Annotated in this window: 50 protein-coding genes and 1 pseudogene (1 of these 51 running past the window's edge); 28 read left to right on the top strand and 23 right to left on the bottom strand. The window is 72.6% G+C overall.

Going from position 1 to position 57671, the window contains the following annotated elements; translation table 11 throughout:
* The 5 genes from IE172_RS12600 to IE172_RS12580 all read left to right on the top strand — a co-directional run.
* Positions 1-282, top strand: partial view of a hypothetical protein gene (locus IE172_RS12600; RefSeq protein WP_190097261.1) — the 3' portion only. Its footprint begins 333 nt before the window's first position; 282 of the gene's 615 nt are visible here — the last part of the coding sequence; the start codon falls outside the window, past its left edge; the stop codon is at positions 280-282.
* A 175-nt stretch (positions 283-457) separates the two neighbouring features.
* Positions 458-1231: an isoprenyl transferase gene (locus tag IE172_RS12595; RefSeq protein WP_190097260.1), complete on the top strand. Its 774-nt coding sequence runs from the start codon at positions 458-460 to the stop codon at positions 1229-1231.
* Between the two features lie 314 nt (positions 1232-1545).
* Positions 1546-2871, top strand: a complete 1326-nt coding sequence (phoH2, locus tag IE172_RS12590) for an RNA 5'-3' helicase PhoH2 (RefSeq protein WP_190097259.1) — start codon at positions 1546-1548, stop codon at positions 2869-2871.
* A 420-nt stretch (positions 2872-3291) separates the two neighbouring features.
* Positions 3292-3990 (top strand): aggregation-promoting factor C-terminal-like domain-containing protein, encoded by a 699-nt coding sequence (locus IE172_RS12585; protein ID WP_431985967.1) that lies wholly within the window; start codon positions 3292-3294, stop codon positions 3988-3990.
* A gap of 143 nt (positions 3991-4133) precedes the next feature.
* Positions 4134-5516 (top strand): AI-2E family transporter, encoded by a 1383-nt coding sequence (locus tag IE172_RS12580; RefSeq protein WP_190097257.1) that lies wholly within the window; start codon positions 4134-4136, stop codon positions 5514-5516.
* A 370-nt stretch (positions 5517-5886) separates the two neighbouring features.
* On the opposite strand, the gene IE172_RS12575 is transcribed toward IE172_RS12580, so the two are convergent.
* Positions 5887-6423 carry an alkyl hydroperoxide reductase gene (locus tag IE172_RS12575; RefSeq protein WP_190097256.1) on the bottom strand — a complete coding sequence of 179 codons (537 nt, stop codon included), beginning with the start codon at positions 6421-6423 and terminating at the stop codon, positions 5887-5889.
* Positions 6424-6429: 6 nt separating this feature from the next.
* Complete coding sequence (locus IE172_RS12570; RefSeq protein WP_190097255.1) at positions 6430-6984, bottom strand: peroxiredoxin; 555 nt, start codon at positions 6982-6984, stop codon at positions 6430-6432.
* Positions 6985-7117: 133 nt separating this feature from the next.
* On the opposite strand from IE172_RS12570, the gene IE172_RS12565 reads away from it, so the two are divergent.
* Positions 7118-8062, top strand: coding sequence for a LysR substrate-binding domain-containing protein (locus IE172_RS12565; RefSeq protein WP_190097254.1), 945 nt, complete (start codon positions 7118-7120; stop codon positions 8060-8062).
* Positions 8063-8084: 22 nt separating this feature from the next.
* Here IE172_RS12565 and IE172_RS12560 read toward each other — a convergent pair whose 3' ends face one another.
* The 5 genes from IE172_RS12560 to IE172_RS12540 all read right to left on the bottom strand — a co-directional run bounded on the left by IE172_RS12560 (position 8085) and on the right by IE172_RS12540 (position 12945).
* A complete protein-coding gene (locus tag IE172_RS12560; protein WP_190097253.1) occupies positions 8085-10418 on the bottom strand; it encodes an ABC transporter permease in 2334 nt (777 codons plus the stop codon).
* Positions 10415-11110 carry an ABC transporter ATP-binding protein gene (locus IE172_RS12555; protein WP_190097252.1) on the bottom strand — a complete coding sequence of 232 codons (696 nt, stop codon included), beginning with the start codon at positions 11108-11110 and terminating at the stop codon, positions 10415-10417. The genes IE172_RS12560 and IE172_RS12555 overlap by 4 nt, the downstream gene beginning before the upstream one ends.
* Positions 11107-11631 (bottom strand): PadR family transcriptional regulator, encoded by a 525-nt coding sequence (locus tag IE172_RS12550; protein WP_164338092.1) that lies wholly within the window; start codon positions 11629-11631, stop codon positions 11107-11109. Before IE172_RS12550 ends, IE172_RS12555 begins: the two co-directional genes overlap by 4 nt.
* A gap of 127 nt (positions 11632-11758) precedes the next feature.
* A complete protein-coding gene (locus IE172_RS12545; protein WP_229885977.1) occupies positions 11759-12013 on the bottom strand; it encodes a type II toxin-antitoxin system antitoxin in 255 nt (84 codons plus the stop codon).
* Complete coding sequence (locus IE172_RS12540) at positions 12010-12945, bottom strand: SPFH domain-containing protein (protein WP_190097250.1); 936 nt, start codon at positions 12943-12945, stop codon at positions 12010-12012. The genes IE172_RS12545 and IE172_RS12540 overlap by 4 nt, the downstream gene beginning before the upstream one ends.
* A gap of 270 nt (positions 12946-13215) precedes the next feature.
* On the opposite strand from IE172_RS12540, the gene IE172_RS12535 reads away from it, so the two are divergent.
* Positions 13216-15507: a transglycosylase domain-containing protein gene (locus tag IE172_RS12535; protein ID WP_190097249.1), complete on the top strand. Its 2292-nt coding sequence runs from the start codon at positions 13216-13218 to the stop codon at positions 15505-15507.
* 92 nt (positions 15508-15599) lie between these two features.
* Here IE172_RS12535 and IE172_RS12530 read toward each other — a convergent pair whose 3' ends face one another.
* The 5 genes from IE172_RS12530 to IE172_RS12510 all read right to left on the bottom strand — a co-directional run bounded on the left by IE172_RS12530 (position 15600) and on the right by IE172_RS12510 (position 23741).
* Positions 15600-17750, bottom strand: coding sequence for a SpoIIE family protein phosphatase (locus IE172_RS12530; protein WP_190097248.1), 2151 nt, complete (start codon positions 17748-17750; stop codon positions 15600-15602).
* Between the two features lie 273 nt (positions 17751-18023).
* Positions 18024-18716, bottom strand: a complete 693-nt coding sequence (fomD, locus tag IE172_RS12525) for a cytidylyl-2-hydroxypropylphosphonate hydrolase (RefSeq protein WP_190097247.1) — start codon at positions 18714-18716, stop codon at positions 18024-18026.
* Positions 18717-18787: 71 nt separating this feature from the next.
* Positions 18788-20191 (bottom strand): class II fumarate hydratase, encoded by a 1404-nt coding sequence (locus tag IE172_RS12520; protein WP_190097246.1) that lies wholly within the window; start codon positions 20189-20191, stop codon positions 18788-18790.
* 114 nt (positions 20192-20305) lie between these two features.
* Entirely contained in the window at positions 20306-21733 is a 1428-nt protein-coding gene (locus IE172_RS12515) for a M28 family peptidase (protein WP_229885974.1), read from the bottom strand.
* 337 nt (positions 21734-22070) lie between these two features.
* The gene (locus tag IE172_RS12510; protein WP_190097244.1) at positions 22071-23741 is read right to left on the bottom strand and encodes a fumarate hydratase; all 1671 of its coding nucleotides are present in this window, start codon (positions 23739-23741) and stop codon (positions 22071-22073) included.
* A gap of 155 nt (positions 23742-23896) precedes the next feature.
* Here IE172_RS12510 and IE172_RS12505 point away from each other — a divergent pair, with 155 nt between their 5' ends.
* The gene (locus IE172_RS12505) at positions 23897-24592 is read left to right on the top strand and encodes a DUF1707 SHOCT-like domain-containing protein (protein WP_190097243.1); all 696 of its coding nucleotides are present in this window, start codon (positions 23897-23899) and stop codon (positions 24590-24592) included.
* Between the two features lie 108 nt (positions 24593-24700).
* Entirely contained in the window at positions 24701-25075 is a 375-nt protein-coding gene (locus IE172_RS12500) for a WhiB family transcriptional regulator (RefSeq protein ID WP_190097242.1), read from the top strand.
* Positions 25076-25519: 444 nt separating this feature from the next.
* Here IE172_RS12500 and glpX read toward each other — a convergent pair whose 3' ends face one another.
* Positions 25520-26554, bottom strand: coding sequence for a class II fructose-bisphosphatase (gene glpX, locus IE172_RS12495; RefSeq protein WP_189559406.1), 1035 nt, complete (start codon positions 26552-26554; stop codon positions 25520-25522).
* Between the two features lie 124 nt (positions 26555-26678).
* Between glpX and IE172_RS12490 the strand changes: the two genes are divergently transcribed.
* Positions 26679-27203, top strand: coding sequence for a DUF4245 domain-containing protein (locus tag IE172_RS12490; protein WP_229885971.1), 525 nt, complete (start codon positions 26679-26681; stop codon positions 27201-27203).
* Between the two features lie 99 nt (positions 27204-27302).
* Here the strand turns inward: IE172_RS12490 and IE172_RS12485 are convergent, their stop codons facing one another.
* The 3 genes from IE172_RS12485 to xseA form a co-directional block, all read right to left on the bottom strand.
* Positions 27303-27893, bottom strand: coding sequence for a malonic semialdehyde reductase (locus IE172_RS12485; RefSeq protein ID WP_190097241.1), 591 nt, complete (start codon positions 27891-27893; stop codon positions 27303-27305).
* 133 nt (positions 27894-28026) lie between these two features.
* A complete protein-coding gene (locus tag IE172_RS12480; RefSeq protein WP_190097240.1) occupies positions 28027-28290 on the bottom strand; it encodes an exodeoxyribonuclease VII small subunit in 264 nt (87 codons plus the stop codon).
* 10 nt (positions 28291-28300) lie between these two features.
* Positions 28301-29509, bottom strand: coding sequence for an exodeoxyribonuclease VII large subunit (gene xseA / locus IE172_RS12475; RefSeq protein WP_190097239.1), 1209 nt, complete (start codon positions 29507-29509; stop codon positions 28301-28303).
* Between the two features lie 66 nt (positions 29510-29575).
* On the opposite strand from xseA, the gene IE172_RS12470 reads away from it, so the two are divergent.
* A complete protein-coding gene (locus tag IE172_RS12470) occupies positions 29576-30601 on the top strand; it encodes a 4-hydroxy-3-methylbut-2-enyl diphosphate reductase (RefSeq protein ID WP_190097238.1) in 1026 nt (341 codons plus the stop codon).
* Between the two features lie 70 nt (positions 30602-30671).
* On the top strand, positions 30672-31418 hold the full coding sequence (gene ppgK, locus IE172_RS12465) for a polyphosphate--glucose phosphotransferase (RefSeq protein WP_190097237.1): 747 nt from the start codon (positions 30672-30674) through the stop codon (positions 31416-31418).
* 7 nt (positions 31419-31425) lie between these two features.
* On the opposite strand, the gene IE172_RS12460 is transcribed toward ppgK, so the two are convergent.
* Positions 31426-32052, bottom strand: coding sequence for a DUF6542 domain-containing protein (locus IE172_RS12460; RefSeq protein ID WP_190097236.1), 627 nt, complete (start codon positions 32050-32052; stop codon positions 31426-31428).
* Positions 32053-32235: 183 nt separating this feature from the next.
* On the opposite strand from IE172_RS12460, the gene ychF reads away from it, so the two are divergent.
* The gene (gene ychF, locus IE172_RS12455) at positions 32236-33324 is read left to right on the top strand and encodes a redox-regulated ATPase YchF (protein ID WP_190097235.1); all 1089 of its coding nucleotides are present in this window, start codon (positions 32236-32238) and stop codon (positions 33322-33324) included.
* 462 nt (positions 33325-33786) lie between these two features.
* Here ychF and IE172_RS12450 read toward each other — a convergent pair whose 3' ends face one another.
* The gene (locus tag IE172_RS12450) at positions 33787-34272 is read right to left on the bottom strand and encodes a MarR family winged helix-turn-helix transcriptional regulator (RefSeq protein WP_190097234.1); all 486 of its coding nucleotides are present in this window, start codon (positions 34270-34272) and stop codon (positions 33787-33789) included.
* A 146-nt stretch (positions 34273-34418) separates the two neighbouring features.
* On the opposite strand from IE172_RS12450, the gene IE172_RS12445 reads away from it, so the two are divergent.
* The 5 genes and pseudogenes from IE172_RS12445 (at position 34419) to IE172_RS12425 (ending at position 40431) form a co-directional block, all read left to right on the top strand.
* Positions 34419-35576, top strand: coding sequence for a PP2C family protein-serine/threonine phosphatase (locus tag IE172_RS12445; RefSeq protein ID WP_190097233.1), 1158 nt, complete (start codon positions 34419-34421; stop codon positions 35574-35576).
* A 142-nt stretch (positions 35577-35718) separates the two neighbouring features.
* Positions 35719-36603, top strand: a complete 885-nt coding sequence (locus IE172_RS12440) for an STAS domain-containing protein (RefSeq protein WP_190097232.1) — start codon at positions 35719-35721, stop codon at positions 36601-36603.
* 139 nt (positions 36604-36742) lie between these two features.
* A pseudogene (locus IE172_RS12435) lies at positions 36743-37183 on the top strand (ATP-binding protein); the annotation flags it as partial.
* A gap of 167 nt (positions 37184-37350) precedes the next feature.
* Positions 37351-39156, top strand: coding sequence for a PP2C family protein-serine/threonine phosphatase (locus IE172_RS12430; protein WP_190097230.1), 1806 nt, complete (start codon positions 37351-37353; stop codon positions 39154-39156).
* A 30-nt stretch (positions 39157-39186) separates the two neighbouring features.
* Complete coding sequence (locus IE172_RS12425) at positions 39187-40431, top strand: PP2C family protein-serine/threonine phosphatase (RefSeq protein ID WP_190097229.1); 1245 nt, start codon at positions 39187-39189, stop codon at positions 40429-40431.
* Between the two features lie 10 nt (positions 40432-40441).
* Here the strand turns inward: IE172_RS12425 and IE172_RS12420 are convergent, their stop codons facing one another.
* From IE172_RS12420 to IE172_RS12405, 4 genes are all read right to left on the bottom strand, one after another.
* Positions 40442-40939: a MarR family winged helix-turn-helix transcriptional regulator gene (locus IE172_RS12420; RefSeq protein WP_190097228.1), complete on the bottom strand. Its 498-nt coding sequence runs from the start codon at positions 40937-40939 to the stop codon at positions 40442-40444.
* Positions 40940-41205: 266 nt separating this feature from the next.
* Positions 41206-42375: a hypothetical protein gene (locus tag IE172_RS12415; protein WP_190097227.1), complete on the bottom strand. Its 1170-nt coding sequence runs from the start codon at positions 42373-42375 to the stop codon at positions 41206-41208.
* Positions 42372-43529: a hypothetical protein gene (locus tag IE172_RS12410; protein ID WP_229885969.1), complete on the bottom strand. Its 1158-nt coding sequence runs from the start codon at positions 43527-43529 to the stop codon at positions 42372-42374. The genes IE172_RS12415 and IE172_RS12410 overlap by 4 nt, the downstream gene beginning before the upstream one ends.
* A gap of 144 nt (positions 43530-43673) precedes the next feature.
* Positions 43674-44489, bottom strand: a complete 816-nt coding sequence (locus tag IE172_RS12405; RefSeq protein WP_190097226.1) for a M23 family metallopeptidase — start codon at positions 44487-44489, stop codon at positions 43674-43676.
* Between the two features lie 224 nt (positions 44490-44713).
* Between IE172_RS12405 and IE172_RS12400 the strand changes: the two genes are divergently transcribed.
* From IE172_RS12400 to IE172_RS12355, 10 genes are all read left to right on the top strand, one after another.
* Complete coding sequence (locus IE172_RS12400; protein WP_190097225.1) at positions 44714-45736, top strand: ArsR/SmtB family transcription factor; 1023 nt, start codon at positions 44714-44716, stop codon at positions 45734-45736.
* A 515-nt stretch (positions 45737-46251) separates the two neighbouring features.
* Positions 46252-47832 carry a S8 family peptidase gene (locus IE172_RS12395; RefSeq protein WP_190097224.1) on the top strand — a complete coding sequence of 527 codons (1581 nt, stop codon included), beginning with the start codon at positions 46252-46254 and terminating at the stop codon, positions 47830-47832.
* A 90-nt stretch (positions 47833-47922) separates the two neighbouring features.
* Positions 47923-49119: a DUF4190 domain-containing protein gene (locus tag IE172_RS12390; RefSeq protein ID WP_229885967.1), complete on the top strand. Its 1197-nt coding sequence runs from the start codon at positions 47923-47925 to the stop codon at positions 49117-49119.
* Between the two features lie 147 nt (positions 49120-49266).
* On the top strand, positions 49267-50019 hold the full coding sequence (locus IE172_RS12385) for a GntR family transcriptional regulator (protein WP_190097222.1): 753 nt from the start codon (positions 49267-49269) through the stop codon (positions 50017-50019).
* A 387-nt stretch (positions 50020-50406) separates the two neighbouring features.
* Positions 50407-50595, top strand: coding sequence for an SPOR domain-containing protein (locus IE172_RS12380; protein WP_190097221.1), 189 nt, complete (start codon positions 50407-50409; stop codon positions 50593-50595).
* Positions 50596-50618: 23 nt separating this feature from the next.
* A complete protein-coding gene (locus IE172_RS12375) occupies positions 50619-51032 on the top strand; it encodes a (deoxy)nucleoside triphosphate pyrophosphohydrolase (RefSeq protein WP_190097220.1) in 414 nt (137 codons plus the stop codon).
* A gap of 206 nt (positions 51033-51238) precedes the next feature.
* Positions 51239-51646, top strand: coding sequence for an ATP-binding protein (locus IE172_RS12370; RefSeq protein ID WP_190097219.1), 408 nt, complete (start codon positions 51239-51241; stop codon positions 51644-51646).
* A gap of 267 nt (positions 51647-51913) precedes the next feature.
* Positions 51914-54538 (top strand): SpoIIE family protein phosphatase, encoded by a 2625-nt coding sequence (locus IE172_RS12365; RefSeq protein ID WP_190097218.1) that lies wholly within the window; start codon positions 51914-51916, stop codon positions 54536-54538.
* Between the two features lie 34 nt (positions 54539-54572).
* On the top strand, positions 54573-55214 hold the full coding sequence (locus IE172_RS12360) for a GNAT family N-acetyltransferase (RefSeq protein WP_190097217.1): 642 nt from the start codon (positions 54573-54575) through the stop codon (positions 55212-55214).
* 11 nt (positions 55215-55225) lie between these two features.
* Entirely contained in the window at positions 55226-56356 is a 1131-nt protein-coding gene (locus IE172_RS12355; RefSeq protein ID WP_190097216.1) for a glycoside hydrolase family 18 protein, read from the top strand.
* 102 nt (positions 56357-56458) lie between these two features.
* Here IE172_RS12355 and IE172_RS12350 read toward each other — a convergent pair.
* Positions 56459-57671: hypothetical protein (locus IE172_RS12350; RefSeq protein WP_229885963.1), on the bottom strand; the 1213-nt coding region annotated here is incomplete at its 5' end.

The following is a 57671-nucleotide window of genomic DNA, read 5'->3' as shown; positions in this document are numbered from 1 at the left end:
GAGGAGGCGGGGCGGTTCTTCAGCACGTACCTGATGGCGCTGGTCCTGTTCGTCCTGGCCTTCCAGTACCGCAAGGCCGGCAACGGCGTGCGCGTCGCCTCCATCGTGCTGGCCTCGGTGCAGATCCTCTTCGCCCTCAGCGCGGCCGCGCAGGGCGTCCCGCTCGGCATCGTGCCGCTCGGCACCGCCGTCGCGGTCATCGTGCTGCTCAGCCAGGGGTCCGCCGGACAGTGGTTCCGGCGGCAACGGGTGACCGGTACACCGCCGCCGTACGCGCGGTAGAGCCGACAAACGCACCACTCCGGACGTTGGGGACCCCCGCCCCGGCGGGGGTACGCTTCGCCTTCGGGGACCGCCATCCGGGCAGGGGCCGCCCGCGGCCGAGACCGGGCCGCTTGCCGCGCGACGCGGCGGGGTGCCGCGCCTGTCCGATCCGTACGGAGGGGCTGACGAACACGTGAACCTGCGCGACAAGCTGCGCGGCCTGCTGGTCAGGCTGTACGCACGCCGGGTGGAAGGCCACCTGGACACCGCTCAGGTGCCGGGGCACATCGGCGTCATCATGGACGGCAACCGCCGGTGGGCGAAGGCCGCGGGTTCCAGCACCGTCCACGGCCACCGGGCCGGCGCCGACAAGATCGAGGAGTTCCTCGGCTGGTGCAGCGAGACGGACGTCCGGGTCGTCACCCTCTGGCTGCTGTCGACGGACAACTTCGACCGGCCCCAGGAAGAACTCGTCCCGCTGCTCGGCATCATCGAGGACGTGGTGCGCACCCTCGCCGCCGACGGCCGCTGGCGGGTCCACCACGTCGGCACCCCCGACCTGCTGCCCTCCGAGATGCAGACCACCCTCAAAGAAGCCGAGGCGGCCACCGCGCACGTCACCGGCATAGTGGTCAACGTCGCCATCGGCTACGGCGGTCGCCAGGAGATCGCCGACGCCGTGCGGTCCATGCTCGTCGAGGCCAAGGAGAAGGGCACCTCCATGGAGGAGCTCGCCGAGGCCGTCGACGTCGACATGATCGGGCGTCACCTCTACACCCGGGCCCAGCCCGACCCCGACCTCGTCATCCGCACCAGCGGCGAGCAGCGGCTGTCCGGTTTCATGCTCTGGCAGACCGCGCATTCGGAGTACTACTTCTGCGAGGTCTTCTGGCCGGCCTTCCGCAAGGTCGACTTCCTGCGGGCGCTGCGCGACTACGCCGCCCGCCACCGGCGCTACGGCGGCTGAGCGGTCCCCGGCGCCGCCCCCGCACCGCTGGTCACACACTGTTCACCGGCGCGCCGTCGCGGGCTGTGGCATGGCTGGACTCCGATGAGGGAATAAGCCAAGCAGGCCGACGCCCGAACCACGGGTGTCGGATCTCAGCGGACGGCACGGGAGCCGTCCGCCCGGGAGGCCCTTTTGCAGCAGCCCGACCGTGCGGTCACGGCACGGACGAAGCAGCGGAGGGCCGGTTCCCGGCCCCCTGTGCAGGAGGGCCGTCGACCGGTCCAACTCCGCTCCGTCGCTCCCCGACCTCATCCGAGGGGGTACGTCCTTCCGTGGTGACCAGCGCAAAGCGCCACAAGCCCGACCGGCGCACCTATGTTCTCGACACCAGCGTCCTGCTGGCCGACCCAGGCGCCCTGAACCGCTTCGACGAGCACGAGGTCGTGCTCCCCGTCGTCGTGGTGACGGAACTGGAGGCCAAGCGGAACCATCCCGAACTCGGCTACTTCGCCCGGCAGGCCCTGCGCCTGCTGGACGACTACCGGGTCCGGTACGGCCGTCTCGACGCCCCCATTCCGACCGGGGACCTCGGCGGGACCGTGCGGGTCGAGCTCAACCACTCGGACCCCGGCGTGCTGCCCAGCGGCTACCGCCTGGGGGACAACGACTCCCGCATCCTCGCGGTCGCCCGCAACCTGCAGGCCGAGGGGTTCGACGTCACCGTGGTGTCGAAGGACCTCCCGCTCAGGATCAAGGCGTCCTCCGTCGGGCTCCTCGCCGAGGAGTACCGGGCGGAGCTCGCCATCACGGACTCCTCCGGCTGGACCGGAATGTCCGAACTGACCCTGCCCGGCGAGCAGGTGGACATCCTCTTCGAGGAAGGGCACGTGTACGTGCCCGAGGCGTCCGGCCTCCCCGTGCACACCGGACTGACCATCCAGTCCGAGCGCGGCAAGGCGCTGGGACGCGTCACCGCCGACGGCAACGTCCGGCTGGTGCGCGGCGACCGGGACGTGTTCGGCATCAAGGGCCGCAGCGCCGAGCAGCGCATCGCGCTCGACCTCCTCCTCGACCCGGACGTCGGCATCGTGTCCATGGGCGGCCGGGCCGGCACCGGCAAGTCGGCGCTGGCGCTGTGCGCGGGCCTCGAGGCCGTCCTGGAGCGCCGCCAGCACCAGAAGGTGATGGTCTTCCGTCCGCTGTACGCGGTGGGCGGGCAGGAGCTCGGCTACCTGCCCGGTACCGAGGCGGAGAAGATGAGCCCCTGGGCTCAGGCGGTCTTCGACACGCTCTCGGCCGTCACCAGCCGCGAGGTCATCGAGGAGGTCACCGCGCGCGGCATGCTCGAAGTCCTGCCGCTCACCCACATCCGGGGCCGTTCGCTGCACGACGCCTTCGTCATCGTGGACGAGGCGCAGTCACTGGAACGGAACGTCCTGCTGACCGTTCTGTCCCGGATCGGGGCCAATTCGCGGGTCGTGCTGACCCACGATGTCGCCCAGCGCGACAACCTGCGGGTGGGGCGCTACGACGGCGTGGTCGCCGTCGTCGAGAAGCTGAAGGGGCATCCGCTGTTCGCGCACGTCACGCTGACCCGGTCCGAGAGGTCCCAGATCGCCGCCCTTGTGACCGAAATGCTCGAAGACGGTCCGATCTGACCCGCGGATTCCAACAAGGGTCGTATGTGCGATAGTTGACGCCGTCCGGAAAGGCGAAGAGCCTAGCCGGGCGGCGTCGGCGCGCGTGTGGCTTTCCGAGGATCCCCAGGGCCAAACGGGATGTGAGCTTTCACACGCAACGGAGAATTGCCTCGCGCCGTCCGGTTACGGCAGAGTCTCATTCCTGTCAGGCCCCGCATACGACTCAGCCGTGCCCCCAGCGGTACAGCGACCACAGCAGGACACAGGTTCAACTCCATAGCGTCGTCGTATGCCGCCCGTGCACCACGCGGCGCTCCTCTCGTGGGAGTTGCCCACCGGGCCCGTGCCTCCCGTGACCCGCAGTTGGGGAGGTCAGTGCCAGGGGCACGATTGCGTCCGCGAGGGTCACCGAAGCGGTCGATGCTGGAAGGAAACCGTGTGAGCCGGATCTCGGTCCGGGGATTCGCAGTGGCCTCGGCCACGGCGGTCACCGCTGTCGGAAGCGTCGTCGGTGTTGCCTCGGGCAGCACCGCGCAGAACAACGACGTGGAGGCGACGGCAAGCGGCACCACGCTGCTCGCGGACATCCCCGCGGGCACGCAGGCACAGGTGCAGACCGCGTCCCTGACGCAGCAGGCCGAAACGATGGCCATCGCCGCGGACGCCAGCGCCAAGAAGGACGCCGAGGAGGCCGCCCGCAAGGCAGCCGCCGAGACCGCGGTCGCGAAGAAGAAGGAAGCGGCCGAGAAGGCGAAGCAGGACGCCAAGGAGCGCGCGGAGGCCAAGGCCGCCGCCAGCCGCTCCGCGACCCGCGACGCGTCCAGCTTCGCCGTCCAGTCGTCCTACACGGTCGCCGAAGTGCAGGCGATGGCCCGGCAGATCGTGCCCGCGGACCAGTTCCAGTGCTTCAGCAACATCGTGGAGCGCGAGTCGAGCTGGAACTACCGGGCCGACAACCCGACGTCCGACGCCTACGGTCTGGTGCAGGCGCTCCCCGGTTCCAAGATGTCCTCCGCCGGAGCCGACTGGGCCACGAACCCCGCCACCCAGATCAAGTGGGGACTCGGCTACATGGACAACCGCTACGGCAGCCCCTGCGGTGCCTGGAACTTCTGGCAGGCCAACCACTGGTACTAGGAGTACCGGGAGCCGGCCGCCCCCGCCCCGCTCGACCCCGCGACAGCCCCGCACCGTTCTACGGTGCGGGGCTGTCGCCCTGTACGGTCTGACCGACGACTCCAGGGGGAGTGGTGGGGGGAAACGGGGGAAGAGGACGGATCATGTCGCGAGTGCCAGGGTGGCTCGGCCGGGTCGGAGCCGGACTGACCGAGGTCAGCAAGCGGCTGGAGCAGCGCCGCGCCGAAGTGGCGCGCGACCTCCGGCCCGAGGACGAACCCACCCCGCGGGAGAGCGGCCCGGGCCCCGACCAGCCGCCGCTCCCCGCCGAGTACGCCGCCCCCGCGCCCGCCCCGGTGCGGCCCGACCCGGCGCAGGCCGTGCCCTGGGGGGTCCGGGTCGCCGCCGAGGCCGGCTGGCGGCTGCTGGTGCTGGCCGGCACCGTCTGGGTGCTCATGCGGGTCATCAGCGCCGTACAGCTCGTCGTCCTGGCGTTCGTGGCCTCCCTGCTGATCACCGCGCTGCTCCAGCCCACCGTGGCCCGGCTGACGCGGGTCGGTGTGCCGCGCGGCCCGGCCACCGCGCTGACCGCGCTGTTCGGGTTCGTCGTCATCGGCCTCATCGGCTGGTTCGTGACCTGGCAGGTCATGGAGAACATCGACCACCTCTCCGACCAGATCCAGGACGGCATCGACGAACTGCGCAACTGGCTGCTGAACAGCCCCTTCCACGTCACCGACAAGCAGATCAACGAGATCGCCAAGAACCTGCGGGAGGCGGTCGGGGCCAACACCGAGCAGATCACGTCGGCCGGCCTGGAGGGCGTGACCGTCGTCGTCGAGGCGCTCACCGGCATACTGCTGGCCGTCTTCTCGACGCTGTTCCTGCTCTACGACGGCAAGCGGATCTGGGAGTGGTCGCTCAAGCTGGTTCCGGCCGCCGCCCGTCCGGGAGTCGCCGGCGCCGGGCCGGTGGCGTGGCGGACGCTGACGGCGTACGTGCGCGGCACGGTGATAGTGGCTCTGATCGACGCGATCTTCATCGGCCTGGGCATCTACTTCCTGGACGTGCCGATGGCGGTGCCGCTCGCCGTCTTCATCTTCCTGTTCTCGTTCATCCCGCTGGTGGGCGCCGTGGTGTCGGGAGCGCTGGCCGTGGTCGTCGGGCTGGTCACCCAGGGCGTGTTCACGGGCGTCATGGTGCTGGTGGTGGTGCTGGCGGTGCAGCAGATCGAGGGGCACATCCTCCAGCCGTTCATCCTGGGCCGCGCGGTGCGGGTCCATCCGCTGGCGGTGGTCCTGGCGGTCGCCTCCGGCGGCATGATCGCGGGCATCGGGGGCGCGGTGGTCGCGGTGCCACTGGTCGCGGTCACCAACACCGTCGTCGGCTACCTCCGTGCCTTCTCCCACGAGGCGGCGGTGCTGCGTTCGCCCCGGCCGCGGGGTGCCACGGCGATGTCCGCCCCGGACGCTCCGCTCCCGGCCGCGCCGGCAACTCCTCCGGCACCGCCCCCGGCGCCCCACCCGGACGACCCGCCCGAGTCCTGACCCGGGCCTCGCCCCCACGCCGCGCCGGCGGACAGTCGTACGGCTGGGGAGATGGGCGAGGACGGGCGCAACCGCGACCGCAACCGGCTGGTGCCCGGGAGCGCGACGGCGTGGGTGCGGGCCGGGGGGTGATCGCGCAGCCCGGCGCCCGCGGGGTGCCGTCGCGCCCACCCGTGCCGCCCTGCGGCACGACTGCCCGCGGAGAGCGGCGGCAGGACGGCGTGGCTGCCCGCGGAGAGCGGTGGCAGGACGGCGTGGCTGCCCGCGGAGGGTGGTGGCGGGCCGGGGTGGATGCCTGCGGAGGGTGTTGGCCGGGGACGGGGAAGGGCCCGGCCACTGGGGTGTGGACGGGCCCTGGGTGAGGGCGGGGTTACTGCGCGGCCAGGGCCGCTTCCGCGTCGAGCGTCGCCGCCACCGCCTGGATCACCGCCGCGATCTTGAACGCCTCCTGGACCGCCTCGCGCTCCAGTCCGGCCTTGCGCAGCACCTGCTCGTGGGAGTCGAGGCACATGCCGCAGCCGTTGATCGCGGACACCGCGAAGGACCAGAACTCGAAGTCGACCTTGTCGACACCCGGGTTGCCGATGACGTTCATCCGCAGACCGGCACGCAGGTTGCCGTACTCGTGGTCCGACAGCAGATGGCGCGTGCGGTAGAAGACGTTGTTCATCGCCATCACCGCGGCAGCGGCCTTGGCCGCCGTGTACGCCTCCGGCGACAGGTTCGCCTTCGCCTCCGGCTCCAGCTCGCGCAGCACGATCGGCGAGCGCGAGGCGATCGCCGTCGACAGCACCGTGCCCCACAGCTGCTGGGCCGGCAGGTCCGAGTTGCCGATGACCGAGCCCAGGTTGAGCTTCAGGTCCTTGGCGTAGTCCGGTATACGGGACTTCAGGGAGTCGAGGGACATGTCAGGTCACTCCCCGGCCAGCAGCGCGACCGGGTCCAGGGTCTCCTCGCCCTTGGACCAGTTGCACGGGCAGAGCTCGTCGGTCTGCAGGGCGTCCAGCACCCGCAGGACCTCCTTCGGGTTCCGGCCGACGGAGCCGGCGGTCACCATGGAGAACTGGATCTCGTTGTTCTGATCCACGATGAACACCGCGCGCTTGGCGAAGCCGTCCTCGCCCTCGATGCCGAGGTCGCGCATCAGCTCGTGCTTGGAGTCCGCCATCATCGGGAACGGCAGGTCGCGCAGGTCGTCGTGGTCCTTGCGCCAGGCGTGGTGGACGAACTCCGAGTCACCGGAGAAGCCCAGGATCTGGGCGTCCCGGTCGGCGAACTCCTCGTTCAGCTTGCCGAACGCGGCGATCTCGGTCGGGCACACGAAGGTGAAGTCCTTGGGCCACGCGAACACGATCTTCCACTTGCCCTCATAGGTCTTGTGGTTGATCGTCTCGAACTCCTTGCCCTTCTCCAGCGAGACGCAGGCGGTCAGTTCGAACTCGGGGAACTTGTCACCGACAGTGAGCACAGGCCCTCCTTGCAGCGAGGAAACGCCCGGATCGCGGGCATTTCCCATGGGTTGGACCTTGTTGATGTTGGCACAGGCTGGATTGATTCGTGAAATAGCTACACTCGGTCGTGTTGATCGGAGGAAGTTATCAGTGACTGTGGGTAACGGGCGCAGGCAGCCGAGCCTTGCCCAACTGCGGGCGTTCGCCGCCGTGGCGGAGCATCTGCACTTCCGGGACGCCGCGGCGGCGACCGGTACGAGCCAGCCGGCGCTGTCGGGAGCCGTGGCCGCCTTGGAGGAGACCCTCGGTGTCACGCTCGTCGAGCGTACGACGCGCAAGGTGCTGCTCTCGCCGGCCGGTGAGCGGCTCGCCCCCCGCGCCAAGGCCGTACTGGCGGAGATCGAGGCGCTGCTGGAGGAGGCCGACGCGGTGCGGGCGCCCTTCACCGGGGTGCTGCGCCTCGGGGTGATCCCCACGGTGGCGCCGTACGTGCTGCCCACCGTGCTGCGGCTGGTGCACGACCGCTATCCGCAGCTCGACCTGCAGGTGCACGAGGAACAGACCGCGAGCCTGCTGGACGGGCTGGCCCGCGGCCGGCTGGACCTGCTGCTGCTCGCGGTGCCCCTCGGTGTACCGGGAGTGATCGAACTTCCCCTGTTCGACGAGGACTTCGTGCTGGTCACGCCGCCCGGTCACTGGCTCGGCGGGCGGCGGGGCATACCCCGCGAGGTGCTGCGCGAGCTGAACCTGCTCCTGCTGGACGAGGGCCACTGCCTGCGCGACCAGGCCCTGGAGATCTGCCGCGAGGCCGGCCGCGCGGGTGTCGCGGCCACCACCACGGCGGCCGGACTGTCCACGCTGGTCCAGCTGGTGGCGGGCGGCCTCGGGGTGACGCTGCTGCCGCGCACCGCCGTCGACGTCGAGACCACCCGCTCCAGCCGCCTGCTCACCGGCTGCTTCACCGACCCCGCCCCCACCCGGCGCATCGCCCTCGCCATGCGCACGGGCGCGGCGAGGGCGGCGGAGTACGAGCAGCTGGCGTCGGCGCTGCGCGAGGCGCTGCGGGACCTGCCGGTGCGGACCGTGGGGGACTGAACGCCCGCGGTCCGCACCGGACCTACTCCGTGCGCAGCCCGTCCGGGCGCATCATGCGCAGCAGCGGGGGCATGCTCAGCAGGGTCACCACGAGGACGACGCCCGCGCCGATGCCGGTCATCTGCAGGACGCTCGCCCAGTCCACACCGACCGGTGTGGAGGTCATCCGCAGCAGCACGGCGCCCAGGGTGATGCCGACGACCGAGGCCAGCAGCAGGCCCAGGCCGATCGGGACGGCCGTCTGCCACAGCACCGACAGGCTCAGCGTGCGCCGCCGGGTGCCGAAGGCCACCAGGGCGGACAGCAGCTTGCGGCGTTCGCGCAGCTGCTCCAGCTGGGAGACCAGCAGGCTCGCCCCGATCAGCGCCAGGACGGCGGCGGCGCCGACGAACAGGCCCGTGCGGATGCTGTCGAAGCGCTCGGTCCGCTCGGTCGCCGACCACGTCATCGGAGAGGACAACGGGTCGATCGCGGCCGCCGTGTTGCGCACGTGCTCACGGGCGTGCGGCACCGAGTCGTCGATCGCCAGGTACAGCTGGCCGGAGACCGCTCCGGCCAGGTCGTCGGGCATCGCCCCCGGCGTCAGCAGGAAACCGCCGCGCTTCGTCCCGGTCGGGTCCTCGACGGAGTCGGCCTCCTTCAACGCCTCGGGGACGGTCCACGCGACCTCCGTCAGCTCCTCGCCGGAGGACGAGACCTCCGCGTACAGCTTCTGACCCGGCCTGCTCAGCGACGGCGTGTCGGTGTCGTACTCGCCGCCCCGGACCGCGAACACGTCGCCGTCCGCGCACGAGGGCAGCTTCGCCACCTCGCGCAGGGTCGCGCAGTCGCCGACGGTCAGCTGGGCGTTGCGCTGCGGTTCCTCCGTGTACGGGCGGTCGGCGAAGTACCCCTCGGACAGCGGGTAGACCTTGCGGACGCCCTCGGTCTTCTCGAGCCTCGTCGTGGCGGCGGCGATCTCGGTGCCGTCCGGCACCCGGACCTGCATCTGCGCCAGCGTCACGTCGAAGCCGGTCTCCTTGGTGTAGTCGTCCTCCACGCCGGCGAACAGCATCTGCAGGGCGATGGCGCCGGCCACGGCCACCGCGATGCCGTTGACCATGCGTGCCGCCGTGCCGCTGCTCAACTGCAACCGCCGCACGGCCAGTTGCCAGGACACGCTGCCCGTGCCGAGCCGGGCGACGACCGTCTCCACGAACCACGGCAGCAGCGCGGTGACGCCGACGAGCAGGCAGATGACACCGCCGGTGACCAGGTACCCGTTGAACTCGCCGTTCTCCCTGCCCTGGCCGAGCATGGGGACGAGCATGATGACGCCGGCCAGCGGGAACAGCAGCCGCCACCACAGCCGGCGGCGGGCCGGCCGCGCCGTGCGCACCACGCCCAGCGGCTCGATGACCACCCCGCGCAGCGTCAGCAGGGTCACCAGCACCGCGGCCCCCGGGACCGCCACCGCGACCAGCAGCGCCAGCAGCGGCGAGGGGTTCAGATAGCTGGGGAAGACACTGATGCGGAACACCTCGACGGACGCCGCGAACTCACGCCCCGCCAGGAAGAAACCGGTGCCGAACACCAGTCCCAGCAGGGCCCCGCCGAGCGCCTCGCCCGCGGCGATCCGCCGGGTCATGCCGCCGTCGGAGCCGACCAGCCGCAGCGCGGCCAGCCTGCGGTCGCGCCGCTCGCCGCCGAACCGCACGGCGGCGGCGATGAACACGGCGACCGGCATCAGCAGCACCACGAAGACGACCAGGATGAGGAGCATGAGGACCGGGTCCATCTCCTCCTCCGTGGGGTTGGGGTCCCCGAAGGAGTCGATGCGGCCCACCATTCCGTCGCCGACCCGGTCCGCGAGGCCCTCGGCGCCCGCGTAGTAGGCCAGCTCCTGCGACCCGATCAGTCCCTGCTCGCCGATCGTCCCCACGATGTCGTACGGCAGCCGCTCCCGCAGCAGCGCGCCGTCACCCGAGCCGAGGAGTTCCTTCAGCGCGGGGGAGACCACCATGTCGCCCCGCGCGGGGAACTCCCGCAGGCCGGGCGGCACCGGGGCCTTGTCGCCCTCCGGCTCCAGCAGCCTGCCGCGGATGTCCCGGCCGCCGAACTCCGTGTCGGTGTCCGCGGTCACCAGGGTGTCGCCGGCCCGCTCGATCTGCTCGCCGTAGGTGAAGTTGAGGCGGGCCTCCCCCCGCCGGTCCCGCTCCGCCAGCGCACCGGGCAGGGCCGTGGTGAGCAGCAGCAGCGCCACGCCCAGCCCGACACCGACCGCGGTGAGCAGGGCACGGGTCCAGCCCTCGCGCCCCCCGGCGAAGGCGAAGCGCAGACCCATGCCGAGGTCCCGCGCCCACTGAGCGGCACTCATACGACGCGCTCCATGTCCCGGGACCTGCCGTCGCGCACGACGATCTCGCGGTCGGAGTACGCGGCCACCCGCGCCTCGTGCGTGACGAGGACGACGGCGGCGTTGGAGGACCGGGCGGCGTCGGTGAGCAGCTCCATCACCCGCTCGCCGTTGAGGGAGTCCAGGGCGCCGGTCGGCTCGTCGGCGAACAGCAGCCGCGGGCCGGTGACCAGGGCCCGGGCCACGGCGACCCGCTGGCCCTGGCCGCCGGACACCTCGCCGGGGCGCTTCCCGCGGACGTCGTCGACCTCCAGGCGCTCCATCCAGGTCAGCGCGGCCCGCTCGGCCTCCTTGCGGGGCGTGCCGTTCAGCCGCATCGGCAGGGCGACGTTCTCCACGCAGGTGAGTTCCGGCACGAGCTGCCCGAACTGGAAGACGAAGCCGAACTCCGAGCGCCTGAGCGCGCTGCGCTCGCCGTCGCTCATCTCGGTCAGCTCGCGCCCGTCGTACATGATCGACCCGGAGTCGGGGGTGACGATCCCGGCGAGGCAGTGCAGCAGCGTCGACTTGCCCGAACCGGAGGGCCCCATCACGGCCACGACCTCGCCGGGGTGGATGGAGAAGCCGGCGCCGTCGAGCGCGGTCGTCGGGCCGTAGACCTTGCGCAGGTCCCGGGCGACGAGCAGGGAGCCGGGGGGAGGGGTCGTGGTCATCGGGCCACCGCCTCACGGAGCTTGTCGAGACGCGCCGCGGTCAGCTCCAGCCAGCGCAGGTCGGCCTCGAGGTGGAAGAGGGCGTGGTCGCAGATGAGCTGGTCGGCGAGATCACCCTTGCGCTTGCGGTCGGTGAGGATCCGCATGCTGCGCAGATGCTCCGAGCGCTGCGTGTCGAGGACGTCGGCGGCGTCACGGCTGGTGAGCAGCGCCAGGACGACCTTGGTGTAGAGGGTCGACTGGAGGTACGGCTCGGGCTTCTCCGGCGTGGCGAGCCAGCGCTCGACATCGGTGATGCCGGCCTCGGTGATGGCGTACCGCTTGCGCTCGGGGCCGCCGCCGGCCTCGATGCCGTCGACCTCGACCAGTCCGTTCTTCAGCAGGCGGGACATCGTCGAATAGACCTGGCCGTAGTGGAGCGGCCGGTCGTGACCGAACTTCTCGTCGAAGGCCCGCTTCAGGTCGTAACCATGGCGCGGGCCGGACTCCAGGAGCCCCAGGAGGGTGTGACCGATGGACATACCGAGCACTCTACACACCGTGTATACGCACCGTGTATACACCGGGTGTGCAGAGCGCCGCAGGGTGTACGAACCCCCAGGTGGGGGCCGATTGTCACGGTTCTGCCACCGGGCCGGGTACGGCCGTTCAGGTGGGCGGGGGTCCGGGGGTGGAGCCCCCGGGCGGACGGCCGCGGCGGGGCAGCGGCCCGGCCTCGCCGGGCAGCCGGCCCGCCTCGGCGAGGGCCCGCCGCAGCAGGAACTCGATCTGCGCGTTGGCCGAGCGCAGATCGTCGTTCGCCCAGCGCGCCAGCGCCTCGTACACCGACGGGTCGAGCCGCAGCAGCACCTGTTTGCGCCGCGGCCGGCCCTGGGGGGCCGGGCCCCCGGACGGGGCCGTCACTGGTAGAGCGTCCCGGTGTTGAGGACCGGCTGCGCCGAGCGGTCCCCGCACAGCACCACCATCAGGTTGGACACCATCGCCGCCTTCCGTTCCGGGTCGAGCTCCACGATGTCCTGCTCCTGTATCCGGGCCAGGGCCGTCTCCACCATGCCCACGGCGCCCTCCACGATCTGCTGCCGCGCCGCCACGACCGCGCCGGCCTGCTGCCGCTGGAGCATCGCCGAGGCGATCTCGGGCGCGTAGGCGAGGTGGGTGAAGCGGGACTCGATGATCTGTACGCCGGCCGCGTCCACCCGTGCGCGCAGTTCGACGGCGAGCTTCTCGGTGATCTCCTCGGCGTTGCCGCGCAGCGACAGGCCGTCCTCGTCGTGGGCGTCGTAGGGGTACTCGATGGCGATGTGCCGCACGGCCGCCTCGGTCTGCGTGGAGACGAACTCGACGTAGTCGTCCACCTCGAAGGTGGCCTGCGCGGTGTCCTCGACCCGCCACACCACGACGGCGGCCAGTTCGATGGGGTTGCCGTAGGCGTCGTTCACCTTCAGGACGGCGGTCTCGTGGTTGCGGACCCGCGTGGAGATCTTGGCGCGGGTGGTGAAGGGGTTCACCCAGCGCAGGCCGTCCTCGCGGATCGTGCCCCGGTAGCGGCCGAAGAGCTGCACCACCCGGGCCTCGCCCGGCGCCACCATGTTCAGTCCGCACATCGCGAGGAACGCGGCGAGCGCGATCAGGACGCCGCCGGTGATCAGGGCGGCCTTGGCGCCGGTCGCGGCGACCGCCGTGGCGGTGACGATCAGCGCCGTGCCGATGAGCAGCCCGACCAGTCCGAGGACCAGTGCCAGTCCGCCGCCGATGCTGTGCGCCTGGACCTCCCGCACGCGCGGGGCCGGCATCTCCGGCACATCGGCCGTGACCTGCGTGTCGTCCATGGGCATGGGTGATCCCCCGTTCCTCCGGGCGCCCCCGGACGGGGTTCCGCCCGGCTAGCGCCTGTCTATCTAAGTGATATCACTTTACCTCATCACGGCAACCTCGCGCGCCTCTCGCACGTCGGTTCCTTCGGGGCGGGTGCTGATTGTCACGTCCGTAACGACCGGATCAGCAGCCCTTTGTCATAGCTCCCGGTGTTAGCTTTCTGAGCTGACCTGAGCGGCGAACCTGTGTGGCGGTCGAGCACACATGAACGAAGCGGAGCGAACGGGCGTATGGGACGAGCGGAAGAAAGACGCGCACGACAGCGCGGCGGGCGCCGTGCGGCACCCACGGGCCGCAGCTCGTCGGGTGCGACCGGCCGCACCGGCATACGCCGGCTCTTCACCTGGAAGAAGATCGTCGGCACCTTCTTCGGCCTCTGCCTGCTCGGCATGGGCGCCTTCATCGTGCTGTACATGATGATCGACATACCCGAGGGGAACGCCGAGGCGGAGTCGCAGGGCAACGTCTACCGGTACAGCGACGGCTCGGTCATGGCCCGCAGCGGCTTCAACCGCGAGATCGTCGACCTCGCCCGGGTCCCCAAGGACGTCCAGCGCACCTTCGTCGCCGCCGAGAACAAGACCTTCTACAAGGACTCCGGCGTCGACATCAAGGGCACCGCGCGCGGAGTGCTCAACACGCTCTCCGGCAAGGGCGCCCAGGGCGGTTCGACGATCACCCAGCAGTACGTCAAGAACTACTACCTGTCGCAGGAACAGACCGTCACGCGCAAGATGAAGGAAGTGGTCATCTCCCTGAAGCTGGACCGGGAGAAGTCGAAGGACTACATCCTTGCCGGCTACATCAACACCAGCTACTACGGCCGCGGCGCCTACGGGATCCAGGCCGCCGCGCAGGCCTACTACCGCGTCGACGCCGAGGACCTGACGGTCGAGCAGGGCGCGTACCTCGCCGCGCTGCTCCAGGCGCCCAGCCAGTACGACTGGGCGGTCGCCGGCGAGACCGGCAAGAAGCTCGTCCAGGAGCGCTGGAACTACGTCCTGGACAACATGGTCGAGCAGAAGTGGCTGGGCGCCGGCGACCGCCGGGCCATGGAGTTCCCCGTCCCCGAGGAGCCGAAGGCCGCCCCCGGCATGGAGGGCCAGACCGGTTACCTGGTGGAGGCCGCCAACAACGCGGTCAAGCGGCAGTTCGTCGAGCAGGGCATCGCCGAGGACGTGAAGCAGGCCGACGCCCTGCTGGACCTCGGCGGCTACACCATCACGCTCAACGTCGACAAGAAGAAGCAGGCCGCGCTGGAGAAGGCGGTCAAGGCCAAGCTGACCAGCAGGCTCGACCCGGACGAGCGCGACGTCGACGCCGACGTCCAGGCCGGTGCCGTCTCCGTGGACCCGAAGACGGGCGCGGTCGTGGCGATGTACGGCGGCGTGGACTACGTCAAGCACTTCACCAACAACGCCACCCGCGACGACTACCAGCCGGCCTCCACCTTCAAGCCGGTCATCCTCGCCGCCGCCGTGGACCAGGGCGCCGAGACCCAGGGCGGCGTGCCGATCGGGGCCGACACGATCTACGACGGCACCAGCAAGCGCCCCGTGAGGGACGGCGACCGCAAGGTCGGCTTCGCGCCCCCCAACGAGGACGACGTCGACTACGGCGACGTCACCGTCCAGGAGGCGATGAACAAGTCCGTCAACTCGGTCTTCGCGCAGATGGGCATCGACGTCGGCATGACCGAGGTGGTGAAGGTCGCGGGCGATCTCGGCATGGACACCGAGGGCGTCGAGGCCGTCCCCGCGCAGACCCTGGGCAGCATGGGCGCCAGCCCGCTGGAGATGGCGGGCGTCTACGCCACCCTCGCCAACCACGGCAAGAAGGTCACCCCGGCCGTCGTGAAGTCGGTCGAGCACAACAGCCGCAGTGTCGAGTTCGCCGACCCGGTCGGCGAGCAGGTCATCAGCCGGGCGGCCGCCGACACGGTGACCTCCGTGCTCACCGGCGTGGTCGACGACGGTACGGCCAGGCGGTCCGTGCGGGAGAACCCGCTGCGGGGCGGCCAGCAGGTCGCCGGGAAGACGGGCACGTCCGACAACAACAAGTCGGCCTGGTTCACCGGCTTCACCCCCGAGCTGGTCACCTCGGTCGGCCTGTTCGGCGAGGACGCCAAGAACCACAGCCAGGTGCCGATGTACAAGGCGGGCGGTGTCGAGTACCGCGTCAACGGCGGCGGCTTCCCCGCCGAGATCTGGGCCGCGTACACCTTCGGCGTGATGGACGAGGTCAGCAGGTTCGACCTGGACACCGACCAGGGCGCCGCCGTACGGCCGACCCGCACGCCGTCGGCCACCACGTCGCCCTCGGCCACCCCGAGCCAGGAGCCGACGACCCAGGCACCCACCACCGAGGCCCCGCCCGAGACCTCGTCCGCCCCGCCGACGTCCGAGCCGCCGACCTCCGAGCCGCCGACGTCCGCCCCGCCGACGAAGACGCCCCCCACGGGCTCGCCGACCTTCGGCATCCCGGGCGACCCGGACGACCCGCAGTCGGACGGCAGCCAGTAGACCCGCGGGACGAAGCCGCGAGGGGCGCCCGGTGACCGCACCGGGCGCCCCTCGCGGCGTGAGCGGGCCGTACGCGGCGGCTCAGCCGTGGTTCAGCCGTGGTTCAGCTCGAACCACACCACCTTGCCCGTGCTCAGCCGGGTCGCGCCCCAGCGCCGGGCCAGCCGGTTCACCAGGTACAGCCCGCGCCCGCCCTCGTCCGTGGCGCGCGCCTGCCGCAGCCGCGGGAGCTGCGGCACGTCGTCACCGACCTCGCAGCGCAGCACGTCCGTGCGCAGCAGCCGCAGCGTGACCGGCCGGGTGGCGTACCGCACCGCGTTCGTCACCACCTCGCTGACCAGCAGCTCCACCGAGTCGCTCAGCTCCTCCATGCCCCAGCGGGTCAGCGCCCGCCGGGCCAGGCGGCGGGCCCGGCCGGGGGCCGCGTCCTCCGGCTCCAGGAACCAGTACGCCACGTCGGTCGGCGCGATCCCGTCGAAACGGGCGGCGAGCAGCGCGATGTCGTCGTCCCGGTCGCCCGGGCCGAGCATGTCGAGCACCTCGTCGCACAGCGCCTCCAGCGGCGGCGGATGGTCCGGGCCGGTCAGCTGGGCGGTCGCGGCGAGCTTCTCCCGCAGCTGCTCGATGCCCGTCCACACGTCCCGCAGCCGGGACTCCACCAGGCCGTCGGTGTAGAGCAGCAGGGTCGCCCCGGCGGGCGCCTCCAGCTCCACGGCCTCGAAGTCCACCCCGCCCACACCGATCGGCGCGCCCGCGGGCACCCGCAGCACCTCCGCCCGGCCGCCCAGCTCCAGCAGGATCGGCGGCGGATGACCGGCGTTGGCGATGGTGATCCGGTGCGATACCGGGTCGTACACCGCGTACAGGCAGGTCGCCATGCGGTCCACGCCGAGCCGCTGCGCCTGCTCGTCGAGGTGGTGCAGCACCTCCTGCGGGGGCAGGTCGAGCCCGGCCAGGGTCTGCGCGGTGGTGCGCAGCTGGCCCATGATCGCCGCCGACGTCATGGAGTGCCCCATCACGTCGCCGACCACCAGCGCCACCCGGCTGCCCGGCAGCGGGATCGCGTCGTACCAGTCGCCGCCGACCCGCGCGGTCTCCGCGGCCGGCAGGTACCGCGACGCCAGCCGTACGCCGGTGCAGCGCGGCAGGGTCTCCGGCAGCATCGTGCGCTGGAGCTCGTCCGCGATGTACGCCTCCCGCCCGTACAGCACCGCCTTGTCGATGCCGAGGGCGCTGTGCGTGGCGAGCTGCGCCGCGACCAGCAGGTCGTCGGCCTCGAAGGGGATGCGTTCCGGGCGGCGCAGGAACAGCGCCGCGCCGATCACCCGGCGCCGGCCGCGCAGCGGCGCGAGGATCGCCCGCTGCCCGTCCGGGACGGCCGACGCGCCGTCCTCGCCGAGGAGTTCGGGCAGCGCGGCCCGCGCGGCGGGCGCGTCCGTGAACACCGGACGCACACCGCGCAGCACCTCGGCGAGCGCGCTGCCGGGCCGCACCGTGCACAGCTCCTCGCCGACCGAGTCCAGCTCGGACGGCTCCGGCGGCGCGGCGACCGGCATGAAGCCGCCCTCGGTGTCCCGTTCGGCCGGGATCCGGTCGGTGCGGCGCAGCCGCAGCACCAGCGGGCCGGTGGGCCGCTCGTCGCCGACCGGCAGCGGGTCGCGCAGATAGACCAGGATCGCGTCGGAGAAGGTGGGCACGGTGGCCCGGCACAGCCCCATCACGATCTCGTCCAGGTCGATGCCGCGGGCGATCCGCCGGGTGGCGGCGCCCACGAAGCGCAGCCGGTCCCCGTCCCGCCGCATCGGCGTCGGCCGCCCGGGCGGCGTCACCTGCCCGCTGCGGCGCTCCGTGCCGTCCGGCGCCTGCCCCGTCCGTCCCTGGCCCGCGGCGGGCTGCACCGGGATGCCCTCGGGCGCGGGACGCGGCCGGTGCGTGTCCGGGCCGGCGCCCTGCCCGGCGCCCGGCTGGGAGTGCTCCGATCCGGGTGCGGCGGCGGGGTCCTGCCCGGTGCCGCCCGGCGTCACCGTGCCCGGCGACGTGGCGCCCGAGGGGCCCGGGGACGCGGCCCCGGACGCGGGCGGCTCACCGCCGGAGCGGCCCTGTACCGGTAAGGCGGCCCCCGTGCCCGGCACGCGGGCCGGTGGCGGGGCAGGCAGGAGCGCCCCGCAGGGCTCCACGGGGTCCACGCCCGGCTGGGGGCGTTCGAAGGAGGTCGGCTGCTCCGTCACGCGTGTCGAGTCCATCCGTCCGGCGCACGCCGTGCGCGCGGTTCGTCCCGCCGAAACTCCGATACCCGGAACAGGTGGCCCCGGAACGGATTTCGCGTGTGGTCAGAGGTTGTTGCTGCGCCGCCTGCCGACCCTTCCCGGCCGGTACCGGTGTTTCCGTACCCCTCGCTCACGTCCTGCCGCCCCTCGGTGACGTTCGGTCAAGCCCAGCGCGCGCTCCGGTGATTCCTGCCCCGCGCCGTGCGGACGACGATCCTACGTTTCCCGCCCGGGGGCGCAGCAAGGGTCTCACGAGGACGCATGGGCGGGAGTGCGGTCCCAGTCCTGTGGCAGTGACGGTACCGCCCAGGACGGGTCCGGGCGCCAGTTCTCCCAGCCGTCCGAGAACGGCGGACCCCAGGCGTCGATCACCCGCGCGGCGGCCCGCCCGGCCGCCCGCACCCGCCCGGCCAGCGCGGAGTCCACCAGGCCGTCCCGCCGGGCCTGGTCGAACTCGTCCTCGTCCCGCCAGTGCCGGACCCGGTCCGGCCGCACGGAGATGTCCAGGAAGTGGTCCTCGGAGTCCACTCCGCCCGCCCAACGGGCCAACGGCTCCTCCAGGTTGACGTACCAGTTCTTGAACCGCCAGCCCGGGTCCCAGAACAGCCACACCGACCACGGGTCGCCGGGCCGGGCCAGCTTCAGCACACCGGTGCCGAACCAGCGGTCCCGCACCACCGTGCGCGGTCTGGTGTAGCGGGTGCCGAGCGGCTCCTGGTGCACGGGCGTGCCGTCGGCGAGCACCGGTCTCACGCACTCGGTGCCGGGCGCCAGCCACACCGCGAGCAGCTCGGGCTCGTCGCGTACGACGGTGACGGGGCGCGCGATGTGAATGCGCGCGCCGCCGTTCTCCCGGTAACGCCACAGGATCTGTGTCCCGGGTGCCCAGTGGCCGGACGTTCTGCCCGCTCGGTCGCCCATCGTCGCTCCGCCCTCCGCCATGCGTGGATATGTGTGTGCTCCAGGCATACGACGCCGCGGTGCCCGTCACGGTTCACCCCGGCGCGCGAGGGCTACGGGCGTGTCATCCGCAGCACGTCCAGCGCCTCGTCGAGCTGCCCGACGGTGAGGTCGCCGCGCTCGACGTAGCCGCCCTCCAGCACCACCTGACGGATCGTCTTCCGCTCGGCGAGGGACTTCTTGGCGACCTTGGCGGCCTCCTCGTAGCCGATGTACTTGTTGAGCGGGGTGACCACGGACGGCGAGGACTCGGCGTACTCCCGGGCCCGTTCACGGTCCGCGACGATCCCGTCGACGGTGCGGTCGGCGAGGAGGCGGGAGGCGTTCGCCAGCAGCCGCACCGATTCCAGCACGTTCTTCGCGATGACCGGAAGCATCACGTTGAGCTCGAAGTTGCCCGAGGCGCCGGCGGCGGCGACGGTCGCGTCGTTGCCGGTGACCTGCGCGCAGACCATCAGTACGGCCTCCGGGATCACCGGGTTGACCTTGCCGGGCATGATCGAGGAGCCGGGCTGGAGATCGGGCAGGGCGATCTCCGCGAGGCCCGTGCGCGGGCCCGACGCCATCCACCGCAGATCGTTGGCGATCTTCGTCAGTCCGACGGCGATGGTCCGCAGCTGTCCGCTGGTCTCCACGATGCCGTCCCGGGCGCCCTGCGCCTCGAAGTGGTCGCGCGCCTCGGTCAGCGGCAGTCCGGTCGCGCGGGCGACCTCCTCGATGACGGCGGCGGAGAACCCCGGCGGGGTGTTGATGCCGGTGCCGACGGCGGTCCCGCCGAGCGGCAGCTCCGCGAGGCGCGGCAGGGAGGCGTTCAGCCGCTCGATGCCGTACCGCACCTGGGCCGCGTACCCGCCGAACTCCTGGCCCAGCGTCACCGGGGTGGCGTCCATCAGGTGGGTGCGCCCGGACTTGACCACGTCGGCGAACTCGCCGGCCTTGCGTTCCAGGGCGGCGGCGAGGTGGTCGAGGGCCGGGATCAGGTCCCGGACGACGGCGGCGGTCGCGGCGATGTGGATCGACGACGGGAAGACGTCGTTGGACGACTGCGAGGCGTTGACGTGGTCGTTGGGGTGCACGTCCCGGCCGAGCCGCTCGGTGGCGAGGGTGGCGAGGACCTCGTTGGTGTTCATGTTGGAGGAGGTCCCGGACCCCGTCTGGAACACGTCGACGGGGAAGTGCTCGTCCCACCGGCCCTCGGCGACCTCACCGGCCGCCTCCCCGATCGCCTCGGCGATGTCCTCGTCCAGCACGCCGAGCCGGGCGTTGACCGCGGCGGCGGCGCCCTTGATGCGGGCCAGGGCCTCGATGTGGGCGCGCTCCAGGCGCTGCCCGGAGACGGGGAAGTTCTCCACGGCGCGCTGGGTCTGCGCGCGCCACTTGGCGTCGGCGGGGACCCTCACCTCTCCCATGGAGTCGTGCTCGACGCGGTAGTCGCGGTCGTCGTCCGTGGTCGTCATCGTCGTACCTCCGAAGATGCACAGCAGTGGTCCCGGACGAGCGTATTCCCGTGGACGGCGTCCGCCCCGCCGCGCGGGGGGCGCGGCGGGGCGGGGCCACCCGTGGGGGGAGGATCAGCCGTTGCGCAGGGCCACGTCGTCGAGGAGGAAGCCGGTCTGCAGGGTGTAGTCCTCGGTGGCGGTGAAGGTCAGGGTCACCGTCTGCCCGGCGTACGCCGACAGGCCGACCGACCGCTGCACGTAGCCGCTGCCGGCGTCGACGTTGGACAGGGTGGCGAGGGTGGTGCTGCCGGCCTTCACGGTGAACCGGTCGTAGGCGCGTGAGGTGGACTCGTCGGTGTCGACGTGCAGCCAGTAGGTCAGGGAGGCCTGGGTGCACCCGGACGGGACGGTCACCGTCTGGCTGATCGACTCGGTGCTCGTGGACCCGTTCCCGCCGAGCAGGGCGAACCGGGTGCCGCCGTGGGGGGCCTGGCCCGAGTGGGCGCCGATGGTGGCGGTGTTCCCGGTCCACGGCGTGGTCCCGCTCTCGAACCCGCCGTTGCCGACGGCGCCGGCGGTGTCGCAGGTGCCGCCGGTGCCGGTGTTCACGGCCCGCTGCCACAGGGTGTACGCGATCCCGTCCGACGCGCGGTCGAGACCGGTGGTGTTGATGTTGGTGAGGGTGTCGCAGGACCGGTGGTAGCACGGGTCGTACGCGGACCCCGAGGTGCCGCCCCACTTGGCGGCCTGCGCGGAGGTCTTGCGGGCGCTCGCGCCCATGGCGTACCCGGAGGTCGGGATGCCGTACTGCTCGAAGGGGTAGTCGTCGCTGCGGCCGGCGCCCTCGGTGTTCTCCTCCGGCTGGAGGCCGAGGGAGTCCCAGTAGGCCTTCATCGGCGCGGCGGCCGCGGAGGTGATGTGGTTGATGAAGTAGCCGCCGTTGGTGGAGGCGACCATGTCGAAGTTGTAGTACGCCTTGATCTTGGCGCGCTCGGTGGAGGACAGCGAACGCACGTAGAAGTCGGACCCGTTGAGCCCCTGCTCCTCGTCGGTCCACCAGGCGAAGCGGACCCGGTTGCGCATGTCCGGGTTCTGCTGGGCCAGCGTCAGGGCGTTCTCCAGCAGGGCGGCGGAGCCGGAGCCGTTGTCGTTCATGCCGGGCCCGGCGGAGACGCCGTCGAGGTGGGCGCCGAACATGTAGACGTTGTTGGCGTCGCCCTTGGGCCACTCGGCGATGAGGTTGGGCCCGGCCCCGCTGGTGCAGCCGGACGTGCAGGGCTGCTCGGTGACGGTGTAACCGGCCGCCTGGAGCTTGCCCTTCACGTAGGCGACGGAGTCGCGGTACCCCTGTCCGGTGGAGCGGCGGTTCCCGCCGTTGCGTCCGGCGATGGCGCTCAGTTCGTTGAGGTGCGCCTTGACCTTGTTGACGTCGACGTCGGGTGCGGCGGCGGCGGTCGGGGCGGTCACGGTGGTCGTGGAGTCGGCTGCCGCGGCGGGGAGTGTTCCGCAGCCCAGCACGACGGCGAGCGAGACGCTCGCCACGGCGAATCTTCGTTTCACCTGGTCTCCTCGGGAGGCAGCCCGTGGGGTGGGCCACACAAGGATTGACATGGCATGTGCATGTCTGAGCGCCGAGAAGACTCACAGCGATGGTTGATCCCGTCAACGGAACGGGCGGGGTCAGGGCCAGATTGTCCGAAAGTGGCACACGGGGTCCGCTATACGGACGTGCCGGTCGCTCGGTCTCCACCCGCCGGAAGGGCCGTCCCCAGCCCTTCCGGCGTCGGTCGAGGAGCGGGGGTCCGGGGTCAGCGCCCCCGGGACGGCAACAGGAAGGGCGGCGAGGGCGAAAAACGCCACCCCGCCGCCCCCGAGCCCTGCGCCCGCCGGTCGGCCGCTACGCCAGCCCCGGCCCCCGTACCGGGATCGACGTGAACGTCGGCTGCTGCGGCGAAGGGTCCTGGAAGAAGTCGTTGCCCTTGTCGTCCACGACGATGAACGCCGGGAAGTCCTCGACCTCGATCTTCCAGACCGCCTCCATCCCGAGCTCCTCGTACTCGACGACCTCGACCTTCTTGATGCAGTCCTGCGCGAGCCGGGCCGCGGGCCCGCCGATCGACCCCAGGTAGAACCCCCCGTGCGTGCCGCACGCGTCCGTGACCTGCTTGCTCCGGTTGCCCTTCGCCAGCATCACCCTGGACCCGCCGGCCGCCTGGAACTGCTCCACGTAGCTGTCCATCCGGCCCGCCGTCGTCGGCCCGAACGACCCCGACGCGTACCCCTCGGGCGTCTTCGCCGGCCCGGCGTAGTACACCGGGTGGTCCTTCAGGTACTGCGGCATCCCCTCGCCCGCGTCCAGCCGCTCCTTGATCTTCGCGTGCGCGATGTCCCGCGCCACGACCAGCGGCCCGCTCAGCGAGAGCCGCGTCTTGACCGGGTACTTCGTCAGCTCGGCGAGGATCGCGTCCATCGGCTGGTTGAGGTCGATCCGCACGACGTCGCCGGACTCGTCCAGCTGCTCGTCCGTGGTCTCCGGCAGGAACCGCGCCGGGTCCGTCTCCAGCTGCTCCAGGAACACGCCCTCGGCGGTGATCTTCGCGACCGCCTGCCGGTCCGCCGAGCAGGACACCGCGATCGCGACCGGGCAGGACGCCCCGTGCCGCGGCAGCCGCACCACGCGCACGTCGTGGCAGAAGTACTTGCCGCCGAACTGCGCGCCGATGCCGATCCTCTGCGTCAGCTCGAAGACCTTCTCCTCCAGCTCCTTGTCCCGGAACCCGTGCCCGAGCGGGGAGCCCTCGGTGGGGATCTCGTCCAGGTAGTGCGCGGAGGCGTACTTGGCGGTCTTCAGCGCGTACTCGGCCGACGTGCCGCCGACCACGATCGCCAGGTGGTACGGCGGACAGGCGGCCGTGCCCAGCGAACGGATCTTCTCCTCCAGGAACTTCATCATGGAGGCCTCGTTCAGGACGGCCTTCGTCTCCTGGTACAGGAAGCTCTTGTTGGCCGACCCGCCGCCCTTGGCCATGAACAGGAACTTGTACGCGTCACCGTCCGTGGCGTACAGCTCGATCTGCGCCGGGAGGTTGGACCCGGTGTTCTTCTCCTCCCACATGGTGAGCGGAGCCATCTGCGAGTACCGCAGGTTGAGGTTCCGGTACGCGTCGTAGACGCCCCGGCTCAGGGCCTCCTCGTCACGTCCCGCCGTGAGCACGTTCTGCCCGCGCTTGCCCATCACGATCGCCGTACCGGTGTCCTGGCACATCGGCAGCACGCCCGCCGCCGCGATGTTCGCGTTCTTCAGCAGGTCCAGGGCGACGAACTTGTCGTTGCCGGACGCCTCCGGGTCGTCGATGATGCGGCGCAGCTGCGCCAGGTGCGCGGGACGCAGGTAGTGCTGGATGTCGCGGATGGCCTCCTCGGCGAGCTTGCGCAGCGCCTCCGGCTCCACCCTGAGGAACGTCCGGCCGTCGGCCTCGAAGGTGGACACACCTTCGGAGGTCACCAGCCGGTAGGGGGTGGTGTCCTCTCCCATGGGGAGCAGATCGGCGTACTCGAACTCAGGCATCTCGCCCATTCCTCACTCGACGGAAGACCGCCCGCCTCCGTCGGCGGGCGATGACCAGCCTAGGACCTGCCGCCGGCGGCGAATCTGTGAGGTTGTCCTCAGTCGTCCGCCCCGGAGGGTAGTCGCGATCTATCGCGTTTGGGTACGCTGCTGTCGTGGACCTTGAGAAGCACGCCCAGCAGCCGGACACGGCACCGCGGACCGCCGAGTTGCGCGCCTCCGACGCCGACCGGGACCGTATCGCCGACCTCCTGCGCGAGGCCCTCGCCGAGGGCCGCCTGACCGCCGACGAGCACGCGGAGCGCGTGGAGGGCGTGCTGGCCGCCAAGACGGTGGGGGAACTGGACGTGTTCGTCCAGGACCTGCCGATAGCCCACCGGCGCGCGGCGGCCCACGCCACCGCGCCCCACCGCCCCACCGCCGGCGCGATCCCCATGGACCCCGACGACAACGTGGTCGCGGTGTTCAGTGCCGCCGCCCGCAAGGGCCGCTGGCGGACCGGCCGCCGCATCCACGCGTACGCGATCTTCGGCAGTGTCGAGATCGACCTCAGCGAGGCCATGTTCGACCACCAGCAGGTGATGATCAAGGCGTTCTCCGTCTTCGGCAGCGTCGAGATCCGTGTCCCGGAGAACGTGTCGCTGCGCGGCACGGGCGGCGGTGTCCTCGGCTCCTTCGAGGTGGACACGCTGGACGCGACCGACGAGGAGGCGCCGGTGGTCTTCGTCGACGGCTGGGCGGTGCTGGGCAGTGTGGAGGCGCGGCCCCGGCGGGGGAAGCTCGTCGCGGACATCCTGGACCGGGTCCACCGCACGGTCGGCAAGAGCATGCGCAAGCACCTCGGGCACTGACTCCCGGGCGGGCGGAGCCCGTTGGGGACTCAGTGCATAGGCTCGCGCACATCGGGTAAGCCTTGCTGCATCGTGTCTCGCTTGCGAAGCCGTCGTCAGGAGTAGACCGTGCTGCAACCGCCGCATTCGTCCCTGCAGGTAGCCGCCGTTCCGGACCGGCCGGCAGCAGCGCGGGACAGGGACCAGGACGCGCCCTGGCACACCGAGGCGGTGTGCCGGCGCGACGAGGCGGGGCTGTTCTTCGCGCCGTCGAAGGAACCCACCGCCGCCCGGCTCTCCCGCGAGGAGGCCGCCAAGCGGGTCTGCGCCCGCTGCCCGGTCATGGTCGAGTGCCGCGAACACGCCCTGCTCCAGCCCGAACCGTACGGCGTGTGGGGCGGCCTCACCGCCGCCGAACGCCGCGTGGTCCTCGCCCGCCGCAGGCGCCGCGACATGGAACTGAAGAAGACGCCCCGCCAGAACCGCATAGCCGCCGCGGGCTGACCCCGCACCCAACAGCAGGGGCGCCCTCCCCCCAGAGGCCGCCCCCTCCCCACGACCACCCCCAGCGGCGCGGGGAACTGCGCGCCCAACCTCCACCCACCCGCACGGACAGGCCGCTCCCGGCCCCACGGCCACCAACCCATCGCCGGCGAGCACAACTCACCTCAGGGGTGCGGGGAACTGCGCGCCCAACCCCCACCCACCCGCACGGACGGGCCACCCCAGCCCACGGCCACCGCCCACCGCCGGTGAGTGCAACCAGCCCCCCAAGGGGCGCGGGGAACTGCGCGCCCAACCCCCACCCATCCGCACGGACAGGCCGCCCCCGGCACCACGGTCGCTCCCCCCGCACGGGAAGTCATTCCGTCACCGGGCGCGCGCTCACCCCCCAGGGGCGCGGGGAACTGCGCGCTCAGCCACAACCCACCCGCACCCGACGGAGTCTCACTTCGCCCGGTCGAAATCCACCGCGCTGTAAGCCCTCAGCTTGCTGAGCCGGTGCTCGGAGTCGATCCTCCGCACCGTCCCCGACTTCGACCGCATCACGATCGAGTCCGTCGTCGCCGTCTCCGGCCGGTACCGCACACCACGCAGCAGCTCACCATCGGTGATCCCCGTCGCCACGAAGAACACGTTGTCCCCGGTGACCAGGTCCTCCGTGGTCAGCACCCGGTCGAGGTCGTGCCCCGCGTCGACCGCCCGCTGCCGCTCCTCCTCGTCCTTGGGCCACAGCTTGCCCTGGATCGTGCCGCCCAGGCACTTCACCGCGCAGGCCGAGATGATGCCCTCGGGGGTGCCGCCGACGCCGAGCAGCAGGTCGATGCCGGTGCCCTCGCGCAGCGCGAGGATGGAGCCGGCCACGTCGCCGTCGGAGATCAGCTTGATGCGCGCGCCGGTTTCCCGGATCTCCTTGATGATGCCTTCGTGGCGCGGCCGGTCCAGGATCACGACGGTGACGTCCTCGGGGGTGACCCGCTTGGCCTTGGCGACCCGCCGGATGTTCACGTTCACCGGGGCGTTGATGTCGACGAAGTCGGCCGCCTCCGGGCCGGTGACCAGCTTGTCCATGTAGAACACGGCCGACGGGTCGAACATCGAGCCGCGCTCGGCGGCGGCCAGCACCGCGATGGCGTTCGTCATGCCCTTGGCGGTCAGCGTGGTGCCGTCGATCGGGTCGACGGCGATGTCGCACTCCGGTCCGGTCCCGTCGCCCACGCGCTCCCCGTTGAACAGCATCGGGGCTTCGTCCTTCTCGCCCTCGCCGATGACGACGACGCCGTTCATCGAGACGGTGGAGACGAGCGTGCGCATGGCGCGCACCGCGGCACCGTCGGCGCCGTTCTTGTCGCCGCGCCCTACCCAGCGGCCGGCAGCCATCGCCGCGGCCTCGGTGACCCGTACGAGCTCCAGGGCGAGGTTGCGGTCGGGGGCCTCGGAGGGAACATCGAGCTCGGACGGCAGATGATGGTGTTCGGTCATCGGAGCGCACCTTTCTGTACGACGACGGCCGGATGAGGGTGTGGCCACGACTCTATCGCCAGGCAGACAAAATGAGCAGGGGCCCCCACGGATGAGCGCTCCGGGTACCTGCGACGATAGGGGCGTGGCAGGAACGAACAGCATGCAGAAAACGGTCAGGGACATGGTCCTCTCCCTGGCTGTCATCGTGCTCGTGGCGGGAGTGGTCTGGCTGCTCAACACGCAGGAGGACGGCGACCCCGACCTCAAGCGGGTCGACTACCGGGTCGACCTGCTCACCGCCCGCCGGGCCGCCCCGTACCCGGTGGCCGCTCCCGTCGGCCTGCCGGAGGAGTGGAAGCCCACCTCCGTGCGCTACCGGGGCGCCGACGGCGACGCCTGGCACCTCGGCTACCACGCCCCTGACGGGGAGTACGTGGCGGTCGAGCAGTCCACGGGCAAGCGGGCGGTGTTCATCAGGAGCAAGACGCAGGGCGCCGAGAAGACCGACGTCACCCAGCAGATCGACGGCGAGACGTGGACGCGGTACGACGGCGACCACTACGACGCGCTGGTCCTGGAGGGCACCGACGGTTCGACCACCCTGGTGACGGGCACCGGGTCGTTCGGGCAGCTGACGAAAATGGCCGAGGCGCTGCGCACCGAGTGAGCGCGCAAGGCGAAGGGGCGGGGCTCCGCCGGTTCGGTTGATCCGGCGGAGCCCCGCCCCTGTTGCGCCGTGCGTGGGGTCCGACCGCCGTGGACGGGGTCAGACCGTGGTGACGACCTGCTCGAACTCCAGGCGCGGGCTGCGCGGGAACCAGGCGTCGGGGCCGGGGCGGCCGATGTTGACGACCATCAGCGGGGTGTGGTCGTCGTCCAGGAACTCCTTGCGCAGGCCCTCGAAGTCGAGGCCGGTCATCGGTCCGGCGGCCAGGCCGGCGGCGCGGACGCCGATGATGAAGTACGCGGCCTGGAGGGCGGCGTTCAGCGCGGCGGAGCCCTCACGCACCGGGCGCTCGCCGAAGACGGCGTCCTTGGCCTGCGGGAAGTGCGGGAAGAGCTGCGGCAGCTCCTCGTGGAACTCGTTGTCCGCGGACAGGATGGCGACGAGCGGGGCGGCGGCGGTCTTGGACCGGTTGCCCTCGGCCAGATGCTGGACGAGGCGCTCGCGGGCCTCGGGGGAGCGCACCAGCGTGACGCGCAGCGGCGACTGGTTCATGGACGTGGGGCCGTACTTGACCAGGTCGTAGATCGCCCGCACCTGCTCGTCGGTCACCGGCTCGTCGGTGAACGTGTTGGCGGTGCGCGCCTCGCGGAACAGCAGGTCCTGGGCGGCGGCGTCGAGAAGGAGAGACATAGGTGAACCTTTTGCGGTGGTGCGTCGGCCCGGAGTTCCGTGCAGGAGCCACGGACCTGATGACGCACCCGACCGTACGCCCATGAGGTTCAACCTTCAACTAAATCTGGAGTGCGGTGATCCATTTCACGGATCAGTCCTCGCGGCCGCCCTTCCCGCCGTCCTCCCCGGCCTCCTCCGCCAGCGCCGCGTCCAGCCGCGCCCGCGCCCCCTCCAGCCAGCGCCGGCACACCTTGGCCAGCTCCTCGCCCCGCTCCCACAGCGCGAGGGACTCCTCCAGCGTCGTACCGCCCGCCTCCAGCCGCCGGACCACCTCGATCAGCTCGTCCCGCGCCTGCTCGTACCCGAGCGCCTCGGCCGCCACCTGCTCGGACTCCGTCTCCGTCTTGCTCGTCATTCCGCCCACCCTACGCATCGACCCGGACAGTGAACTCGCCCTCGGACACCCGCGCCCGCAGCGCCTCACCGGCCTCCACCTCGCCCGGAGCGCGCACCGCGTGCCCGTCCGGCCGCTGGAGCACCGCGTACCCGCGCTTCAGGGTCGCCGCGGGGGACAGGGCGACCACCCGCGCGTGGGTGTGCGACAGCTCGGAGTCGGCCCGGTCCAGCTGGTGCCGCAGCGAGCGCCGCCCCCGCTCCAGCAGCGCCGTGACCTCCTCGGCCCGGGCGTCGATCATCCGGTGCGGGTCCTGTATCGAGGGCCGGGCCAGCGCGTGCGCCAGCCCGCGCTCCTCCCGCTCCAGCAGCGCCCCCACGCAGCGCCGCGCGCGGTCGCGCAGCATCCGCACCCGCTCGTACTCCTCGCCCACGTCCGGCACCACCTTCTTCGCGGCGTCCGTCGGCGTCGAGGCGCGCAGGTCGGCGACGTGGTCCAGGAGCGGATGGTCCGGCTCGTGCCCGATCGCCGAGACGACCGGCGTACGGCACGCCGCCACCGCCCGCACCAGCTGCTCGTCGGAGAACGGCAGCAGGTCCTCCACGCTGCCGCCGCCCCGCGCGACGACGATCACGTCCACGTCGTCGATCGCGTCCAGCTCCTTCACGGCCTGAACCACCTGGGGCACCGCGTGCACCCCCTGCACGGCCACGTTGCGCACCTCGAAGCGCACGGCCGGCCAGCGGTGCCGCGCGTTCTCCAGCACGTCCCGCTCGGCCGCCGAGGCCCGCCCGCACACCAGGCCGACGAGCTGCGGCAGGAACGGCAGCGGCTTCTTGCGCTCCGGCGCGAAGAGCCCCTCCCGCGCGAGGGACTTCTTCAGCTGCTCCAGACGCGCCAGCAGTTCCCCGACCCCGACCGGCTTGATCTCGGCGGCGCGCAGCGACAACTGCCCGCGCGGCGCGTACCACTCCGGTTTGCAGTGCACCACCACCCGGGCGCCCTCGCTCACCACGTCCGCGACGGCGTCGAACACCTGCCGGTAGCAGGTCACGCCCACGGAGATGTCGTACGAGGGGTCGCGCAGCGTCAGGAACACCACCCCGGCGCCGGGCCGCCGCGACAGCTGGGTGATCTGCCCCTCCACCCACACCGCGCCGAGCCGGTCGATCCACCCGCCGATGAGCCGCGACACCTCCCCGACCGGGATGGGAGCTTCCACAGACGTGTTGACAGCCATGCCGCGAGGGTAGTGCGCCCCACCGACAACGCACCGGGACCGGACGCCTCCGGCCCGGCCCTTACGATGGGAGGCATGACCGCTTCGCCTGGCCGCCGTGTCCTGCTCGCCGCCCCCCGTGGTTACTGCGCGGGTGTGGACCGCGCCGTGATCGCCGTCGAGAAGGCCCTGGAGCAGTACGGGGCCCCCGTCTACGTCCGGCACGAGATCGTGCACAACAAGTACGTCGTGCAGACCCTGGAGAAGAAGGGCGCGATCTTCGTCGAACGGACGGAGGAGGTCCCCCCGGGCAACATCGTGATGTTCTCCGCGCACGGCGTCGCCCCCGTCGTCCACGAGGAGGCCGAGCGCGGCCGGCTCGCCACCATCGACGCCACCTGCCCGCTGGTCACCAAGGTCCACAAGGAAGCCGTCCGCTTCGCCAACGACGACTACGACATCCTCCTCATCGGTCACGAGGGCCACGAGGAGGTCATCGGCACCTCCGGCGAGGCCCCCGACCACATCCAGCTCGTCGACGGGCCGGGCGACGTGGCCAAGGTCGAGGTCCGCGACCCCTCCAAGGTCGTGTGGCTCTCCCAGACCACGCTCTCCGTCGACGAGACCATGGAGACCGTCGACGCCCTCAAGGAGAAGTTCCCCCAGCTCATCTCCCCGCCCAGCGACGACATCTGCTACGCCACGCAGAACCGTCAGCTCGCCGTCAAGCAGATGGGCGCCGAGGCCGACCTGGTGATCGTGGTCGGCTCGCGCAACTCCTCCAACTCCAAGCGGCTGGTCGAGGTCGCCAAGATCGCGGGCGCCCGCGCGGCGTACCTGGTGGACTTCGCCGACGAGATCGACGAGGCCTGGCTGGAGGGCGTCTCCACGGTCGGCGTGACCTCGGGCGCCTCGGTGCCGGAGATCCTCGTCGAGCAGGTCCTGGAGTGGCTGTCGCAGCGCGGCTTCGAGGACGTCGAGATCGTCAAGGCGGCCGAGGAGTCCATCATCTTCTCCCTGCCGAAGGAGCTCCGCCGCGATCTGCGCGACGAGGCCGCCGCCCTGGTGGCCGAGCGCGGCGGCACCGGGACCGGTGCGGATTCCGCGAAGTGACCGTGGTGCGGCGGTGGCGGTCACGGAGGTCGGCCCCGTGACCGTCCGTCGTACGTCGTAACGTGGAGACATGCAGATCTTCGGCGTGGACATCGGCGGATCCGGGATCAAGGGCGCCCCGGTCGACCTGGACAAGGGGGACCTGGCGCAGGAGCGCTGCAAGGTCCTCACCCCGCACCCGGCGACGCCGGACGCGGTGGCCGACGGCGTGAAGCAGGTCGTCGACCACTTCGGCTGGACCGGCCCGGTCGGCGTCACCTTCCCCGGGGTGGTCACCGACGGCACCACGGTCCGCTCGGCGGCCAACGTCGACAAGAGCTGGGTCGACACCGACGCGCGCGTGCTGCTCGGCGGCCGTCTGGGCGGCCTGCCGGTGACGGTGGTCAACGACGCGGACGCGGCGGGCATCGCCGAGATGCACTTCGGCGCCGGCCGCCACCGCAGGGGCACGGTCGTCCTGCTGACCTTCGGCACCGGCATCGGCAGCGCGGTCTTCGCCGACGGCGTCCTCGTCCCCAACAGCGAGCTGGGCCACCTCGAACTGCACGGTCACGAGGCGGAGAAGCGGGCCTCCAGCAAGGCCAGGGAGGACCACGACCTGTCGTGGGAGCAGTGGGCGCACCGGGTGCAGAAGTACCTGGCCCACGTGGAGATGCTGTTCTCGCCGGAGCTGTTCATCATCGGCGGCGGCGTCAGCCGCAAGTCCGACAAGTTCCTCCACCACATCAAGGGCATCAGGGCGGAGGTCGTCCCGGCCCAGCTGCAGAACAACGCGGGCATCGTGGGAGCGGCGATGCGGGCGGCTACGGGCGGGTAGCGGCCCCCTACGGGCGGGCCGGGCGCCGGGCCGCCGGGCGGCCCTTGGCCTCCCGGGTCCGCCGGACCCACCGCACCCTGCGCACGAGCACGATCACCCCCGCGACGAGCGTCCCGCCGTAGAGCCACCCGGCCTGGGTGGCGAGGCCCGTCACCATGCCCATCAGCCGGTCACCGGTGCCCCCGCCGCCGGTGTCGGCGACCGGCACCAGCCCCACGGCGAAGGCGATCGGCACGACCACCGGCGCGATGAGCACGTCCCCCTCCCGCACCCACAGCGCGGTCAGCACGCACACGGGCAGGAACAGCACGCCGTACACCGTCGGGGACGCCCCGAACAGTGCCCCGGTCAGCAGTCCCAGCGCCAGCATCACCGCCGCGCAGAACAGGCCCCCGCCCAGTCCGGTCAGCCGGGGCCGGGCCGGTGGCCGCCGGACCGCGGCCGGGGGAGCGGGCCGCCGCTGCGGCACCCGCCCGGTCCGGTCCGCCCGGGAGGACCGGACGACTCCGCCCCCCGCCGCCCGCCCCGCCTGCGGAGGCAGCGGTGACTTCCCCGGCCGGGGCTGCCGGGGCGGCCCCGGCGCCGTCTCACGTCGTGGTCCGTGCTGCGTGGGTCGCGTCCTGTGTTGCTCCACCGGACCAACTTAGGTCGTTTTATGTGCCGAACGGTCCGTCAGACACGCCGGGATCCGGAGCCCGCCCGGGCGTCCGGTGCACCGGCCGGGCGGGCGCGGGCACGCCGTAGACTGGTGGATCGGCCCACTCAGCCCCGTGGGGCCGGTCCTCGCCCCTCATCCTCACGTACGGGAAGTCGCAACGTGTCGCTCACGATCGGAATCGTCGGTCTGCCGAATGTCGGCAAGTCGACCCTGTTCAACGCCCTGACCAAGAACGACGTGCTGGCGGCCAACTACCCGTTCGCCACGATCGAGCCGAACGTCGGCGTGGTCGGCGTCCCCGACCCCCGCCTGACCAAGCTGGCGGAGATCTTCGGCTCCCAGCGGATCCTCCCGGCCACGGTCGACTTCGTCGACATCGCCGGCATCGTCCGCGGCGCCTCGGAGGGCGAGGGCCTGGGCAACAAGTTCCTCGCGAACATCCGCGAGTCCGACGCGATCTGCCAGGTCATCCGCGCCTTCAAGGACGAGAACGTCGTGCACGTCGACGGCAAGGTCTCGCCGAAGGACGACATCGAGACGATCAACACCGAGCTGATCCTCGCCGACCTCCAGACCATCGAGAAGGTCCTCCCCCGCCTCCAGAAGGAGTCGCGGATCAAGAAGGACATCGCGCCCAAGGTCAAGGCGGTCGAGGAGGCCAAGGAGATCCTGGAGAAGGGCGACACCCTCTTCGCCCACGGCATCGTCCAGGGCACCGAGCGCAACGAGCTCCTCCACGACCTGCACCTCCTCACGACGAAGCCCTTCCTCTACGTCTTCAACGTCGACGAGGACGAGCTGACCGACGAGGACTTCAAGAACGAGCAGCGCGCCCTGGTCGCGCCCGCCGAGGCGATCTTCCTCAACGCCAAGCTGGAGGCGGACCTCGCCGAGCTGGACGAGGACGAGGCCCTCGAACTCCTCCAGTCCGTCGGCCAGGAGGAGCCCGGCCTCGCCACCCTCGCCCACGTCGGCTTCCGCACCCTCGGCCTGCAGACCTACCTGACGGCCGGTCCCAAGGAATCCCGCGCCTGGACCATCAAGAAGGGCGCCACCGCCCCCGAGGCCGCCGGTGTCATCCACACCGACTTCCAGAAGGGCTTCATCAAGGCCGAGGTCATCTCCTTCGCCGACCTGGTCGAAACCGGCTCGGTCACCGAGGCCCGCGCCAAGGGCAAGGCCCGCATGGAGGGCAAGGACTACGTCATGCAGGACGGCGACGTGGTGGAGTTCCGCTTCAACGTGTGATCACCGCACCACAGTAAGGGGCCGGTCCCTCCGGGGGACCGGCCCCTTGTCGTCGCCCGTGCCGGAGTGCTGCCGGGGCGTCCGGCTCCTCCGCATCCTGGCCCGGGAACGACCGCAGGTTGCTCGCTCGGATGTCCTCGAGGACGTCAGGCGGGGCCCCTTCACCGGAATCGGCAAGCCCGTACCGCTACCGGACTCCCGGTCGTCGTCACCGAGCCCGACCGGGGCCCCGGCCGGGCCAGGTCGGGATCGTCCCCGGGAAACAGGGGTATCCGGGGAGCAGGTAGGCTCCGGGGTGACCATTGCTTGTCGATGGACAACAATGGCCCTGGGGCAACGAACTGGTGGCCGTGGCGGACGGGGAAGTGGGTGGAGATGTCCCGGTGGGGCGCAGGGGGTCCCTCCGCGCACTGGCCATGGATGCCCCGTCGCATCGCGGAGCCCGGTGGCGCGGTCTCGCGGTCAGGCGGTCCGGTCGTCGGGCCGGGCGGCGCTGTCGTGCATCTGCAGCGCCGCCGCGTCGCAGAACGCCTCGAGCCCTTCGCGCAGCGCCGCGCGCTTGTCCGCCGGCATCAGGGTGAGCACCGCCTGCAGCTCCTGCTCCCGGCGTGCGCGCAGGTCGTCGAGGAAGGCGTGGCCCCGCTTGCTGAGGTGCAGCCGGACCTCCCGGCGGTCGGCCCGGCCGACCACCCGCTCGACCAGGCCGACGGCGACGAGGCGGTCGCAGAGCCGGCTGGTGGACGGGGGGGTTGAGGCGAGGGCGGCGCTGAGCGTCCGCAGATTGATTCCGTCCTGGTGCTCCAGGGTGAGCAGCACGCGCATCTGGGACGCGGATGCCGGGGCGGTCGAGGCGCGGCCCCACAGGACTTCCAGCAACTCTCCCGCCGTCGCGGTCACGCGGGCGACCTCGACGGGCTCCGGGCGGGGGCGGAAAGCAGCCACTGTCACACTCTCGCAGGCACTGGGACAGCCGCCAGCGTACTAGCCGTGCGCTGCGGTTACACATGGGCTGGACGCCCCGGTGCGGCCCGTGGGCGGCGTCACCGCCCGGCGGAGCCGCTCACATTCTCCGAAGGATCGGTGTTATTGCCATCGTGAACAGATTCGTGACCGCCGAGCGGGCTCTGCGTACAGCGGCACCGCATGAGCTGCTCGACGCCACCCGTCGTGTGCTGGCCGAGGTGTACGGGGCTGAATCCGCCGAATTGTTCATGGCCGACTACGGCCTGACCGTGCTCCAGCCCGTGTCGGAGCTGCCGTACACCGCGGAGCCGGTGTCCGTGCACAACAGTGTGGTGGGCCGGGCCTTCGGTGCCCAGGAACCGGTGGTCGAGACCGCCGACGGCCGGGTGCGCGTGCACCTGCCGGTCAGTGTGCGCGGCGACCGGCTGGGCGTGCTGTCGGTGACCCTGCCGGACGAGGACGGCGCCGAGGGCGTCCTGGAGGAGCTCGCGGAGATCGCGCAGGTGCTGGGCCACGAGGTGGTCGTCGCCGAGCGTGACACCGACGTCTACCTCCAGGCGCGCCGCAAGGACCGGCTCACCCTGGCCGCCGAGATGCAGTGGCAGCTGCTGCCCGGACGTGCGTGCTCCCGCCCGGAGTACGAACTCGGCGCCCAGCTGGAGCCCGCGTACGCGATCTACGGCGACAACTTCGACTGGTCCGTCACGGCCGACCATCTGATGCTGTACGTCACCAACGGCATGGGCGAGGGCATAGAAGCCTCCCTGCTGACGAACCTGGCCATCAACGCCCTGCGCAACGCGCGGCGTGCCGGTATCGCCCTCGCCGACCAGGCCGCCCTCGCCGATCAGGCGGTCTACGCCCACTACCAGGGCCGCTGCTACCTGTCGGTGCTGATGTTCGACTTCGACCTGACGACCGGACGCGTCGCGGTCGTGGACGCGGGGTCCCCGCGGATGCTCCGGCTGCGGGACGGATCGGTCGAGCCGGTCGCCTTCGAGGCGCAGCTCCCGCTGGGCATGTTCGAGGAGACCGACTACGTCACCCAGGAGTTCCAGGTCGAGCCCGGCGACCGGCTCGTCTTCGTCAGCGACGGGGTGCACGCGGTCGCCGATCCGCAGGGGACGGCGTACGGGGACGCCGCGCTCGCCCGGGCGATCCAGGCCACCCGGCTGCTGCCGGCCGCCGAGGTGCCGCGTGCCATCCTCCGTGAGCTGACCGGCTACCGCGGCCGGTCCCTCCCCGACGACGACGCCCTCGTGGTCTGTCTCGACTGGCACGGCCGCTGACCCGGACGGTGGTCGCCGGCTCCCTCCGTCACGGGTGCCGGTCCCGTGTTGTCCGCCGTGCGTCGTCGGCGCTAACGTTTGCCATGAGGCAATAATTGCCTCATGGGTGGGGCCGCGGCCGCGGCCCCGTACGGAGGTGACGGTGAAGGTGTCGGAGCAAGAGGCGGTCGAGTCGGCCGCGCGTGATCTGGGAGCCTTCCTGGAGCGCCGCAGGGAGCAGATCGCTCAGCGCTGGGCCGACGCCCCGCTCTTCCGCGCCGTGTTCACCATGTCCCGCGACGAGGCCGAGGAGGCCTGCAGGGCCGTCGTGGACGCCTTGTCCGAGGTGGCGGCGACCGGGAGGCTGGAGGACATCGTGGCCCCCGGTTTCGACCGGGTGCGCGACCAGCTCGGGCGCATGTCCGGGTCCCGGACGCGCACCGGCGCCGGCCCCGCGCAGATAGCGGACGAGGTGGCCGCCCTGCGAGGGCCGGTCGCCGAACTGCTGCGGGCCGAGTCCGCCGACGCGTCCGCCCCGGAGGCGGCCGAGAGGATGCTGGCGCTGACCCTCCTGATGGGCACGCTGCGCCTGGTGGTGATGCAGACGGCGCTCAGCTCGGGCCAGGAGCTCATCGCGCGGCAGCGGCAGCAACTCCTTGAGGTGGCCACGCCGGTCATCAGTCTGTGGGAGGGCGTCGTCGCGGTGCCGCTGATCGGCACGCTGGACAGCGCCCGCAGCCAGGTCGTCATGGAGTCCCTGCTGGAGAGCATCGTCGACCGGGGCGCCCGCTACGTCATCCTGGACATCACCGGTGTGCCCACGGTCGACTCCCTCGTCGCGCAGCACCTGCTGAAGACGGTCGACGCCGCGCGGCTGATGGGGGCCGAGTGCATCGTCTCCGGCATCCGTCCGGCCATCGCCCAGACCATCGTGCACCTCGGTATCGACCTCGGCTCCGTCCTCACCCGCGCCTCACTGGCGGACGCCCTGGCCCACGCCCTCTCCCGACAGGGCGTCGAAGCCGCCCCCCGCGCGGACACCCGGTGACCTCCTGCCCGAGCCGCGGCGTCGCGGTGCCGGTCCCGGCGCCGGGGCCCGGGCCGGTCACCGCACCCGACGTCGCGCAGGGCGGGCAACGGTCGACGCGGAACCTGCCGGCCGCCGCGGACGGACGGGGGAGGGGGACGTGACGGCGGGCGCCGGTCCCTCCGTCGCGACGTGCCTGCCGGTCGGCTCGGACGCGGACCTGACCTGGGTGCGCAAGCGGATCCGCCAGACCGCGGCCCGGCTCGGCTTCGGCCTGGTGCAGCTGACGAAGCTGGTCACCGCGGCCAGCGAACTGGCCCGCAACACGCTGGTGCACGGCGGTGGCGGCCACGTGGAGATCACTCCGGTGGAGCGGGGCGGGGCCCGGGGGCTGCGGCTGTCCTTCGTCGACGGCGGTCCGGGGATCCGTGACGTCGAGCTGGCCATGACCGACGGATACACCAGCGGCGACGGCCTGGGGCTCGGCCTCAGCGGAGCCCGGCGCCTCGTGCACGAGTTCGAGCTCGACACCGAACCCGGCCGCGGCACCACCGTCACCGTCGTCGCCTGGACCGCCGACGTCCCCGCGGCCCGTTCCGGGGGAGCGATGACAGGCGCCCGTGACATCCCGGTGCACGACCCCGTCCTTGTACGGGACGTCCGCCCGGCGACCGGTGGGGCCGGCACCCCGGCCCGCCTCGATGCGCACCGCACGGCGGTCGCCGCCCCGGCGGCCGTCCCCGCCCACCCGCCCGCCGGACCGGCGTCATGATCCCGCCCGATGTCCGCAAGATCGCCACGGCGCCCGACGTCGCCCGCGCCCGGAGGGCCGCGGCGCGCCTCACGGCCGCCCTGGACGCCCCCGGAGTCGAACGGGCACGTTTCCTCACGGCGCTCACCGAGCGGCTGCGCCGGTGCCTCGACGGTGACGACGCGGAACTGACGCTCACCGTCGAAGCGCCCGGCCCGGACGGAACCGCGCGGGTGCGGGCGACCGTGCGGCCCCTCCCGCCCGGCGGACGGTCCCCCCTGTGGCGGCTCGCCGTATCCTGCCCCGGCCCCGTGCCCCGAAGCCTCGCCGACCCGGCGGAACCGGACGACCCCGCGCCGACCGCCGCCGTCCTGGACGCCGACGAGGAGACGGCGGCCGTCCTGCGGCGGCTCGACGAGGTGGAGGAACTCCTCCGCCTCCACCGGGAGGAACTGCGCCGGACCAACCGGGGCGTCGTGGCCCTGCACGCCGAACTGGACGCCGCCGCCCTCCGCCGGCGCGATCTGCTCGACGCCGAACGGGCCACGCGCGGTGAGGCCGAGAAGGCCCGGCGTCTGCTGACCTTCCTCACCGACGCCAGCGCGGCCGTGACCGCGTCCCTCGACCACGAGGACATCCTGCGCTGCCTGGCCGGCCAGCTCGTCCCGCACTACGCGAGCCAGGTCGACGTGTGGCTCTTCGGCGAGAACCAGGCGGTCCGCGGCGGCACCCGCTCCGCCGCCGCGGTCACGGCCGCCCGCACCGGCCGCCCCCAGCACGCCGGACGCCACCCCGGCGGGCTGCCCGGCACCGACGACCTCCCGCCGTCCGCGCTCTCCCCCGACCGGCCCGTGCTGTGCGTCCCCCTCGCCGTGCGCCGGACCCTGGGCGTGCTGACCCTCACGGCACCCGGCGACCGCTTCGACGCGGACACCGGCGTGATGCTGGTCGAACTGGCCCGCCGGATCGCCGTCGCCCTGGAGAACGCCCTCCGCTACGAACAGCACCGGGACACCGCCGAGACACTCCAGCGTGCGCAGCTCACCGACCTGCCCACCGCCGACGGCCTGCGCCTGGCCGCCCGCTACCTGCCCGCCACCCGGGGACTCAACATCGGCGGCGACTGGTACGACGCCTTCTTCCAGCCCGACGGCAGTCTGCTGACGGTCATCGGCGACGTCACCGGGCACGGACTGCACGCCGCCGTGGTCATGGGCCAGTTGCGCACCGCGCTGCGCGCGTACGCCGTCGACGGGGCCGGCCCCGCCGAGATACTGACCCGTCTGCACCGCATGCTGCGCCATCAGCAGCCCGACCTGTACGCCACCGCGTTGATCGCGCGGTTCAGACCGGGAGACCCGCGGGTCGCCTGGGCCTCCGCCGGTCACCCGCCGGCGGTCGTCCGGGCCGCCGGGGGAGCCGTGCGGGTCCTGGACAGCAAACCCGGCGTCATGCTGGGCGTCCCGATCCGCTTCACGCACCGGGACAACACGGCCGGTCTCGAGCCGGGCTCCACCCTCGTGCTCTACACCGACGGCCTGGTGGAGCGGCGCTCCCAGGGAATCGACGCCGGCATCGAACTGCTCGGCCGGACGCTGGCCGCGCTGGACGAGTCCGCCCTCGGGGACCTGGACCGGTGTGCCGGGTCACTGGTCGAACCGCTCGTCCACGTGTCCGAGCGGGACGACGACGTCTGTCTCCTGCTCTGCCACAGCACCGCGCCTGAGGCGGTGCCCCCGCCGGTGCACGGGCGGGGCGGAGCCCGGACCGCCGGAGCAGCGGATCCCGCGCTCGGCCCCGGCGAACGGCCGGCACCGCGATAGCGTGGAGGTCCAAGGGGAGAGGCGGATGCCGTGAACGTGTCCGGACAGCAGCCGTCCGTGGAGAGCCGCCTGCGCGCGGCCGCGCCCCACGCCCTGCCCGCCACCGCCGAGGCACTGCTGGCGGAGGGGTTCGGCGCCCGGGAGGTCACCCTCCTGCTGGCCGACTACGGCCTCACCGTCCTCCAGCCGGTCACCCACCTGCCGCACACGGGCGAGCCGGTCTCCGCGTACGACGGTCCGGCCGGCACGGCGTTCACCTCCCAGCGGCCGGTGGTCGAGATCACCGCCGACCCGGGCACCGAGGCGGTCCACCTCCCCATCACGGTCCGCGGCGACCGGCTCGGCGTCCTGACCGTCCGCGTCCCCGCGGGCTCCGCGGAGCCGGCCACCGTGCTCAGGCTCGGTGAGTTCGCCACGGCGCTCGGGCACGAGGTCACCACGGCCGGCCGGGACACCGACCTCTACCTGCGGGCGCGCCGCACCCGTCGCCTCACCCTCGCGGCCGAGATGCAGTGGCAGCTCCTGCCGGGGCGCGGCTGCGCCCGCCCCGAGTACACCATCGGAGCCCACCTGGAGCCCGCGTACGCGATCGGCGGTGACAACTTCGACTGGTCCACCGGCGCGGACGACCTCACCGTCACCCTCACCGACGGCATGGGCCAGGGCATCGACGCCGCCCTGCTCACCGGTCTCACCGTCGGCGCCCTGCGCAACGCCCGCCGCGCCGGCATCGGCCTGGCCGACCAGGCCGCGCTCGCGGACCAGGCCGTCTACGCCCAGTACGGCGGCAAGGTGTACGCCTCGACGCTGCTGCTGCGCTTCGACCTGGACACGGGAACGGTGCTGGCCGTCGACGCCGGTTCACCGCAGATCTACCGGCTGCGCGGCTCCGGGATCGAGCGGATCGAGCTGACCGCGCAGTTCCCTCTGGGGATGTTCGAGGAGACGCCGTACGAGGAGCAGACCTTCCGGGTGGAGCCGGGGGACCGGCTGGTCGCCATCAGCTCCGGTGTGCACGGCACCAGCTCGGCCACCGGCGACCTCTTCGGGGAACGCGGCCTGCGCCAGGTCCTGAGCGCGGCACGGCTGACGCCGCCGCACGAGACGGCTCGCGCGGTCGTCGCCGGTCTGCTGGAGCACACGGGCGGCGAGAGCCTGTCCATGGACGCCGCCGTCCTGTGCCTCGACTGGGCCGGCAGGCCCGGCACCGGGGCGGCGGACGGGCCCGGGGCGGCGGACGGGCCCGGGGCGACGGACGGGCCCGGGGCGGGGTGAACCCGCCCGGTCACGGCGCCCCCGGTGGGCGCGGCTCACGGATCCGGGCGGCGAGGAACGTCCTCAGGGCGTGGCGCAGCGCCGACCGCTCCGCCGGTTCCATGCCGGCCAGCACGGCCGCCAGGGCCCGTGCCCGCCGGGCCGCGACGTCGTCCAGTACGCGGTGTCCCTGCGCGGTCAGGCTCAGCCGGACCTCCCGGCGCCTCTCCGGATGCAGCGAACGCTCCAGCATCCCCGCCGCCTCCAGCCGGTCGCAGAGGCGACTGGCCGTGGGGGGACCGATGCCCAGCCGGTCGGCCAGCGCGGTCAGGTTCAGCTCGGTGGCCGCCTCCAGGACCAGCAGCGCCCGCAGCTGGTGCGTGGACAGGCGCAGCGCTGCCTGCTGAGCGGCCACCGACCACAGGTTCGTCAGACTCTCCACGGCGTCGGCGATGTCCAGCGCGACCGCGTCCGGGGCATCGCCCGGTTCCTCCTCACGGTCGCCGCCGGGGCCGTCGGGACGGGTCACCAGAACGACCCTTTCATCATGTTTCGGATGCCGCGGAGATGTTCCTCATTCCCTCGCTGTACCCGAAGACGCGCGGTGCAAGCCGGTTCCCGGGCCCGGCCCGGCGAGGGGCCCGCGCCACCCCGACGCCGCAGGTGACGCGGCCGCCGGCCGCCCCGCGACGTCACCGGAAGGGGAACCGGTCCGGGTGAGCGGGAACGGCTCGGAGCACGTGCCGTTCGGGGTCCGCCCGTCGAGCCGCGCGCGGCGGGGCGGCCGGACCGGAGTCAGCGGCCGCCTCCCGGTGGCGGCAGGGCCGGCTTCAGCGGGCCGCAGCCGAGGCGGGCCGCCTCGGCCTCGACGTAGCGGGGGAAAAGGGCGCGTACGTCCGCGCTCGCCCCGCTCTCGTGGGACTGGACGACGAACACCGTCTCGCCCGCCTGGCAACGGGCCTGGAAGACACCGAGGTTGGGGCCGAGTCCGCCGAAGCCGGCGGCGGCGCGGACCCGGTCGCCCTCGTGCAGCGCCATTCTGGTGAAGATCCCGGCCAGCCTCGGGTCCTCGACGGTCATCAGGCGCTGTTTCGGCCGGGAGCCGGTGATGTCCCGGTCGCAGGTGCGCACCGGGCCGGGTCCGTCGGTGATCAGGGGGGCCCGGAGCGGCCGGCGCTTCTCGCCCAGGGTCAGCCCCTTGATGCCGCAGAGCGCGTCCGGCTTCTCCCCGCGGGTGTAGCGGGTGGCCTCCGGCAGGCGTTCGACGGGATCGGCGATCGTGCCGGTGCAGCCCAGGTCCTCGCTGACCTTGTTGACGAGCTTCACCACCATGCGGGCCATCCCGTCCCGTTCCCTGGTGCGGGGCTCCATGTCGCTGATCCAGTTGCCCTGCGCGATGTCCACCACGGTCGGCCCCTCGAAGTCGCCGGGGCGTCCCAGGCAGCCGTCCGGGACGGCGAGCCAGGCGCGGTTGTCCGAGGCCATGCCGAGCAGGCCGCCGCCGAGCGGGGTGAGACGGGCGGAGAGGAACTCGTCGGCCCACGTGCGGTGGTCGCCCCGGCGGTCGTCCAGCCGGTGCACCCGGGCGGTGAGCGCCCAGGCGTCGCCGTCGCTGTTCGTCAGCCGGCAGCTGCCGCTCGGGCCGTCCGTGGACCGCTCACTGTGGAGGACGGGAGCCTCGACCGCCTTGACGTTCTCCGGCTCGCGGAAGGTCGCGGCGAGGTCGTCGCGGGACAGGGCGCCCCAGCACACCCCGTCCGGCGCGAACGGTCCGGCCTGCGTCTGCCAGGCCGTGCCGCCGGCGCCGAGCAGTGTCCCGGCGAGGCCCGCGGCCAGCAGGGGCCGGATCCGGCCGCGCAGGAGCCGGCGCCAGTGCCACCGGGGCAGGTGCCGTTCGCCGAGCGGTTCCCGCCCGGCGGGCAGGGGCTGCTCGCCCTCGTTCAGCTCGTCCGCGGTGCTGCTCACCGGTCGGCTCCCTCGGGGGCGGTGGGGGCGATGGGGTCGCAACCCAGGCGGGTGGCGACGGCGTTGGCGAAGACGGCGAGGTGGTCGGGGTCGGTGGAGACGCCCATCAGGAAGGTGACGGGCCGGCCGTCGCAGTCGGCCCGTGCGATGGCGTGCTCCTTGCCGAGGCTGCCCGTGCCGCGCCAGCCGCGGGCCACGGGCCGTTCGCCCGCGATGTCGTCGAACACCGCGGCCAGCCGGGGCTGCGCGACCATCGCCAGGTTCAGGTGGGGTACGTCGGCGCTGTCGTCACGGACGCTGCACGTCTGGAGGTCGCGGGTGGCAGCGCCGATCTGGTCCTCGGTGTCCTCCATGCCGAGGCTCAGGCCCCGGATGCCGCACACGTCGTCGGAGGCGCTGAAGACGGGCGTCCTCGCGCCCGGTACGTCGTGGAGCGGCGAGCTGACCCCCAGCGGTTCGTCCGGTGCGCAACCGGCCGCGGCCATCCCGTGGTTGGCCGCCGCGACGAGCAGCACCGCCGCCTGCCGGGCGCCGCCCAGGCCGGCCGGATCGCTGCGGGTGTACGAGGAGCCGCTGGTGTACGTGCCGGACGCGCGCAGGGTGACGACGGTCGGCCGGCCGTCCTCCGCGTCGCAGGACTCCGGGAGCACCAGCAGGCCCCCGCGCCCGTTCACCGTGCCGGGCAGGCCGTCCGGGAGCGGCACCATGTCGCCGCCCAGGAAACCGTCGTGGACCATCGCGAGCCGGGCCTCCGCGGACTTCGGGACCGGGCCGTACTCGACGGTCACCGTCTGGTTGACGGTGACCTCGTCGCCGTCGTGACGGCTCGTGTACGCGTCGGTGAGGGTGATCTCGCAGCTGCCGGCCGGATGTTCGCGGGTGGGCGCCGTCTCCTGGCCGGTGCGGGACAGGTCGTCGTCGCCGAGGAATCCGGGACCGCTGTCCTCTTCCCAGGCGCCCCAGCAGTAGCGGTCCTTGGGCCAGGGCCACGTGTCCGCCGCCCACGTACCGAGTCCGGTGCCCGCGAGCACGAGCACCAGCGCGGATGCCAGCAGCAACCGTCCGCGCGTGCCGCGCGGCAGCCCCCGGCGCGGCCGCCCCGGTTCAGCGGGCTCCTCGCCCATCCCCGTCACCCCCGTGATCACTTCCGTCACAGGAGTGTATTCCCCTTGTCGCACGGCGTGTTGGGGTGTGGTGTCCCGCTGTCCGGTGCGCCCGCACGGAGCGGCGCGGGGGCCGGAGCACCGACGTGGTCGGCGGTCCGGCCCCTGCCGTCCCGCGGGTGCGGGCCCGCCGGGTCAGCAGTCGCGGATGACGGTTCCGTTGTTGTCCCGTGCCTGGTCGTTGCCCCACCGGGAGAGGTAGTACGCGGAGACGTACTGGTTGCCGGGGCCCACGTCGAGGTCGGTGCGCAGCCACCAGTGGTTGTAGTTGCCGGCGCCGTCGCGGATCTCCCGGCCCCAGACCTTGCAGAACACGTAGTGGGTGCCCGCGTACAGCGTGCCGGTCCGGGTCGTGCTGGTGGGCGAGGCGTGGCCGGGCGCGTCGGCGAAGGTGTCCACCCAGTAGGTGCCGCCGCCGGCGCAACCGTTGTCGCTGGTCAGGTACTTCTGGTAGTACGAGCCGGGGTACGGGGCGAGGGACGCGCCGTTGATGCGGATGGTCTGCCCGACCCCGTTGTAGAGCTGCTCGTAGTGGAGGTGGGCCCCGCTGCTCGCGCCGGTGGAGCCGGTCGTGCCGATCTGCTGGCCCTGGGCCACGCCCTGGCCGTGGCCGATGGAGTAGGCGGCCAGGTGGAAGTAGTACGTCTTCCAGCCGCCGCCGTGGTCGACGACGACGTAGTTGCCGGCGCCGCCCGCCTCGTAGTAGCGGTAGGCCGTGCCGGAGGCGGAGGCCAGCACGGGGGCTCCCGCGGTGGCGCCCCCGTCGGAGCGTACGAAGTCCAGGGCGAGGCGGACCTCGGCGGAGTGGTGGCTGTAGGTCCACTGCTGACCGCAGGGGTAGGGCGCCTTGAAGTTCGGTGCCGCCTGCGCCGGTGCGGCGGTGAGGCCGACCAGGCCCATGGCCCCGAGGGCGCTGGTGAGGAGGACGGACAGGAGGCGTCTGAATGACATGGCACGGGGCCCTTCCGGGAGGGTGGGCCGGCGGCTCGGGGGAGCGGCGGCCGCAGGACGCGTGCGCACGCGGGACGGTTCGCGTCGCGGAGCCGAGTGTATGAGCGTGTTCATGCCAGAGGTGGGGAGCTTTTCCGTGCCGGCCGAAAAGCGCAGGCAGTTGTGGTGCGCGGAGGCCGGGGGCGGGGTTCCGCCGGACGCCCGGACGCTGTTTCATCCCGGACATGGCCGGAACGCTGAGCATCCACTTCACCCCTGCCGACTTCCTCCGCGTGCGGTTCGCCCGCTCACCGGACCCCATGTGGGAGGCCGTCCTCGGGCTGCACGTCCTGACCACCCCGGTGGACCGGCTCCCGGCCCGGCTGCGCCACTGGCGCAGCCGGGTGCGTGAGCGTGCCCGACGGCCGGACGTGCGGGGCGCGTTCCGCCTGCTGCACGATCTCGCCCCGTCCGACGCCTCCTACTGGCCGGACTTCCTCACCCCCGCCGAGTCGGAGGAGGGGCTGGCCGCCGGGCTGCGCGTGCTGCGGGAGACCTCACGGGCCCGGCTGGAGCACGAGGTGCGCGAGGCGTCCCGCCACCGGCCCCTGCCCGCCTGGACACGACGCCTGGCCGCCGGCGACCGCTCGGTGCTCGACGACGTCGCGACCGCCGTCGGGACCGTCCACGGCGGCCTGCTCGCACCCGACTGGAGCGAGGTCGAGGCCGCCGGCGCGGCCGACCGGGCGCGCCGGATGGAAGCGCTCGAAGGGGGACTCGGGGCGCTGTTCGCCTCGTTCACGCCCTTCGTGTGGCGTGAGCCGGTCCTCAGCGCGGCCTACCCCAAGGACGTCACCATCCGCCTGCGGGGGCGGGGTCTGAGCCTGATCCCGTCCTTCTTCTGCCACACGCGGCCCGTGGCGATAGCCGACCCCCGGCTGCCTCCCGTCGTGGTGTATCCCCTGCACCCGGAGGACCCGTACGGCGCCCGGCGGGGAGCGCACCACGAGACCGCCCTCGCACGGCTGCTCGGAACGAACCGGGCGCGGGTGCTCACGGCGCTGGCGACCACCCGCACCACGGGTGCCGTCGCGGCACGCCTCGCCCTCCCGGCGTCGTCGGTCAGCGGTCACCTGACCGTGCTCAGGAACGCCGGACTCGTCGCGAGCGAACGCGCCGGAGCGCACGTCACCCACCGGCTGACGCCGCGTGGCCGGCACCTGCTCGGACGGCTGCCGGGCGACGACGGCCGCCCCGGCAGCCCGTAGGAACGTCACGGCCACGGCCGCCCCGGCCGCCCCTGGGAACGTCACGGCCACGGCCTCCCGCGCGGCCGTGTCGCCGCCCCTTCACCCGAGGCGGGCCGACGCGCTGCCGGCGGCGGCGACGACCGTGCGCGCCCGGTGCTCCACCTGGTGCGCCACGGGGACCCGGCGCAGGTGCAGGGACTCTGCTCGGCGGGGCGCCGCCGGACGGGCGCCGCTGCCGGGAGGAGAGGGGTCGGCGGGGCGGGCGGGTCCCCTGGGGCGTATGTGACGTCGGTTCGGCGTCCTGCTGTCGGGGCCGGTGCGGCCGGTTGTCGTGGGTGTGGGGCGTGACGTCCGTGCAGGGCCCTTGTGCAATTCCTGTGGAACCCTCAATCTTTCGGCTGACGCACGGACCCGGCCGCGACATTGACATGATCTCGTCAGCGGTTGGTTCGTGCCGCCACACGTGCGGCACGTGCGTCGACCGCACCATCCCCCCACAGCACACGCACCACCGACTGAGGAGGAACCCTCATATGGCAGTGATGCGTCATCCCCGGCGAAGACTGGCCACCCTCGGTGCCGCGGCCTCCGCGGCGCTCGTCGCGGGTCTCGTCTCCGCTCTCCCCGCGGGCGCGGCCCCGGCCGCTCCCGAAGGCCGCGTCCAGTACGCGGGCGACGCGAACGCGGTCTCCGGCAGCTACATCGTGACCCTGAAGGCGGACCGGGCCCGCTCCGGCAGCGCCGAGGGCCGGGCCGTCGCCCAGAAGCACGGTGCCGAGATCGAGCGCACCTACACCAAGGCCCTCAACGGCTACGAGGTCGAGGCCTCCGCGGCCGAGGCCGAGCGCCTCGCCGCCGACCCGGCCGTCGCCTCCGTGGTGCAGAACCGCACCTTCCACGTCACCGGCACCCAGCCCAGCCCGCCCTCCTGGGGCCTGGACCGGATCGACCAGCGCAACCTCCCGCTCAACAGCTCCTACACCTACCCGGACCGTGCCGGGGAGGGCGTGACGGCGTACATCATCGACACCGGCGTCCGCATCAGCCACAGCGACTTCGGCGGCCGTGCCTCCGACGGCTACGACGCCGTCGACAACGACAACACCGCCCAGGACGGCCACGGTCACGGCACCCATGTCGCCGGCACCGTCGCGGGCAGCGCCTACGGCGTGGCGAAGAAGGCGAAGGTCGTCGGCGTCCGGGTGCTGAACAACTCCGGCTCCGGCACCACCGCCCAGGTCGTCGCCGGCATCGACTGGGTGGCGCGCAACGCGGTCAAGCCGGCCGTCGCCAACATGTCCCTCGGCGGCGGCGCCGACAGCGCCCTCGACACGGCGGTCCGCAACGCCATCGCCTCCGGCGTCACCTTCGTCGTCGCGGCCGGCAACGAGTCCACCGACGCGAGCACCAAGTCCCCGGCCCGCGTCACCGAGGCGATCACCGTCGGCGCCACCACCTCCGGCGACGCCCGTGCCAGCTACTCCAACTACGGCTCGGTACTGGACCTGTTCGCACCGGGCTCCTCCATCACCTCCGCCTGGCGCACCAGCGACACGGCCACCAACACCATCTCCGGCACGTCCATGGCGAGCCCGCACGTCGCCGGTGCCGCCGCCCTCCACCTGGCCGCCAACCCCTCGGCCACGCCCGCCCAGGTCTCCACCGCGCTGACCTCCGCCGCCACCACCGGCGTCGTCGGCAGCCCGGGCAGCGGATCGCCCAACCGCCTGCTGTTCACGGGCGAGGGGGACGACACCCCGCCCCCGACCGGTGACCGCTTCGAGAACACCACCGACTACACCATCGCGGACCGTTCCACCGTCGAGTCCCCGGTGACCGTCTCCGGCGTCTCCGGCAACGCGCCCTCGGACCTGTCCGTCGAGGTCGACATCACCCACACCTACATCGGTGACCTCCAGGTGCAGCTGATCGCCCCCGACGGCACGGCGTACACGCTGAAGTCGTACGGCACCGGCGGCAGCGCGGACGACATCAGGACCACCTACACCGTCGACGCCTCCGCGGAGGCGGCGAACGGCGTCTGGAAGCTGCGCGTCAGCGACAACGCCTGGTGGGACAGCGGCCGTCTCAACGGCTGGGCCCTGCAGTTCTGACGCGGACCCGTCCCGCCGACCTGCACTCTCACCCCCGGGGGAGCATCCCCCGGGGGTGAGACCCGTGACCCGGCGCTTACGATGCGGCTCGTGTCCATACCTCCGCCCTACGGGCCCCCGCACCCCCACGGCCCGCAGGACCCCCCGGGCCAGTACCCCGCCGGCCCGCACCAGGGTGCCCAGCCGCCGCCGCAGTACCCCTACGGGGGGCAGCCCGGGTTCGCGCCCTACGGGCTCTACGGCCCCTACGGACCCCGGCCGCCCGTCGCCGTCAACGGGGTCGCCATCGCCGCCCTGGTCCTCGGCATCCTGTGCTTCGTGCCGGCCGTCGGGCTGGTGCTGGGGCTGATCGCCCTGCGGCAGATCAAGCGGCGCGGGGAACGCGGCCGGGGCATGGCCGTCGGGGGTGCCGTGCTGTCGTCGGTCGGACTCGCCCTGTGGACGCTGATGCTCGCCACCGGGGCCGCGGCCGACTTCTGGGAGGGCGTGAAGGACGGGGCGCGCGCCGAGAGCGTCCTCGCGCTGCGCGAGGGCGACTGCTTCAACTCGCCCACCGGACTGGAGGGCTGGGCCGACGAGGCCACCAAGGTGCCCTGCGCGCGGGAGCACGACGGGGAGGTCTTCGCCCTCGTCGACCTGCCCGGCGGCGCCTACCCCGGCGAGGACTCCCTCACCGGGACGGCCGACGACCGGTGTTACGACCTCCTGGACGGCTACGTCATGGACCGCTGGGCGCTGCCCGACACCGTCGACGTGTACTACTACCTCCCGACCGCGGAGAGCTGGCGCTTCGGCGACCGCGGGATCACCTGCGTCCTCGGCGAGCGGGACGGCCGCTCCCGCATCACGGGCCCGCTGCGCCGCGACGAGACCACGCTCGACGAGCACCAGGTGGCCTATCTGGAGGCCGCCGCGGTGCTCAACGCCGCCCTGGACGAGGTCCCCGAGGAGGAGGACGACCTGCCCGGGCACACGGCCTGGGCGGAGGGCGTCGCGACGGCCCTCGCGGAGCAGACGCGGATGCTGCGCGCGCACGAGTGGCCCGCCGCGGCCGGGAAGCCGGTCGGCGACCTCGCCGACGGACTGGCCGAGGCCGAGAAGGTGTGGGCGAAGGCCGCGGCCGCGACCGACGAGGACACCTACTTCGAGTACTCCGACCAGGGTCTGACCCTGATCGACCCCAAGGAGTCGGTCACCGCGCGCGAGGCTCTGGGGCTGGCCACCTCGCCGCCGCGTTACGAGGAGGAGTGGGGAGACGCTCCCGAAAGCGGTGAGATGAAGGTGTGACGGGCTCCATAGCGGGGAGAAAGTGCCTGCGTAAAGCCCTCACCCGGCAGATGTCATCACATCGAGTGATTCCTTGGCCTTCACTTGCCTGGGACAACCTACGGTTGCCACGCTGTTGCTGTCTGTACAACCTGATGGGAGTGGCCCGTGACATTCGGTGAGCAGCCGGCGTACCTGCGCGTCGCGGGTGATCTCCGCAGGAAGATCGTCGACGGACGGCTGCCCCCGCACACCCGGCTCCCCTCCCAGGCGAGGATCCGCGAGGAGTACGGCGTCTCGGACACGGTCGCGCTGGAGGCGCGCAAGGTGCTCATGGCGGAAGGGCTGGTGGAGGGCCGCTCCGGCTCGGGGACGTACGTGCGCGAGCGTCCGGTGCCGCGCAGGGTCGCCCGCTCCGGGTTCCGTCCGGACCGCGGCGCCACGCCCTTCCGCCAGGAGCAGGCCGACGCGGGCGTCCGCGGCACCTGGGAGTCCAGCAGCGAGCAGCGGGACGCCTGCGCCGCCATCGCGGGGCGGCTCGGGATCCAGCCCGGCGACCGCGTGATGCGCACCGAGTACCTCTTCCGCGAGGCCGGTGAGCCGATGATGCTCTCCACCTCCTGGGAGCCGCTCGCCCTGACCGGCCGGACCCCGGTGATGCTGCCCGAGGAGGGCCCGCTCGGCGGCATGGGCGTCGTCGAGCGCATGCGCGCCATCGACGTGATCGTGGACAACGTCACGGAGGAGGTCGGCGCCCGCCCCGGCCTCGCCGAGGAACTGGTGCTGCTCGGCGGTGTCCCCGGACATGTCGTCCTGGCCATCCAGCGCACCTACTTCGCCTCGGGCCGCCCGGTGGAGACCGCCGACGTGGTCATCCCCGCCGACCGCTACCGGGCCGCCTACCACCTGCCCGTGAAGTAGCGCGGTTCCGGCCCACACGCTCCCCGCCCCGCACCGCGCTCCCGCCCCATCACTCCCTCGCGCTCCGTTCCGCGCCCCGCGCCCGCCTCCGCTCCGGCGCGCCGCGCGGGGCGCCGGAGCTCCGCCGCCGTGGCGATCTGGCCGTTCTCGCAGGTCGCCCCCGGAGCGGGGCGGGGCGGGCGGCAGGCCGCCGACCGGATGCGGGGACCCGTGCGCACGGCGCGTCCGCCGCCGTGCGCCCCCCGCGTTCTGGCTGGTTGCGTGCCTCTTTGTGAAAAGGCGTATTCGCTCAGTGAAGGTAAGGCGTAGGCTCGGGCATATGCGGACTGGGGTTTCCTTATCGGGCGGGGCGCGGCGCGGGTCGCGGGCGGCAAGGGGAGGGGAGCGATGAACGACGGCACGGTGACTCTTCCCTGGCTCGTCGTGCGTCAGGACGACAACGGCAATCGCTACCGGGTGGGCAGGTACGCGACCCGCGCCGAAGCGGAGCGGATCGCGGACAGCCTCGACGGGCGCGGGCACGAACAGCTCTACTGGGTCGAGCGGATCAGCCAGAGCGGAACGCCGTCCGGCTGACCTCCTCCCGTAGGCTCCGGCGCATGAGTGAGCGGATCGTGGTGGTGGGTGCCGCCCTGTGGCACGAGGGCCGGCTGCTCGCCGCCCGCAGGAGCGCGCCCGCCGAACTCGCCGGGCGCTGGGAGCTGCCCGGCGGCAAGGTCGAACCGGGGGAGGCCCCGGACGCCGCCGTCGTACGGGAGTTGCGCGAGGAACTCGGCGTGGACGCCGAGGCGACGGGACGCGTACCGGGCGAGTGGCCGCTGCGGACGCCGTACGTGATGCAGGTGTGGACGGCGCGCCTGCGCCCCGGATCCGCCCCGCCCCGCCCCCTGGAGGACCACGACGAGCTGTGCTGGCTCGCCCCCGACCGGGTGTGGGACGTCGACTGGCTCGACCACGACGTGCCCGCCGTCCGCGACGCCCTGGCCCACCTCGGCGCGCACGAGGGCATCTGAGGCGCGATTCCGGCGCGACGGCGCGGGGATGACGGAGCGTGGGGCGCCTGTCCGCGCCGCGCACGCCAGGGCGCGCCGCCGTCCGCGGTACTCCGTCCGGGATATCGGGTATGTGCCCCTTGACAGTGCATTGACCCCATGAGACCGGACATGAGCGGTTCTCCCGTTCCCTCGCTCCCCTCGTTCCCTCGCTCCCCCGGTGGGAAGTGGTCCGCGTGACCGACACCGACGGCGAACGGGCCGCGTGGACCTTCTCCGCCGACCCGGGGGTCGCCCGCGCCGCCCGCTCGGCCGTCCGCGACCAGCTGCGCCTGTGGGACCTCGACAGCGTGGGCGACCTCGCGGCCCTGCTGGTCAGCGAACTCGTCACCAACGCCCTGCGGCACGCCACCGCGCCCATCGGCGTCCGCCTGGTGCGCCCCTCCGGGCTCGCCGGCGTGCTCCTGGTCGAGGTCTCCGACCCGCTCCCCGACCCCCCGCGCGCACGTGACGCCCGGCCCGACGACGAGGGCGGACGCGGACTGCAGCTCCTGACCTCCGCCTCCCGCCGCTGGGGCACCCGCCCGGGGGCCGACGGCAAGACCGTGTGGTTCGAACTCACGCTGCCCGGATGAGCCCCCGCACGGCCGTTCGCCGGTGTACGTTCCCGGGCCTTCCGTCGAGTGACCGGTTCGGGCCGGTGGAGGTTGCCGAAGAGGGGGATTCGACGGCGTGTCCGCTGGTTAGAAGACTGGGAGTGTTCTCACGGCACGGACCGAAAAGCATCGGGACCGTGCTGTGATCGTGAACACCGTGTTGTGCGGCGCCGTAGTGCTGGATACTGCGGGCAGCCGCCCCCGGTGACCGGTACCGGACGCGGTGAGCTGGAGGGGACGGTTCGCGTGAGCGAGATACCAGCGAAGGCCACGGGGTCCGAGGACTCGTCGGGCGGCGCGAGGAGAGGGGCCGTCGACGGCCTCGTCCCAGGCGATGCCCCGTCCGGCGACGGGATGTGGCAGAGCAGTCCGCCCGGCTCCATGTACGACTACATCAAGGTCGCCTCCTTCTCCATCGGCCCGGACGGGCTGGTCGACCAGTGGAGCCTGCGCGCCGAGCAGATCTTCGGCATTCCCGCGGACCGCGCCGTCGGCATGGACCCCATAGAGGCGTTCGTCGAACCGGTGCGCCGGGAGCGCGGCCAGCGCAAGATGGCCGAGATCCTCGACGGCCGGGAGTGGACCGGTGTGGTGCCCTTCCGGCTGCCGGACTCCTCGTCGGCGGACGCCCGCGACCGGGAGGGCATCGCCGAGGTCTACGTCATGCCGACCCGCACCGAGGGGGGCGAGAAGGCCGCCGTCTGCATCGTCGTCGACGTCCGCACCCTGCGACGCATCGAGACCGATCTCGCCGCCTCGCAGGCCATATTCGGCCAATCTCCGTTCGGCTTCCTGCTGATCGACCCCGACCTGCGGGTCCGCCGCGCCAACCAGCGGTTCGCGTCCATCTTCGGCGGCACCGTCGACGACCACCGCGGCAAGAGCGTGCACGACTACCTGCCGCGCGGGGAGGCCGAGCGGGTCGCGGCGACCCTGCGCCGGGTCCTGGAGACCGGCGACTCCATCACGGACATGCACGTCACGGGCTTCGTCCCGGGCTCCGACGAGCGCCGCCACTGGTCCGTCAACCTCTACCGCGTGCACAGCGGAAGCGGCCGGCCCATCGGCATCGCCTGGCTCGGAACCGACATCACCGCCCGCCGTGCCGCCGCCCGCGAGGCCGCCGCCGCCCGGCGCAACCTCGCCCTCCTCAACGAGGCGGGCGCCCGGATCGGCAATTCGCTGGACCTGGAGACGACCGCCCGCGAACTGCTCGACGTCGTCGTCCCCGGCTTCTGCGACCTCGCCACCGTCGACCTGTACCAGGGTCTGCTGGCCGGTGACGAGACCCCGCCGGGGCTCGCCGACGGCAGCGCGGAGGTGCGCAGGGTCGCCTTCGCCAGCGCGGTCTCCGACGCGCCGTTCAGCGGCACCGGGAAGCCCGTCAAGCTAGGCGCCGTCCACCACTACCCGTTCAACTCGCCCTGCGCGGACGCCCTGCGCACCGCCCGCCCGCAGAAGGTGCCGGGCGACGACGGCGGCCTGGTGCAGTCCACGCTCGCCGTGCCGATGGTCGCCCACGACACCGTGGTCGGCCTCGCCCAGTTCGCCCGCACCAAGGGCAGCGAGCCGTTCGGCGACCGCGACCGCGAACTCGCCGTCGAACTCGCCGCCCGGGCCGCCGTCTGCATCGACAACGCCCGTCTGTACCGGCGCGAGCACGAACGCGCGCTGATACTCCAGCGGTCCCTGCTCCCGCCCGGCGACCCGGAGGCCTCCGGCCTCGACATCGCCTGCCGCTACCTGCCGGGCAACGCGGCCACCGGCCGCCCCAGCGAGGTCGGCGGCGACTGGTTCGACGTCATCGAACTGCCGGGCCACCGCACCGCGCTGGTCGTCGGCGACGTCATGGGCCGCGGCCTGCGCGCCGCCGTCGCCATGGGGGAACTGCGCACCGCCGTACGCACCCTGGCCCAGCTCGACCTGGAACCCGCCGAGGTGCTGTCGCAGTTGGACGAGATCGCCCGGGGTCTCGGCACCCCGGCCTTCGCGGGAGGCGTCCAGCAGGCCACCCGAGCCGCCCGCCGCCCCCGCGAGGCGGACCTCTCCGAGGTCTACCTGGCGACCTGTGTCTACGCCGTCTACGACTCGGTGACCAGGCGCTGCACCTTCGCCAACGCGGGCCACCTGCCGCCCGTCCTGGTCGAACCCGGCGAGAGCGCGCTGATGCTGGACGTGCCGCCCGGCATGCCGCTCGGCGTCGGCGGGGAGCCCTTCGAGGAGGTGGAGGTCGAACTGCCCGAAGGTGCCCTGCTCGCGCTCTACACGGACGGACTGGTCGAGAGCCGCGACCACCCCCTCGACGAGGGCCTCCAGGCCTTCGTGGGCGCCCTGACGGACCCGTCCGCCCCCTTGGAGGACGTCTGCGACCACGTCCTCAACACCCTCGACACCCACCACGGCGAGGACGACATCGCCCTGCTGATGGCGCGCGTCCAGGGACTGCCCGCCGACTCCGTCGGCGACTGGACCCTGCCCCGCGAGCCCCGCAGCGTGGGCCGGGCCCGCGAGTTCGCCCGCGCGCAGCTGCTCGCCTGGGACATGGAGCCGCTGGTCGACACCACGGAGCTCCTGGTCAGCGAACTGGTCACCAACGCCCTGCGGTACGGCGAGGGGGAGATCCGGCTCCGGCTGCTCCTCGACCGCACCCTGGTCTGCGAGGTCTGGGACTCCGGCCTGGTCCAGCCCCGCCGACGACGGGCCCGTGACACCGACGAGGGCGGCCGGGGGCTCCAGCTCGTCGGTCTGCTCAGCGCCGCCTGGGGGTCCCGCCGTACGCACCGCGGCAAGACGGTCTGGTTCGAACTGCCCCTCCCCGGCACCGACACCACGCTCGCCGACCCCGCGGAGGCCCTCCTGAGCCTGTTCTGACGTCCCGCCCGGCGCCGGCGCGTACGCTCACGCCATGTTCAGCACCCCGGACACCAGTCCGATACGCCTGACGGCCGGTCCGCTCACCCTGCGTCCCTGGACGCCGGACGACGCGGGGGCCCTGGCCGAGCTGTACCAGGACGAGGCCCTGCGCCGCTGGGCGGCCGCGCCGGTGCACGACGAGGCGAGCGCGTTGCGCTGGGTGGCGGAGCAGCGGCGGGGCCGGGAGACCGGTGAGCGGTTCGCCTTCGCCGTGGAGGAGACGGGGACGGCCGGTGCCCGGCCCGCGGGCAACGTCGTCCTCAAGAGGCCGGCCGGGGATCCCGCCGCGGCCGAGGTCGGCTACTGGACGGCGGCCCACGCACGGGGCAGGGGAGTGGCCCCGCGCGCCCTGGCGGCCCTGGCCGACTGGGCGTTCGACACCTTCGCCGGGGAGGGCCTGGTCCGCCTGGAGCTGCTGCACCAGGTCGACAACACGGCCTCCTGCCGGGTCGCGGAGAAGAGCGGCTTCGTCCTGTCCGGTGTCCTCCCGGCCGCCCCGCCCGCCTTCCCCCTCGACGGCCACCGGCACGTACGGCGGTCCCCGGCCGCCGTCCGACCGCAACCGGAACACCCGTTCCCCTCGTCCCTCCCCTCAACATCGACTACGGGGCCGCACACGGGTGTCGGCGGATGAGGGGTGTCGGCATGGACCGCACGGAACCGCAGGAACCGGCGGCCACGTCGGACGACCCGGCCCTGGCCCCGGCCCCGGAGCCAGGGCCCGGGGAGCCCGTGAGCACCCCGGAGGGCGTCGGCGGCAAGCGCCGCAGACCCTGGGTGCGCCGGGTCAGGCTCACCGCGCTCGCCCTCGTCCTGCTGCTGATCGTGCCGGTCCTCGCCGTCGAGACCGCCCTGCGGATCAACTACATGGGGGATCCGGCAGAGGGCACGTACAGCCGTGACCGGGACGCCATGTGGCTCGGGCACGCCTGGGTCGACGGGCGGAAGAAGGACGCCGACGTCACCGCCCTCGCCCGCCGCCTGGCGGACACCGGCATCCGTGACCTCTACGTCCACTCCGGCCCGCTGGAGCACGACGGCACCCTGCCGAAGTCGGCCTATCCCCGCGCCCGGTGGTTCATCGACTCCGTGCACCGCGAACTGCCCGGCGTCCGCGTCCAGGCCTTCCTGGGGGACGTCCTCGCCAACGGAGGCCCCGACGGTCTGCGCCTGGACGACGCCGCCACCCGCGCGGAAGTCGTCCGCAGCGCCGGACAGGTCCTGGACACCGGCTACGACGGCGTGCACCTCGACCTGGAGCCGCTGCACTCCGACGACCCGGACTACCTCCCCCTCCTGGACGACCTGCGCGCCCTCACCCGCGCCGAGGACGCGCGGCTCAGCGTGGCCGCCCACCAGATCGACCCGCTCCCGAACCTGCACTCCGTCGCGGGCCTCTTCGCCGACCACCCCAAGTGGTGGTCCCAGGAGTTCTTCGGCCAGGTGGCCCGGCGCGTCGACCAGATCGCCGTGATGTCGTACGACACCGCGCGCCCCCTGGAGAGCACCTACGGCGGCTACGTGGCCCAGCAGACCTCCCTCGCCCTGGAGGTCACCCCGCCCACCACCCACCTGCTGATGGGCCTGCCCTTCTACTACGAGAGCGACTTCAGCCACTGGGGCCACGCCGAGACCGTCGCCGCCGCCGTCCGCGGTGCCCGCCTCGGCCTCTCCCGCACCGACCCCGACCGGGAACTCTTCGGCCTCGCCCCGTACATCGACTTCGCGGCGACGGACACCAACTGGAAGGAGTACCGGGAGGGCTGGGTCCGCTAGGCGGCACCGGGCGAGGCGTCCACGCCCGGCTGCGGCGGCGGGCCGTCGACGGCGCCCGGCACCGGGAACCCACCGCCCCGACGGCGCGGGCCGACGACTCGCTCACCCCCGTGTGTCGTCGTGGCCGCGCAGTAGTGCCGTCGCGTCCGGCGTGAGATCGGGGCGGGAGCGGAGGGCCGTGAGGACGACGTCCGCCTTGCCCGTCGCGCCGTGGGCCCGCAGCCACGACAGGGCACAGGTGACCGCTCGACGGCTGTCGTCCGCGGTGAGGTCCGGGCGGGTGAGGAGCGGACCGAGGACGAAACGGGCGCGGGCGCCGTCGGCGTGGTGGGTGAGCCAGGTGAAGGCGGCGGAGACGACCGCGTCGGCCTCCGCGGCGGTGAGGCCGGGGTGGGAGAGGAGGGGGTGCAGGAGGAGGGGCGCGCCCGGCGCGGTGGCGTGGTCGTCCAGCCAGGCGAGCGCTGTGGAGAGGACCTGGCGCGCCTGCTCGGGGGCGACCTCGGGCCGGAGGAGAAGAGGGGCGAGGACGAAGCGGGCCCCGCCGAGGTGGCTGTGCGGGCCGAGCCAGGTGAAGGCGTGTGCGGTGACGCGCCGTGCGTCGGCCGGGTCCAGGTCCGTGCGGTCGAGCAGGGGCTGGAGGACGTGACTGGCGTGGAACTCGGCGTCGTACCGGCCGAGCCAGGTGAAGGCGTGCGCGGTGACGCGCCGTGCGTCGACCGGGTCCAGGCCGGTGCGGCTGAGGAGGGCGGAGAGGACGTGGCTGGCGTGGTACTCGGCGATGTACAGGCCGAGCCAGGCGAAGGCCCGCGCGGTCGCGTGCCGTGCGTCGTCCCGGCCCAGGTCGGTGCGGTGGAGGACGGACTGGAGGACGAAGCGGGCCTCGCCGAGGTCGCCGCGCAGGTCGAGCCAGGTGAGGGCGTGTGCGGTGACGTGTTGGGCGTCGGTGGGGTCGAGGGTGGTGCGGTTGAGGAGGGGCTGGAGGACGAAGCGGGCCTCGCCGAGGTTGCTGTGCAGGTCGAGCCAGGTGAGGGCGTGTGCGGTGACGTGTTGGGCGTCGGTGGGGTCGAGGGTGGTGCGGTTGAGGAGGGGCTGGAGGACGAAGCGGGCCTCACCGAGGTCGCTGTGCAGACTCAGCCACGTGAAGGCGTGTGCGGTGACACGCCGTGCGTCGGCCGGCTCCAGGGTGGTGCGGTGGAGCAGGGCGGAGAGGACGTGGCTGGCGTGGAAGTCGGTGCTGTGCACGTCGAGCCAGGTGAAGGCGTGTGCGGTGACGTGTCGTGCGTCGGCGGGGTCCGGACCGGTACGGCTGAGGAAA

It is taken from the genome of Streptomyces griseoflavus, assembly GCF_014649995.1.
Classification (GTDB): domain Bacteria; phylum Actinomycetota; class Actinomycetes; order Streptomycetales; family Streptomycetaceae; genus Streptomyces; species Streptomyces griseoflavus.
The sequence above is the reverse complement of the archived record's forward strand: the minus strand, read 5'-3'. Positions and strand labels throughout refer to the sequence as shown.

Excerpts from the sequence above, each read along its gene's own strand:
- IE172_RS12400 (WP_190097225.1), top strand. The coding sequence starts at position 44,714 with ATGGCCGGAACGCTGAGCATCCACTTCACCCCTGCCGACTTCCTCCGC.
- IE172_RS12375 (WP_190097220.1), top strand. The coding sequence starts at position 50,619 with ATGAGTGAGCGGATCGTGGTGGTGGGTGCCGCCCTGTGGCACGAGGGC.
- IE172_RS12355 (WP_190097216.1), top strand. The coding sequence starts at position 55,226 with ATGGACCGCACGGAACCGCAGGAACCGGCGGCCACGTCGGACGACCCG.
- glpX (WP_189559406.1), bottom strand. The coding sequence starts at position 26,554 with ATGACCGAACACCATCATCTGCCGTCCGAGCTCGATGTTCCCTCCGAG.
- IE172_RS12470 (WP_190097238.1), top strand. The coding sequence starts at position 29,576 with ATGGGAGGCATGACCGCTTCGCCTGGCCGCCGTGTCCTGCTCGCCGCC.
- IE172_RS12530 (WP_190097248.1), bottom strand. The coding sequence starts at position 17,750 with ATGGACTCGACACGCGTGACGGAGCAGCCGACCTCCTTCGAACGCCCC.
- IE172_RS12485 (WP_190097241.1), bottom strand. The coding sequence starts at position 27,893 with ATGTCTCTCCTTCTCGACGCCGCCGCCCAGGACCTGCTGTTCCGCGAG.
- IE172_RS12535 (WP_190097249.1), top strand. The coding sequence starts at position 13,216 with ATGGGACGAGCGGAAGAAAGACGCGCACGACAGCGCGGCGGGCGCCGT.
- IE172_RS12550 (WP_164338092.1), bottom strand. The coding sequence starts at position 11,631 with ATGTCCATCGGTCACACCCTCCTGGGGCTCCTGGAGTCCGGCCCGCGC.
- IE172_RS12520 (WP_190097246.1), bottom strand. The coding sequence starts at position 20,191 with ATGACGACCACGGACGACGACCGCGACTACCGCGTCGAGCACGACTCC.
- IE172_RS12380 (WP_190097221.1), top strand. The coding sequence starts at position 50,407 with ATGAACGACGGCACGGTGACTCTTCCCTGGCTCGTCGTGCGTCAGGAC.
- IE172_RS12480 (WP_190097240.1), bottom strand. The coding sequence starts at position 28,290 with ATGACGAGCAAGACGGAGACGGAGTCCGAGCAGGTGGCGGCCGAGGCG.
- IE172_RS12360 (WP_190097217.1), top strand. The coding sequence starts at position 54,573 with ATGTTCAGCACCCCGGACACCAGTCCGATACGCCTGACGGCCGGTCCG.
- IE172_RS12510 (WP_190097244.1), bottom strand. The coding sequence starts at position 23,741 with ATGCCTGAGTTCGAGTACGCCGATCTGCTCCCCATGGGAGAGGACACC.
- IE172_RS12555 (WP_190097252.1), bottom strand. The coding sequence starts at position 11,110 with ATGACCACGACCCCTCCCCCCGGCTCCCTGCTCGTCGCCCGGGACCTG.
- IE172_RS12560 (WP_190097253.1), bottom strand. The coding sequence starts at position 10,418 with ATGAGTGCCGCTCAGTGGGCGCGGGACCTCGGCATGGGTCTGCGCTTC.
- xseA (WP_190097239.1), bottom strand. The coding sequence starts at position 29,509 with ATGGCTGTCAACACGTCTGTGGAAGCTCCCATCCCGGTCGGGGAGGTG.
- IE172_RS12395 (WP_190097224.1), top strand. The coding sequence starts at position 46,252 with ATGGCAGTGATGCGTCATCCCCGGCGAAGACTGGCCACCCTCGGTGCC.
- fomD (WP_190097247.1), bottom strand. The coding sequence starts at position 18,716 with ATGGCGGAGGGCGGAGCGACGATGGGCGACCGAGCGGGCAGAACGTCC.
- IE172_RS12540 (WP_190097250.1), bottom strand. The coding sequence starts at position 12,945 with ATGCCCATGGACGACACGCAGGTCACGGCCGATGTGCCGGAGATGCCG.
- IE172_RS12430 (WP_190097230.1), top strand. The coding sequence starts at position 37,351 with ATGATCCCGCCCGATGTCCGCAAGATCGCCACGGCGCCCGACGTCGCC.
- IE172_RS12575 (WP_190097256.1), bottom strand. The coding sequence starts at position 6,423 with ATGTCCCTCGACTCCCTGAAGTCCCGTATACCGGACTACGCCAAGGAC.
- ppgK (WP_190097237.1), top strand. The coding sequence starts at position 30,672 with ATGCAGATCTTCGGCGTGGACATCGGCGGATCCGGGATCAAGGGCGCC.
- IE172_RS12405 (WP_190097226.1), bottom strand. The coding sequence starts at position 44,489 with ATGTCATTCAGACGCCTCCTGTCCGTCCTCCTCACCAGCGCCCTCGGG.
- IE172_RS12580 (WP_190097257.1), top strand. The coding sequence starts at position 4,134 with ATGTCGCGAGTGCCAGGGTGGCTCGGCCGGGTCGGAGCCGGACTGACC.